General features: G+C 72.0%; 50 protein-coding genes and 2 tRNA genes (1 of these 52 cut by a window edge). 6 read left to right on the top strand and 46 right to left on the bottom strand.

Annotated features, from left to right (window positions below; translation table 11 throughout):
• Nucleotides 1-241, top strand: the final stretch of a protein-coding gene (locus Mco01_RS04375) for a winged helix DNA-binding domain-containing protein (RefSeq protein ID WP_204055602.1). The gene continues 875 nt to the left of window position 1, outside the view; only the last 241 of its 1116 coding nucleotides appear in the window; the start codon falls outside the window, past its left edge; it ends in the stop codon at nt 239-241.
• Nucleotides 242-558: 317 nt separating this feature from the next.
• Here Mco01_RS04375 and Mco01_RS04370 read toward each other — a convergent pair.
• From Mco01_RS04370 to Mco01_RS04305, 14 genes are all read right to left on the bottom strand, one after another.
• Nucleotides 559-634: transfer RNA gene (locus Mco01_RS04370), tRNA-Ala, on the bottom strand.
• A gap of 214 nt (nt 635-848) precedes the next feature.
• The gene (araA, locus tag Mco01_RS04365; RefSeq protein ID WP_204055601.1) at nt 849-2330 is read right to left on the bottom strand and encodes an L-arabinose isomerase; all 1482 of its coding nucleotides are present in this window, start codon (nt 2328-2330) and stop codon (nt 849-851) included.
• Nucleotides 2327-2986, bottom strand: a complete 660-nt coding sequence (locus tag Mco01_RS04360; RefSeq protein ID WP_372444750.1) for an L-ribulose-5-phosphate 4-epimerase — start codon at nt 2984-2986, stop codon at nt 2327-2329. The genes araA and Mco01_RS04360 overlap by 4 nt, the downstream gene beginning before the upstream one ends.
• A gap of 14 nt (nt 2987-3000) precedes the next feature.
• Nucleotides 3001-4650 (bottom strand): ribulokinase, encoded by a 1650-nt coding sequence (araB, locus tag Mco01_RS04355; protein ID WP_239103331.1) that lies wholly within the window; start codon nt 4648-4650, stop codon nt 3001-3003.
• Nucleotides 4651-4760: 110 nt separating this feature from the next.
• On the bottom strand, nt 4761-6020 hold the full coding sequence (mmsB, locus tag Mco01_RS04350; RefSeq protein ID WP_204055600.1) for a multiple monosaccharide ABC transporter permease: 1260 nt from the start codon (nt 6018-6020) through the stop codon (nt 4761-4763).
• A gap of 6 nt (nt 6021-6026) precedes the next feature.
• Nucleotides 6027-7556, bottom strand: coding sequence for a multiple monosaccharide ABC transporter ATP-binding protein (gene mmsA, locus Mco01_RS04345; RefSeq protein ID WP_204055599.1), 1530 nt, complete (start codon nt 7554-7556; stop codon nt 6027-6029).
• Between the two features lie 51 nt (nt 7557-7607).
• Nucleotides 7608-8729: a multiple monosaccharide ABC transporter substrate-binding protein gene (gene chvE, locus Mco01_RS04340; RefSeq protein WP_204055598.1), complete on the bottom strand. Its 1122-nt coding sequence runs from the start codon at nt 8727-8729 to the stop codon at nt 7608-7610.
• Between the two features lie 192 nt (nt 8730-8921).
• Nucleotides 8922-9905 carry a galactofuranose ABC transporter, permease protein YjfF gene (yjfF, locus tag Mco01_RS04335; RefSeq protein ID WP_204055597.1) on the bottom strand — a complete coding sequence of 328 codons (984 nt, stop codon included), beginning with the start codon at nt 9903-9905 and terminating at the stop codon, nt 8922-8924.
• Nucleotides 9902-10960 carry an ABC transporter permease gene (locus tag Mco01_RS04330; RefSeq protein WP_204055596.1) on the bottom strand — a complete coding sequence of 353 codons (1059 nt, stop codon included), beginning with the start codon at nt 10958-10960 and terminating at the stop codon, nt 9902-9904. Before Mco01_RS04330 ends, yjfF begins: the two co-directional genes overlap by 4 nt.
• Nucleotides 10957-12468 carry a sugar ABC transporter ATP-binding protein gene (locus Mco01_RS04325; RefSeq protein WP_204055595.1) on the bottom strand — a complete coding sequence of 504 codons (1512 nt, stop codon included), beginning with the start codon at nt 12466-12468 and terminating at the stop codon, nt 10957-10959. The genes Mco01_RS04330 and Mco01_RS04325 overlap by 4 nt, the downstream gene beginning before the upstream one ends.
• 64 nt (nt 12469-12532) lie before the next feature.
• A complete protein-coding gene (locus Mco01_RS04320; RefSeq protein ID WP_204055594.1) occupies nt 12533-13510 on the bottom strand; it encodes an ABC transporter substrate-binding protein in 978 nt (325 codons plus the stop codon).
• Between the two features lie 74 nt (nt 13511-13584).
• The gene (locus Mco01_RS04315; RefSeq protein ID WP_204056084.1) at nt 13585-14574 is read right to left on the bottom strand and encodes a LacI family DNA-binding transcriptional regulator; all 990 of its coding nucleotides are present in this window, start codon (nt 14572-14574) and stop codon (nt 13585-13587) included.
• Between the two features lie 256 nt (nt 14575-14830).
• On the bottom strand, nt 14831-15811 hold the full coding sequence (locus Mco01_RS04310; protein WP_239103330.1) for a LacI family DNA-binding transcriptional regulator: 981 nt from the start codon (nt 15809-15811) through the stop codon (nt 14831-14833).
• A gap of 114 nt (nt 15812-15925) precedes the next feature.
• Nucleotides 15926-16909, bottom strand: coding sequence for a DMT family transporter (locus tag Mco01_RS04305; protein ID WP_204055592.1), 984 nt, complete (start codon nt 16907-16909; stop codon nt 15926-15928).
• Between the two features lie 705 nt (nt 16910-17614).
• On the opposite strand from Mco01_RS04305, the gene Mco01_RS04300 reads away from it, so the two are divergent.
• On the top strand, nt 17615-18331 hold the full coding sequence (locus tag Mco01_RS04300) for an SPFH domain-containing protein (protein ID WP_204055591.1): 717 nt from the start codon (nt 17615-17617) through the stop codon (nt 18329-18331).
• Between the two features lie 78 nt (nt 18332-18409).
• On the opposite strand, the gene Mco01_RS04295 is transcribed toward Mco01_RS04300, so the two are convergent.
• The 5 genes from Mco01_RS04295 to Mco01_RS04275 form a co-directional block, all read right to left on the bottom strand.
• Nucleotides 18410-19099 (bottom strand): SRPBCC family protein, encoded by a 690-nt coding sequence (locus Mco01_RS04295; protein WP_204055590.1) that lies wholly within the window; start codon nt 19097-19099, stop codon nt 18410-18412.
• A 101-nt stretch (nt 19100-19200) separates the two neighbouring features.
• On the bottom strand, nt 19201-20685 hold the full coding sequence (locus tag Mco01_RS04290) for a CynX/NimT family MFS transporter (protein WP_204055589.1): 1485 nt from the start codon (nt 20683-20685) through the stop codon (nt 19201-19203).
• 119 nt (nt 20686-20804) lie between these two features.
• Nucleotides 20805-21194 (bottom strand): hypothetical protein, encoded by a 390-nt coding sequence (locus Mco01_RS04285; protein WP_204055588.1) that lies wholly within the window; start codon nt 21192-21194, stop codon nt 20805-20807.
• On the bottom strand, nt 21191-21544 hold the full coding sequence (locus Mco01_RS04280; protein WP_036330697.1) for a hypothetical protein: 354 nt from the start codon (nt 21542-21544) through the stop codon (nt 21191-21193). The genes Mco01_RS04285 and Mco01_RS04280 overlap by 4 nt, the downstream gene beginning before the upstream one ends.
• Before the next feature lie 101 nt (nt 21545-21645).
• Nucleotides 21646-22740, bottom strand: a complete 1095-nt coding sequence (locus Mco01_RS04275) for a carboxylate-amine ligase (RefSeq protein ID WP_204055587.1) — start codon at nt 22738-22740, stop codon at nt 21646-21648.
• Nucleotides 22741-22919: 179 nt separating this feature from the next.
• On the opposite strand from Mco01_RS04275, the gene Mco01_RS04270 reads away from it, so the two are divergent.
• Nucleotides 22920-24302, top strand: a complete 1383-nt coding sequence (locus Mco01_RS04270; protein ID WP_204055586.1) for a Dyp-type peroxidase — start codon at nt 22920-22922, stop codon at nt 24300-24302.
• A gap of 90 nt (nt 24303-24392) precedes the next feature.
• Here Mco01_RS04270 and Mco01_RS04265 read toward each other — a convergent pair.
• The 3 genes from Mco01_RS04265 to rsfS all read right to left on the bottom strand — a co-directional run bounded on the left by Mco01_RS04265 (nt 24393) and on the right by rsfS (nt 25627).
• Nucleotides 24393-24465, bottom strand: a tRNA-Ala gene (locus Mco01_RS04265).
• Between the two features lie 99 nt (nt 24466-24564).
• Nucleotides 24565-25200, bottom strand: a complete 636-nt coding sequence (locus Mco01_RS04260; RefSeq protein ID WP_204055585.1) for a histidine phosphatase family protein — start codon at nt 25198-25200, stop codon at nt 24565-24567.
• 22 nt (nt 25201-25222) lie between these two features.
• On the bottom strand, nt 25223-25627 hold the full coding sequence (rsfS, locus tag Mco01_RS04255) for a ribosome silencing factor (protein ID WP_036330701.1): 405 nt from the start codon (nt 25625-25627) through the stop codon (nt 25223-25225).
• Nucleotides 25628-25912: 285 nt separating this feature from the next.
• Here rsfS and Mco01_RS04250 point away from each other — a divergent pair, with 285 nt between their 5' ends.
• Both Mco01_RS04250 and Mco01_RS04245 read left to right on the top strand, forming a co-directional pair.
• Complete coding sequence (locus Mco01_RS04250) at nt 25913-26383, top strand: hypothetical protein (RefSeq protein WP_204055584.1); 471 nt, start codon at nt 25913-25915, stop codon at nt 26381-26383.
• Between the two features lie 174 nt (nt 26384-26557).
• Nucleotides 26558-27421: a hypothetical protein gene (locus tag Mco01_RS04245; protein WP_204055583.1), complete on the top strand. Its 864-nt coding sequence runs from the start codon at nt 26558-26560 to the stop codon at nt 27419-27421.
• Here Mco01_RS04245 and Mco01_RS04240 read toward each other — a convergent pair.
• From Mco01_RS04240 to nadD, 3 genes are all read right to left on the bottom strand, one after another.
• Nucleotides 27399-28697 carry an MFS transporter gene (locus Mco01_RS04240; protein WP_204055582.1) on the bottom strand — a complete coding sequence of 433 codons (1299 nt, stop codon included), beginning with the start codon at nt 28695-28697 and terminating at the stop codon, nt 27399-27401. The genes Mco01_RS04245 and Mco01_RS04240 overlap by 23 nt on opposite strands.
• On the bottom strand, nt 28694-29257 hold the full coding sequence (locus tag Mco01_RS04235; RefSeq protein ID WP_204055581.1) for a winged helix-turn-helix domain-containing protein: 564 nt from the start codon (nt 29255-29257) through the stop codon (nt 28694-28696). Before Mco01_RS04235 ends, Mco01_RS04240 begins: the two co-directional genes overlap by 4 nt.
• Nucleotides 29258-29345: 88 nt before the next feature.
• Nucleotides 29346-29957 carry a nicotinate-nucleotide adenylyltransferase gene (nadD, locus tag Mco01_RS04230; RefSeq protein ID WP_239103329.1) on the bottom strand — a complete coding sequence of 204 codons (612 nt, stop codon included), beginning with the start codon at nt 29955-29957 and terminating at the stop codon, nt 29346-29348.
• A 118-nt stretch (nt 29958-30075) separates the two neighbouring features.
• Here nadD and Mco01_RS04225 point away from each other — a divergent pair, with 118 nt between their 5' ends.
• Nucleotides 30076-31086 carry a M48 family metallopeptidase gene (locus Mco01_RS04225; RefSeq protein ID WP_036330706.1) on the top strand — a complete coding sequence of 337 codons (1011 nt, stop codon included), beginning with the start codon at nt 30076-30078 and terminating at the stop codon, nt 31084-31086.
• Between the two features lie 163 nt (nt 31087-31249).
• On the opposite strand, the gene Mco01_RS04220 is transcribed toward Mco01_RS04225, so the two are convergent.
• The 21 genes from Mco01_RS04220 to Mco01_RS04120 all read right to left on the bottom strand — a co-directional run bounded on the left by Mco01_RS04220 (nt 31250) and on the right by Mco01_RS04120 (nt 57109).
• Nucleotides 31250-33067, bottom strand: a complete 1818-nt coding sequence (locus Mco01_RS04220; RefSeq protein WP_204055579.1) for a serine/threonine protein kinase — start codon at nt 33065-33067, stop codon at nt 31250-31252.
• A 152-nt stretch (nt 33068-33219) separates the two neighbouring features.
• Nucleotides 33220-34476 carry a glutamate-5-semialdehyde dehydrogenase gene (locus Mco01_RS04215; protein ID WP_204055578.1) on the bottom strand — a complete coding sequence of 419 codons (1257 nt, stop codon included), beginning with the start codon at nt 34474-34476 and terminating at the stop codon, nt 33220-33222.
• Nucleotides 34477-34494: 18 nt separating this feature from the next.
• Entirely contained in the window at nt 34495-35616 is a 1122-nt protein-coding gene (gene proB / locus Mco01_RS04210) for a glutamate 5-kinase (RefSeq protein WP_239103328.1), read from the bottom strand.
• 66 nt (nt 35617-35682) lie between these two features.
• A complete protein-coding gene (obgE, locus tag Mco01_RS04205) occupies nt 35683-37035 on the bottom strand; it encodes a GTPase ObgE (protein ID WP_204055577.1) in 1353 nt (450 codons plus the stop codon).
• A 100-nt stretch (nt 37036-37135) separates the two neighbouring features.
• The gene (gene rpmA / locus Mco01_RS04200) at nt 37136-37393 is read right to left on the bottom strand and encodes a 50S ribosomal protein L27 (RefSeq protein ID WP_036330709.1); all 258 of its coding nucleotides are present in this window, start codon (nt 37391-37393) and stop codon (nt 37136-37138) included.
• Nucleotides 37394-37438: 45 nt separating this feature from the next.
• Complete coding sequence (gene rplU / locus Mco01_RS04195; RefSeq protein ID WP_036330710.1) at nt 37439-37753, bottom strand: 50S ribosomal protein L21; 315 nt, start codon at nt 37751-37753, stop codon at nt 37439-37441.
• Nucleotides 37754-37985: 232 nt separating this feature from the next.
• Nucleotides 37986-40883: an Rne/Rng family ribonuclease gene (locus Mco01_RS04190; protein WP_204055576.1), complete on the bottom strand. Its 2898-nt coding sequence runs from the start codon at nt 40881-40883 to the stop codon at nt 37986-37988.
• 103 nt (nt 40884-40986) lie between these two features.
• Nucleotides 40987-41739, bottom strand: coding sequence for a TIGR03936 family radical SAM-associated protein (locus Mco01_RS04185; protein WP_204055575.1), 753 nt, complete (start codon nt 41737-41739; stop codon nt 40987-40989).
• A gap of 116 nt (nt 41740-41855) precedes the next feature.
• Nucleotides 41856-43778 (bottom strand): TIGR03960 family B12-binding radical SAM protein, encoded by a 1923-nt coding sequence (locus tag Mco01_RS04180; protein WP_204055574.1) that lies wholly within the window; start codon nt 43776-43778, stop codon nt 41856-41858.
• 18 nt (nt 43779-43796) lie between these two features.
• Entirely contained in the window at nt 43797-44690 is an 894-nt protein-coding gene (locus tag Mco01_RS04175; protein WP_204055573.1) for a phosphotransferase family protein, read from the bottom strand.
• Nucleotides 44687-46120: an NsdA family TPR-like regulatory protein gene (locus tag Mco01_RS04170; protein WP_204055572.1), complete on the bottom strand. Its 1434-nt coding sequence runs from the start codon at nt 46118-46120 to the stop codon at nt 44687-44689. Before Mco01_RS04170 ends, Mco01_RS04175 begins: the two co-directional genes overlap by 4 nt.
• 54 nt (nt 46121-46174) lie before the next feature.
• Nucleotides 46175-46423: a hypothetical protein gene (locus Mco01_RS04165; protein ID WP_204055571.1), complete on the bottom strand. Its 249-nt coding sequence runs from the start codon at nt 46421-46423 to the stop codon at nt 46175-46177.
• Between the two features lie 145 nt (nt 46424-46568).
• Complete coding sequence (gene rodA, locus Mco01_RS04160; RefSeq protein WP_204055570.1) at nt 46569-47738, bottom strand: rod shape-determining protein RodA; 1170 nt, start codon at nt 47736-47738, stop codon at nt 46569-46571.
• 12 nt (nt 47739-47750) lie between these two features.
• Nucleotides 47751-49814, bottom strand: a complete 2064-nt coding sequence (mrdA, locus tag Mco01_RS04155) for a penicillin-binding protein 2 (protein WP_204055569.1) — start codon at nt 49812-49814, stop codon at nt 47751-47753.
• Complete coding sequence (gene mreD, locus Mco01_RS04150; protein WP_204055568.1) at nt 49811-50326, bottom strand: rod shape-determining protein MreD; 516 nt, start codon at nt 50324-50326, stop codon at nt 49811-49813. Before mreD ends, mrdA begins: the two co-directional genes overlap by 4 nt.
• 3 nt (nt 50327-50329) lie before the next feature.
• Nucleotides 50330-51796: a rod shape-determining protein MreC gene (gene mreC, locus Mco01_RS04145; RefSeq protein WP_204055567.1), complete on the bottom strand. Its 1467-nt coding sequence runs from the start codon at nt 51794-51796 to the stop codon at nt 50330-50332.
• A 9-nt stretch (nt 51797-51805) separates the two neighbouring features.
• A complete protein-coding gene (locus tag Mco01_RS04140; RefSeq protein WP_036330715.1) occupies nt 51806-52837 on the bottom strand; it encodes a rod shape-determining protein in 1032 nt (343 codons plus the stop codon).
• A gap of 203 nt (nt 52838-53040) precedes the next feature.
• Entirely contained in the window at nt 53041-53451 is a 411-nt protein-coding gene (ndk, locus tag Mco01_RS04135; RefSeq protein ID WP_204055566.1) for a nucleoside-diphosphate kinase, read from the bottom strand.
• Between the two features lie 306 nt (nt 53452-53757).
• Nucleotides 53758-55281 carry a hypothetical protein gene (locus Mco01_RS04130; protein WP_204055565.1) on the bottom strand — a complete coding sequence of 508 codons (1524 nt, stop codon included), beginning with the start codon at nt 55279-55281 and terminating at the stop codon, nt 53758-53760.
• Nucleotides 55282-55292: 11 nt separating this feature from the next.
• Nucleotides 55293-55631 (bottom strand): DUF4233 domain-containing protein, encoded by a 339-nt coding sequence (locus Mco01_RS04125; RefSeq protein ID WP_204055564.1) that lies wholly within the window; start codon nt 55629-55631, stop codon nt 55293-55295.
• 194 nt (nt 55632-55825) lie between these two features.
• Nucleotides 55826-57109 carry a bifunctional folylpolyglutamate synthase/dihydrofolate synthase gene (locus Mco01_RS04120; protein WP_204056082.1) on the bottom strand — a complete coding sequence of 428 codons (1284 nt, stop codon included), beginning with the start codon at nt 57107-57109 and terminating at the stop codon, nt 55826-55828.
• Between the last annotated feature and the right edge of the window lie 213 nt (nt 57110-57322).

Raw genomic sequence — 57322 nt, 5'->3', positions numbered from 1 at the left:
CAAGGAGTTTATTCGCCGGCACAAAGGAGGGCGGTACGAAGGCGCGGCCGGAGTACAGGTGCTACTGGTTGACGGCCTGTTTGCGGGTGTCTGGGAACGCCGACAGACAAGCAAAGGACTCGATGTTACCGTAAAACCACTACACGTGCTGACGTTCATCCAGCAGAACACGCTCGAGGATGAAGCCACACGCGTCGCCCATTTTTATGGAAGTCAAGCAGTGTTAAAGGTTGATAAGTAACGCTTGCGCTCGCTGTTGCGGTCGCGCCGAGTACGACCCGCGATTTTTCCTGCTCCCCGCCCTGCCAGCGCACATTGACGACGCCGAATCTCTGGCCGGATGAGTCCCGCTCATCGTCCGAGCGCCCCGCCCGCGTGCGGCGCGGACACACAGACTGGGTGCGTGCGCGGCCGAGCCCGCGTGATTGGGCTGATGAGCCTGACGCACCAGAAAGCCAAGAGCCGCCTCCCTGGCGGAAGGCGGCTCTTGGGCTGGTGTGACCTCTGCAGACGGGCTCGTCCTCGCCCTGGAGGGCGAGGGTTCGAGTAAGGCTGCAATGGTGGAGCTATGGGGACTCGAACCCCAGACCCCCTCCATGCCATGGAGGTGCGCTACCAGCTGCGCTATAGCCCCGTGCGATGCCTGCAAGTGTATAGGAGTCCGCGCATTGGCGGTAACCGGACGCCGGGCATGTCACGCGCGGCACCACCGTGGACGCGGGGCGACCCACGACGCCGGCCCCGCCCGTCCGCCGCCCTCGCCGTACGGGCGGCCGGACGGAGATGGTGGCCGGGCCCCTCCCCCAGCCAGACGGAGGGGCCCGGCGTGCGTGGGCCGTCCGCCGCGGTCAGAACCCCTGGGCCAGGCGGTAGTAGGCCTGGTTCCAGCGCAGCTCCTTGGCGAACTGGCGCGAGGTGGTGTCGGCGTCGATGACCAGCAGCTCCACCCCGAGCATGTCGGCGAAGTCGGTGAGCTCCTCGGCCCCGACCGCCGCCGACAGCACGGTGTGGTGCGGGGCGCCGGCCGTGAGCCACGACTCTGCCGAGGTGCGCAGGTCAGGACGCGGCCGCCAGACGGCGCGGGCCACCGGGAGGCTCGGCAGCGGCTCGAGGGGGGCGACGACGTCGATCTCGTTGGCCACCAGGCGGAAGCGCTCCCCCATGTCGGCCAGGCCGACCACGACGGCGGCGCCGGGCCGGGCGTCGAACACGAGCCGCACCGGGTCCTCGCGGTTGCCGATGCCGAGCGGGTGGATCTCGCACGACGGCGTGCCCCCGGCGATGGTGGGGCAGACCTCCAGCATGTGCGCCCCGAGGATCAGCTCCTCGCCGGGCGTGAGGTGGTAGGTGTAGTCCTCCATGAACGAGGTGCCGCCGGGCAGCCCGGCCGACATCACCTTCAGCGTGCGCAGCAGCACCGAGGTCTTCCAGTCGCCCTCGCCGCCGAAGCCGTAGCCGTCGGCCATGAGCCGCTGGACGGCGAGGCCGGGAAGCTGCCGCAGCCCGCCGAGGTCCTCGAAGTTCGTGGTGAACGCCCGGAAGCCCCCGGCCTCCAGGAAGCCGCGCAGGCCGAGCTCGATCCGGGCCGCGTAGCGCAGGGAGTCGTGCCGCTCGCCGCCCGCCCGCAGCTCGGAGGCCACCTCGTAGAGGTCCTCGTACTCCTTGACCAGCGCGGACACGTCGGCGTCCGAGGCGGCGTCCACGGCCTCGACCAGGTCGTTCACGCCGTAGGTGTTGACCGACACGCCGAACCGCAACTGCGCCTCGACCTTGTCGCCCTCGGTCACCGCGACGTCGCGCATGTTGTCGCCGAACCGGGCCAGCCGCAGCGAGCCGACCTCGGCCCGCCCGGCCGCGGCCCGCGCCCAGGTCGCCACCCGCGCCGCGACCGCCGGGTCGCTGACGTGCCCGGCGACGGTCTTGCGGGCCACGCCGAGCCGCGACTGGACGTACCCGAACTCGCGGTCGCCGTGGGCGGCCTGGTTCAGGTTCATGAAGTCCATGTCGATCGTGTCCCAGGGCAGCTCCCTGTTGGCCTGGGTGTGCAGGTGCAGCAGCGGCTTACGCAGCGCGTCCAGCCCGGCGATCCACATCTTCGCCGGAGAGAACGTGTGCATCCACGCGATCAGGCCGCCGCACTCGTCGTCGGCGTTCGCCTCAAGGCAGAGCCGGCGGATGGCCGCCGCGTCGGTGAGGACCGGCTTCCACACCAGCTCGAAGGGCAGCGACGCGCCCAGCTCCTCGGCGATCCGCTGGGACTGCTCGGCCACCTGGCGCAGCGTGTCCTCGCCGTACAGGCCCTGGCTGCCGGTCAGGAACCATAGCTTCACCGGTGACTCCTCTGTCCGTAGACGTTCTGGTAGCGGTCGTACAGGCTGTCCACGTCGTCGCGCGCGATCGGCACCGGCTCACCGAGCTGGCGCGACACGTGCACGGTACGTGCCACGTCCTCGCACATCACGGCCGCCTTGACGGCCGCCTTCGGCGACTCCCCGATCGTGAACACTCCGTGGTTGCGCATGAGCACCGCCGGGGAGCGGTGCCCGGTCAGGGTCTCCACGATGCCCTTGCCGATGTCGTCGCCGCCGATCAGGGCGAACGGCCCGACCGGGATGTCGCCGCCGAACTCGTCGGCCATCGCGGTCAGCACGCAGGGGATCGCCTCGCCGCGGGCCGCCCACGCCGAGGCGTACGTGGAGTGGGTGTGCACCACGCCGTTCACCTCCGGCATGTGGCGGTACACGTAGGCGTGCGCGGCCGTGTCGCTGGAGGGCGCGAGAGACCCCTTGACGAGGTTGCCGTCCAGGTCGCACACGACGATCGACTCCGGGGTCAGGTCGTCGTAGGACACCCCGCTGGGCTTGATGACGAACAGGTCCTCCCCGGGCACCCGACCGGAGACGTTGCCCGCGGTCCACGCCACGAGGTTGTAGCGCACCAGCTCGGCATGGAGGCGGCAGACGGTCTCCCGCAACTCCTCGATCACACGCTCCTCCTTGTTCACGCGGTCGCCCCGTTCCTGATCGCCCGCAGCCGGTGCAGCACCTCGCCGTCGGCGAAGTGGTCGTGCAGCCGGCGGTACTCGGCGTACAGCCGGTCGTAGGCGTCGGCCCGCTCGGGATCCGGCGCGTAGGCGGCGGCCTCGCGCTTGCCCATGGCCGCGGCCGCCTCCGGGATGCCGGGGTACTCCCCGGCCGCGACGGCGGCGTGGATCGCCGACCCCAGGGCCGGTCCCTGGTCCGACCCGATCACCGACAGCGGGCGGCGCAGCACGTCGGAGTAGACCTGCATGAGGAAGGCGTTCTTGAGCAGGCCGCCGGCGACCACGAACTCCTCCACCGGCACTCCGGCCTTCTCGAACGTCTCCACGATCAGCCGGGCGCCGAACGCCGTGGCCTCGATCAGGGCGCGGTAGACGTCCTCGGGGCGGGTGGCGAGCGTCTGGCCGACGATCACACCGGACAGGTTGTGGTCGACCAGGACCGACCGGTTGCCGCCCTGCCAGTCGAGCGCGACCAGCCCGTGTCCGCCGACAGGCTGGGCCTCGGCCAGCCGCGTCAGGTACTCGTGCAGGCCGAGGCCAAGCTCCGCGGCCCGCTCGGCGTACGAGGCGGGGACCGAGGTCTCGACGAACCAGGCGAAGATGTCGCCGACGGCCGACTGCCCGGCCTCGTAGCCCCACAGGCCGGGGACGATGCCGTCGCGGACCACGCCGCACATCCCCGGCACCTCGGCGAGGTGGTCGGAGTTCATGACGTGGCAGGTGGAGGTGCCCATGATGGCGACCATCTGGCCCGGCCGCACGGCGTCGGCCGCGGCGAGCGTCACGTGCGCGTCGACGTTGCCGACCGCCACGGCGACGCCCTCGGGCAGCCCGGTCCACTCGGCGGCCTGCGCGGTCAGGCGACCGGCGAGGCCGCCCAGCGGCGCGAGTTCCCGGCCGAGCTTGCCGGTGAACCCGGCGAAGGCGGGATTGAGCGTGGCCAGGAAGTCGTCCGAGGGGTAGCCCCCGTCCTGGTAGATGGCCTTGTAGCCGGCGGTGCAGACGTTGCGCGTCTCCACGCCGCACAGCTGCCAGATGATCCAGTCGGCCGCCTCGATCCAGCGGTCGGCCCGTTCGTAGACCTCCGGGTCCTCCTCCAGGACCTGCAGCCCCTTGGCGAAGGCCCACTCCGAGGAGATCTTCCCGCCGTACCGGGCCAGCCAGGGCTCGCCCCGCTCGGCCGCCAGCGCGTTGATGCGGTCGGCGTGCCGCTGGGCCGCGTGATGCTTCCACAGCTTCGGCCAGGCGTGCGGGCGGTCGGGGAGGGTCTCGGACAGCGGCGTCCCGTCGGCCGCGGCCGGCAGGATCGTGCAGGCCGTGAAGTCGGTCCCGATGCCGACCACCTGCGCGGCGGGCACCTGCGCCGCCGCAAGCGCCTTGGGCACCGCGTGCCGCAGCACGTCGACCCAGTCCTGCGGCGACTGGAGCGCCCAGTCGGGGCCGAGGCGCACGCCCGACCCGGGGAGCGCGTCCTCGATCACCCCGTGGGCGTACTCGTGGACCGCCGCGCCGAGCTCCGCGCCGTCGCTCACGCGCACCACCACGGCCCGGCCCGACAGCGTGCCGAAGTCGACGCCGACGACGTAGCGCTCGCTGTTAGCGTTCACACTGCACTCCAGGGGTCTTGGGGGACATGGGCATCATCTTTTCCGGCCGGGGACCGCCTGCCGCCTTGCCCGGCGGTCAGGAAGACGGTCCCCTTCGATGTCGCACCCGGTCACCGTGAGGCACCCGTCCTGCGCTTGGTCCACACGTCGAACGCCACGGCGGCGAGCAGGACGATGCCCTTGACGAGCATGACGCGCTCACTCGGCGAGCCGATCAGCGACATGCCGTTGTTGATGACCGCCATGATCAGACCACCGGTGATCGCGCCGACCACCTTGCCGACACCGCCCTGCACGGCCGCGCCGCCGATGAAGGCCGCCGCGATCGCGTCGAGCTCGAAGCTGTTGCCCGCGGTGGGACCCGCCTGGTTGAGCCGGCCGGCGAAGATGACGCCGGCGATGGCCGACAGCACGCCCATGTTGACGAAGATCCAGAAGACGACCGACTTGACCTTCACGCCGGACATCACGGCCGCCTGCAGGTTGCCGCCGATCGCGTAGATCTGCCGGCCGAAGACCGTGCGGTTGGCCATGAGGGAGTACGCCAGCACGAGCACCGCCAGCAGCACCAGCACCCACGGCAGGTTCTTGAAGCGGGCCAGCTGCACGACCACGAAGAGGATCAGCGCGGCCCCTGCCGCCATCTTCAGCACGAACAGCGCGACGGGCTCGACCGCCTGGCCGTAACCCTTGCGGGCGCCCCGGGTGCGCCACTGCGCGAGGACCATGCCGGCGATCGCGATGATGCCGATCAGCAGGCTGAACAGGTCGGCGCCGCCGAGCGGGCCGAGGCCGATGTTGCCGAGGTAGCCGTCGGTGAAGCCGTTGGCGAGCGTGCGGACCTGGTCGGGGAACGGCCCGATGCCCTGGTTGCCGAGCACCGTCAGGGTCAGCGCCCGGAACAGCAGCATGCCGGCCAGCGTCACGATGAACGCGGGGATGCCGAAGTACGCGATCCAGTAGCCCTGCCACGCCCCGATCACGCCGCCGGCGATGATCGTGATGAGCAGCGCCAACGGCCATGCCACGCCCATGTTCACCATGAGCACGGCGGCCAGCGCCCCGGTGACCGCCACCACCGAGCCGACCGACAGGTCGATGTGCCCGGCGATGATGATCAAGATCATCCCGATCGCGAGGATCAGGACGTAGGAGTTCTGAACGATGATGTTGGAGATGTTCTGCGGCTGGAGGAGCGCGCCGTCGGTCAGCACCGAGAACAGCACGATGATCAGCGCGAACGCGATGTAGATGCCACTGGAGCGCAGGTTGACCGACAGGCCGCCGAGCGACACCCGTCCCGGCTGCCGCGGCGCTCCCCCGTCGCCCGTGGCGCCGACCGCGACGTCGGCGGGCGTGATGCTGCTCATTTCGAGCTACTCCTGTCCCTTGGTCATGAGATACATGAGGCGTTCCTGCGTGGCCTCCCCGCGCGGCACCTCGCCCGTGATCCGTCCCTCCGACAGCGTGTAGATGCGGTCGCACAGGCCCAGCAGCTCGGGCAGCTCAGAAGAGATCACCAGCACGGCCTTGCCCTGGTCGGCCAGGCGGTTGATGATCGTGTAGATCTCGTACTTGGCGCCGACGTCGATGCCCCGGGTGGGCTCGTCGAGGATGAGCACGTCCGGCTCGGTCAGGATCCACTTGGAGAGCACGACCTTCTGCTGGTTGCCGCCGCTCAGCTTGCCGACGACGCTGGTCACCCCGGGAGCCTTGATGTTCATGCTCTTGCGGAAGCCCTCGGCGACGCGGTACTCCTCGTTCTCGTTGACCCAGCCGCGCGAGGACAGGCCCTTCAGCCCGGCCGCGCTGATGTTGCGCTTGATGTCCTCGATGAGGTTGAGGCCGTACCGCTTGCGGTCCTCCGTGGCGTAGGCGACGCCGTGCCTGATCGCGTCCTGGACGTTGCGGATGTCGATCGGCTTGCCGTCCTTGAAGAGCCGGCCCGAGATGTTCACCCCGTACGTCCGGCCGAACACGCTCATCGCGAGCTCGGTGCGCCCGGCGCCCATCAGCCCCGCGAGGCCGACGATCTCGCCCCGGCGCAGCGTGAGCGAGGCGCCGTCGACCACCTTGCGGCCGGGCTGGCTGGGGCTGTGGACCGTCCAGTCCTCGATGCGGAACGCCTCCTCCCCGATGTCGGCCTCGTGGGGCGGGAAGCGGTTGTCGAGCGCGCGGCCGACCATGCCCGAGATGATACGGTCCTCGGTCACGTGATCGTCAGCCATGTCCAGCGTCTCGATCGTGCGCCCGTCGCGGATGATCGTGACGGAGTCGGCGATGGCGATCACCTCGTTGAGCTTGTGCGAGATGATCACACAGGTGATGCCCTCGTCGCGCAGCCCGCGCAGCAGGTCGAGCAGGTGGGCCGAGTCGTCGTCGTTGAGCGCCGCGGTCGGCTCGTCGAGGATGAGGAGCTTCACCTCCTTCGACAGCGCCTTGGCGATCTCCACGAGCTGCTGCTTGCCGACGCCGATGTCCGCGATGGGCGTGGTCGGGTTCTCACGCAGGCCGACCCGCTTCATCAGCTCGCCGGCCTCGTAGTTGGTGCGGTTCCAGTCGATGACGCCGCGTCTGGCGCGCTCGTTGCCGAGGAAGATGTTCTCGGCGATCGACAGCTGAGGGCTGAGCGCCAGCTCCTGGTGGATGATGACGATGCCGGCGTGCTCACTGTCGCGGATGCCGCCGAACTCGCAGCGCTTGCCCTCGAAGGTGATCTCGCCCTCGTAATCGCCGTGCGGGTAGACCCCGGACAGCACCTTCATCAGCGTCGACTTGCCGGCGCCGTTCTCGCCGCAGATCGCGTGGATCTCACCCCGCCGTACGGAGAGGTTGACGTCCTGCAGCGCCTTCACGCCGGGGAACGTCTTGGTGATCCCGCTCATCCGCAAGATGTGCTCGGTCATGTGCCCCTCGCTCAGGGAGGGGCCCGGGGACGAGTCCCCGGGCCCGGATCCCTACTTGAGCTGGTCCTCGGTGTAGTAGCCGCTGCCGACGATGACGTCCTTGTAGTTGTCCTTGTCGACGACCACCGGGTCGAGCAGGTACGACGGGACGACCTTGTTGCCGTTGTCGTAGTCCTTCTCGTTGTTCACCTCGGGCTTCTGACCCTTCAGCACCGCGTCCGCCATCTTCACGGTCTGCTCCGCGAGCTTGCGGGTGTCCTTGAAGATGGTCGAGTACTGCTCACCCGCGATGATCGACTTCACCGACGCGAGCTCGGCGTCCTGGCCGGTCACGATCGGGTAGGGCTGGCCGCTGGTGCCGTAGCCGGAGCTCTTGAGCGCCGACAGGATGCCGATGGACAGGCCGTCGTACGGGGAGAGCACGCCGTCGACCTTGGCGCCGCCGCTGTAGGTCTTGGTGAGGATGTCCTCCATGCGCTTCTGCGCGGTGGCCGGGTCCCACCGGAGGATGGCGGCCTGCTTGAAGTCGGTCTGGCCGCTCTTGACCTTCAGCGTGCCGTCGTCGATCTTCGGCTTGAGCACCGACATGGCGCCGTTGAAGAAGAACGTCGCGTTGTTGTCGTCGGGCGAACCGGCGAACAGCTCGACGTTGAACGGGCCCTTCTTGCCGCTGTCGACGCCGAGGCCCTTCAGCAGCGAGGTCGCCTGCTGCACGCCGACCTTGAAGTTGTCGAACGTGGCGTAGTAGTCGACGTTCGGGCTGTTGCGGATGAGCCGGTCGTAGGCGATGACCGGGATCTTGTTGTCCGCGGCCTCCTGCAGCTGCGAGGTGATCGCCGTGCCGTCGATCGAGGCGATGATCAGGAGCTTGGCGCCCTTGGTGATCTGGTTCTCGATCTGGTTGGCCTGGGTCGGGATGTCGTTCTCCGCGTACTGGAGGTCGACCTTGTAGCCCAGCTGCTCGAGCTGCTTCTTCAGGTTGTCGCCGTCGTGGATCCAGCGCTCCGACGACTTGGTGGGCATGGTGACACCGATCAGGGCGCCGGCGGTGCCGCCGCCGGAGGAGCCGGCGGTGGCCTGGGTGTCGACCGTCTTCTGGCTGGAGCCGCAGGCCGTCATGGTCGCGGCGAGCGCGATGGCGGACACCACGCCCCCGATCCGTCCCAACCTCATGTGTATCTCCTTGCGATGGGGGTCGCGGCAGAGCTGGGTGCGGCTACTGCCGATATAAGGGGTGATTTTGAAGAAAGGTTACAAACAGGGACAAAGTTCGCTGTCGTGCATTGTTATCGCTAACAACACGGATGTCAACGGGTGGGGGCAACGTTCCGGAAACGTTGCGGTAACCGCCCGCAGGTCAGGATCTCATCGCCGCGAGCGGGCGGAGAACAGGCGCTGGAGGAGGATGAAGACGAACAGTAACAATCCGATGAAGATTCGCGTCCACCACGAGCTGAGCGTCCCCTCGAAGCTGATGATCGTCTGAATCAGGCCCAGCACGAGCACGCCGAGCACCGTGCCGAGCAGGAACCCACTGCCTCCGGTCAGCAGCGTGCCGCCGATGACGACCGCCGCGATGGCGTCCAGCTCCATGCCGACGGCGTGCAGGCCGTACCCCGACAGCATGTAGAAGGACAGCAGCAGGCCGCCGAGAGCGGAGCAGAACCCGCTGATCGTATAGACCCCGATTTTCGTCCGGGCCACCGGGAGGCCCATGAGCAGCGCCGACTGCTCGCTGCCGCCGGTCGCGTAGACGTTGCGGCCGAAGCGCGTGTAGTGGAGCACGTACGCCGCCGCGATCACCACGACGACGGCGATCACCACACTCGGCGAGATCCACATGTCCCCGCCGAGGTCGATCCGCGTCTGGGCGAAGGCGGTGAACGTGGAGTTGTCGATGGGGATCGACTCGGTGTCGATCGTGAAGCACAGGCCGCGGGCCAGGAACATCCCGGCGAGCGTCACGATGAACGGCTGGATCTCGAAGTAGTGGATGATCGCGCCCATGCCGAGGCCCAGGACGGCCCCGATGAGCAGCACGATCAGCATCACCGGCCAGGGCGACCAGCCGTGTTTCAGCAGCGTCGCCGCGACCATGGTGGACAGCGCCACCACCGAGCCCACCGACAGGTCGATGCCGCCCGTGAGGATCACGAAGGTCATGCCGACGGCCACGACCAGCAGGAACGCGTTGTCGATGAAGACGTTGAGGATGATCTGCCCGGTCGCGAACCCCTCGTACCGGATGCCGCCCGCGGCGAACATGGCGAGGAACAGCCCGGCCGTGACCAGGACGGGGACGTACTTGCGCGGCACCCGGACGCGGCCCGGGACGGTCAGGGTGGTCATGCCGAGACCCTCACCTTCTCTTCCGCCACCGGAGGCGCGCCGGCGGGGCGGCGGCGCCGATGGAAGACCTTCGCGCGGAAGGCCGGGGACTGGAGCAGGCAGACGATGGTCACCACGAGCGCCTTGAACAGCAGCGTCGTCTGCGGCGGCACGCCGATCGAGTAGATCGTGGTGGTCAGCGTCTGGATGATGAGCGCGCCCAGCACCGTGCCGCCGAGCGAGAACCGGCCGCCCGACAGGGGCGTGCCGCCGATGACGACGGCCAGGATCGCGTCCAGCTCGATCCACAGGCCGGCGTTGTTCCCGTCGGCGCTGGAGACGTTCGAGCTGATCATCAGCCCGGCGATCCCCGCGCACAGGGCGCAGAACGTGTAGACGGTGATGATCACTGCCCGGGAGCCGATGCCGGCCAGCCGGCTCGCCTCCGCGTTGCCGCCGACCGACTCGATGAGCAGGCCGAGGGCGAGGCGCCGGGTGAGGAACGCGGTCAGCGCCAGCACCGCGATCACGATGATGATCCCGAACGGCACCGTGAGCCAGTAACCCCCGCCGATCAGCTTGTACGGCGAGCTGTTGATCGTGATGATCTGGCCCTGGGTGATGAGCTGGGCGAGGCCGCGCCCGGCGACCATGAGGATGAGCGTCGCGATGATCGGCTGGATCCCCACGCCCGCGACCAGCAGGCCGTTCCAGGCGCCGAGCACCAGTGAGAGCAGGAGCGCCACGCCCACGGCGCTCAGCACGCCGCCCACCGAGTTCTGGTTCCCGAGGTCGCTGATCTGCAGGCAGGCGAGGGCGCCGGAGATCGCGACGACCGAGCCCACCGACAGGTCGATCCCGCTCGTGGCGATGACCAGGGTCATGCCGAGCGACACCAGGATCAGCGGCGCGCCGAACCGGAAGATGTCGATCAGGCTGCCGTAGAGGTGGTCGTCCTTCATCTCGACGTGGAAGAAGTTGTCGGTGAACACCAGGTTGAGCAGGAGCAGCCCCACCAGGATCACGACGGGCCAGAACAGGCGGTGTCTGAGGAAGGGTCCGAGGAACGCGGTCATGACGCGGCTCCGCTCGCGATGGTCTCCGTCAGTGCGTCGGTGGTCAGCCGCTCGTCGTTGTCGATCTCGGCGACGAGCTTCCGGTCGCGCAGCACGCCGACCTTGTGGCTGAGCCGGAGCACCTCCTCCAGCTCGGCGGAGATGAACAGCACGGCCATCCCGCCGTCGGACAGCTCCGCCACGAGCCGCTGGATCTCCGCCTTGGCGCCCACGTCGATGCCCCGGGTCGGCTCGTCGAGGATGAGCAGGCGGGGCTCCAGGATGAGCCAGCGGGCCAGCATCACCTTCTGCTGGTTGCCGCCGCTGAGGTTGCGGACGAGCTGCTCGGGGTCGGCCGGGCGGATGTTCAGCGCGGACACGTACTTGCTCACCAGCTCGTCCTGCCGGCGCCGCGGGATGGGCCGGGTCCAGCCGCGGGCGGCCTGCAGGGCGAGGACGATGTTCTCCCGGACGGTGAGCTCGGGCACCAGCCCCTCCGCCCTCCGGTTCTCGGAGCAGAAGGCGACGTGATGCCGGATCGCCGCCCGCGGGGTGCGCAGGCCGACCTGCTCGCCGCCGATCCGCAGGGTGCCGGAGCCGGCGTGGTCGGCGCCGAACAGCAGCCGGGCGACCTCGGTGCGGCCGGAGCCGAGAAGGCCGGCCAGCCCCACGACCTCGCCCTCGTGGATGGTCAGCGTGAACGGCTCGATCGCGCCCGACCGGCCCAGACCGTCCGCCTCCACCAGCGCCGGGGTCTGCCGCGCCATGGGCTTGCCCTCGAGGCGTTCCAGGTCGGCGAGCTCGCGGCCGATCATCTTGCCGACCAGCTCCACCTGGCTCAGCTCGCTGGTGAGGTACTCCCCCACGAGCCGGCCGTTGCGCAGGATCGTCATGCGGTCGGCGATCTCGTAGATCTGGTCGAGGAAGTGCGAGACGAACAGGATCGCGATGCCCTGCTCCTTCAGCCGCCGCATCACCCGGAACAGCTGCGCCACCTCGCTCGCGTCGAGGCTGGAGGTCGGCTCGTCCAGGATCAGGACCTGGGCGTCGATGTCCACGGCCCGCGCGATGGCCACCATCTGCTGGACGGCCAGCGAGTACGACGACAGGGCCGCCGAGACGTCGATGTCGATCTCGAGGCGCGAAAGCAGCTCGGCCGCCCGGCGTCGCATCTCCTTCCATTGGATGCGCCCGAGGCGGCGCGGCTCACGGCCGATGAAGATGTTCTCCGCGACCGACAGGTTCGCGCAGAGGTTGACCTCCTGGTACACCGTGCTGATGCCGGCGTGCTGGGCGGCGAGCGGGCTGGAGAAGGCCACCCGGGCGCCCCTCAGCTCGATCTCGCCGGCGTCGATGTCGTACACGCCGGTCAGCACCTTGATCAGGGTGGACTTGCCGGCGCCGTTCTCACCCATGAGCGCGTGGACCTCGCCGGGAAGCAGGCGGAAGTCGACGCCGTCCAGCGCCTTGACGCCGGGGAACTGTTTCCCGATCCCCCTCATCTGAAGGATCGGCGCGGGTTCGGCCATACGGCGCCCCCTCCTCGTCGAGCCGGCGGGCCGCCCCCCGGTGGGAGGGCGGCCCGGTCGGGGATCAGTACTTACGGCTGGGCAGCGCCTGCTTCGCCTGGTCCTGCGTGAACGTGGTCTCCTGCGTCACGACGCGGGCCGGGACCTGCTCGCCCTTCACGACCTTCTTGGCCAGGTCCATCAGCTGGGGGCCAAGCAGCGGGCTGCACTCGACGATGTAGTTGATCTTCCCGTCGGCCAGCGCCTGCATGCCGTCGTGCACCGCGTCGACCGAGATGATCTTGATGTCCTTGCCGGGCACCTTGCCCGCGCCCTCGATCGCCTCGATGGCGCCGAGCGCCATGTCGTCGTTGTGCGAGTACAGGACGTCGATCTTCGGGTTCGACTTGAGGAAGGCCTCCATGACCTGCTTGCCCTCGGCCCGGGTGAAGTTGCCCGACTGCGAGGCGATGATCTTGAACTTGGGATCGGCCGAGATCACCTGCTGGAAGCCCGTCTTGCGGTCGTTGGCGGGAGCGGATCCGGTCGTGCCCTCGAGCTGGACGATGTTGACCGGGTCCTTGCTGTCCTTGTACTGGTCGACCAGCCACTGGCCGGCCTTCTTGCCCTCCTCGATGAAGTCGGAGCCGAGGAAGGTCCGGTAGAGGCTGGTGTCCTTGGAGTCCACGGCCCGGTCGGTCAGGATGACCGGGATCTTGGCGCTCTTGGCCTCCTGCAGGACCGTGTCCCAGCCCGACTCGACGACCGGGGAGAAGGCGATGACGTCGACCTTCTGCTGGATGTAGGACCGGATCGCCTTGATCTGGTTCTCCTGCTTCTGCTGCGCGTCGGAGAACTTCAGGTCGATGCCGGCCGCCTTGGCGGACTCCTGCACCGACTTGGTGTTGGCGGTGCGCCAGCCGCTCTCCGCGCCGACCTGGGAGAAGCCCATGACGATCTTGCCGTCGCCCGAGCCGCCCGAACCGCCCGAACCGCTGCCGCATCCGGCCATGGCGAACGCCGTGACGCCGGCCAGAACCAGCGCCGAGAACCTCTTCAACACGGGGGGTGTTCCTTTCTGGATGTTAACGCTAACACGGCCGGAGCCGCGTCAACCTTCATGACTTCCGCAGGCGGCTAGCGCGCGTGCGCCGTACTGGCCCTGGCGACGAACCGAGGGGGAACCACGTGGCGCTCGCGCTCGCACGGACCCTCCGCCTCGATCTGCCGCAGGAGCACGTCGATGCTGCGCCTGCCCACGGCCCCGAAGTCCTGCCTGATGGTGGTGAGAGGAGGGGAGAAGAACTCCGACTCCGGGATGTCGTCGAAACCCACGATGCTGATCTGCTCGGGGACCCTCACCCCTTCCTCCGCGAACGCCCTCAGCACGCCCAGCGCCATCTGGTCGTTGGCCACGAAGACCGCCGTGACCTCACTCGTCATCTCCGCCAGCCGCTTGCCCGCCCGATAGCCCGAACGGGGGCTCCAATCGCCGGCCAGCACGTCCGGCACCCGGTGGCCGGCGGCGGTCAGCGCCTCGCGCCAGCCCTGCACCCGGCCCTCGGCCTCCAGCCAGTCGGCCGGTCCGCTGATGTGCCAGACCGTCTCGTGCCCCAGGTCGAGCAGGTGCCGGGTCGCCAGGGCGGCGCCCTCCACCTGGTCGACGCTGACCACGGACACCTCGCCCGCCTGACCGCCCTCGACGGCGACGGCCGGCATGCCCGTCGGCATGTCCTCCAGCGCCTGCGCCGCCGACCGCTGCGGGGCCACCACGACGATGCCGTCCACGCCCTGGTCGGTCAGATAGTCGATCGCGTCGTGGACTCCGGCCCTGTCGATGGTCCGGAGGCTGACGATGCTGACGAAGTAGCCGGCCTCCCTGGCCGCCTGCTCGATGCCGTAGACGGTGCTGGCGGGGCCGTAAAGTGTGGTGTCGAAGCTGACGACGCCCAGCGTGCGGGAGTGCTTGGTGACCAGGGCCCGGGCGACGAGGTTGCGTCGGTAGCCGAGCTGGTCGATCGCGCGCAGCACCCGGGTCCGGGTCTCCGCGCGGACGTTCGGATGGTCGTTGAGCACCCGCGAGACCGTCTGGTGCGACACGCCCGCCACCTTGGCCACGTCCGCCATCACGGGCGGGCGGCGTTCCGGGCTGGGTCCCACCGGCTGCTCCTCTCTGTCGGCCTGGGAAGACTGTGAGCGTTAACACACCCTGTCGTCAAGGAGGCCGCCGGTTACGGTCCGGTCACACCGAAACCACCCGTTAACGTCGCGTCAACATGCCCCTACCGGGCCTGGAAGGTCCGGCCGGACACGGCGGGACACGGCGCGACACGGCGCGACACCACGGGACACAGCGCCCACCGGCGGGGAACGCCCGGGACGGTCAGGGGCGCGAGCCGGTGCTCCCCCGCACGACGAGCTCGGGCTCGACCAGCCGCCGGACCGGTCCCTCCGCCCCCGCGATCCGGTCGAGCAGCAGCCGGAAGGCGCGCCTGCCGACCTCGCCGAAGTTCTGCCGTACGGTCGTGAGCGGCGGCCACACGTACGCCGACTCCGGGACGTCGTCGAAGCCGACCACGCTGACGTCCTCCGGCACGCGCCGGCCCGCCTCGCGCAGCGCGCGCACCAGGCCCATCGCCATGTGATCGTTGCCGGCGAAGACCGCCGTCAGCTCCCTCTCGCCGGCCAGCCGTCTGCCGATCTCGTAGCCCGACTGGGCGCTCCAGTCGCCCGCCAGCGGCTCGGGCGCCTCCCGCCCCTCGGCCTCCAGCACCGAGCGCCACCCCGCGACCCGGCCGCTGGAGTCGATCCAGTTGTGCGGGCCCGCCAGGTGCCACACCGTCCGGTGCCCGAGGCTCAGGAGGTGACGGGTGGCGCGGACGGCGCCGGCGTGCTGGTCGACCGCGGCCACCGGAACCGGCAGGTCCTCGCCGCCGCCGACGTCGACCACGGGGAGGCCCGCCGGCAGGTGCCGCAGTCCCTCGGCGGCCGACTCGTGCGGCGCGACGACGATGACGCCGTCGACCGACTGCGAGCGCAGCCGGTCGACGCCCTCGGCGATGGACCTGCGGTTCAGCGACGGGAGGCTCGCGATGCTGACGAGGTAGTCGTTCTCCCTGGCGGCCTGCTCGATGCCGTAGACCGTCGAGGCCGGGCCGTACAGGGTGGTGTCGAAGCACACCACGCCGAGCACGCCCGAGCGGCCGGTCACCAGGACGCGGGCCGCCGAGTTGGGGTGGTAATCCAACTTTCGGACCGCCGCGAGGACCCGTTCCCTCGTCTCCGGCCGCACCTTCTCCGGCGTGTTCAGCACCCGGGAGACCGTCATCGCGGACACGCCCGCCAGCTCGGCGACGTCCTCCATGACCGCCGCCTTCGGGCGCTCCACGGGTCGGTCGCCGGACCCGGCCGTCGTCATCTCGTCCCCGCTCGTCTTCCGCTCAGATTTCCTGAGTATTTGCGGTAACAATATTCCCTTTTAGAGCAGGCGCCGCCACCGCCGCCCCAGCTCCGCGCGGGCCGGCCTTCTTCGGGCCGGTTCCGCGCGGGCCAGCTCGGCGCGAGCGAGGCAGGCGACCGCCGCCATGAGCGCGAGCCCGCCGCACACTTGCGCCGGTGAGACCCGCTCGCCGAGCAGCGCCACGCCGATGACCGCCGCCACCAGCGGTTCCAGCAGCGAGACCACCGCCGCCGTCGTCCCGGTGACCACGCGCAGGCCCGCGAAGAACAGGCCGTACGCCAGCGCGGTCGGCACGGCCGCGAGGTAGGCGAGCAGCAGCGCGGAGACCCCCGCGTCGGCCGCCGCCGGGAACAGCCCGGTCGCCGCCGCGAGCGGCAGCAGGCAGACCGCGCCGGCCGCGAACCCCCACGTCGCCGCGCCGCCGGCCGGCGAGCGCCGGTTCGCCAGCGTCACGACGGAGTAGGCGGCCGCCGACAGCAGCGCGTACCCCACTCCCGCCGGCGTGACCGCCGGCGACGGCGCCCCGGCACCGGTGTGCGCGCCGCCCGCGAGCAGGACGAGCCCGGCGAGGGCGAGTGCCAGGCAGGCGAGGGCCGTACGGCCCAGCGGCTCCCGCAGGACGACCCGCCCGCCGAGCGCCACGAGCACGGGCGTGGCCCCCATGGTGATCATCGTCGCGACCGCCACGCCGCTCTCGGCGATGGCGGCGAAGTAGGCGGCCTGGCACACCGCCATCGCCGGGCCGAGCACGAGGACGGCCCGGGTGGAGGGCCGTCCGCCGCGCCGGGCCGCGGAGCCCGCGCCCGATCGCCCGGCGAGGCGGCTCGCGCCCACCAGCAGCGCCGCGCCGCAGGCGAACCGCCAGAACGAGACCGCGACCGGGCTGAGGTGGCCGGTGCGGTGGAGCAGCGCCCCCGCGGCGCCCCCGGTGCCCCAGGCGACGGCCGCTATTGACAGGTAGACGAGACCCTGCCGTACGGGCAGGGCGGAAACACGCGTCATCGACGTCTCTCTCGGTGAGTGGCCTGCCGGATCCCGTACGCGGGCGGCAGCCATCGGCCGGGCCGCCCAGGCCCGGCTCACCAGGGGAGACCGCCCGCTAGCGGGCGGGGGGCGGAGAGATGATCAGACGCACGCGGGCACGCTACCGCGCCCGCCGCAGGCGTCGCACCACGTTTTTGGGGGTGCCGGGGCGCGAAGCCGGGAGGCGAAGGCTTACTCTTGCTTCGTGGCAGCCCGAGGCGAGGTCAGGTCGCCTCGGGCTGCCCACCTTCGCGCCCTGAGGCCGAACCACGTTCACGGCCCCCGCGCCACGCGCTCCCGGCCCCACCCTCGTCTCTGAGGCCGCACGGCGGTCCCGGCCGCACCCTCGCCTCTGAGGCCGAAGCGCCTTTCCCGGCCGGCTCCACGACGCCGTCGCGCCCCGGCGAGGACCGAAAAACCGATCGATCTCGGCGGGCGGCCGCCGCTACCGTGGGGGAATCCGGAACGACGCAGGGGCGCACCGGCATCGCCGGATCGCGTTCCCCGCATCGCGGTTCCGGCTTCCTTGGTGACCGCGAGGTCGAGGTTCGATTCCTCTCACCCGAACGGCTCCGGACGCCGCACCGGCGGCCTCAGGGCCCTGCGGGCCCCCGGCGTGCCGGGAGCGCCCCCGCCCTGACGCCGCGTGGCGTCCGGAGCCGTTCCCAGGATCGGAGGTGAGCAGTGGCTCATGTGACGGTGATGGAGTGGCAGCGCGTGCTCGCCTACGTGGACGGACGCTTCGACCGGGTCCTCGAGCCCGGGCGGCACCGGTACCGCGAGCGCAGGACGCGGCTGGTCACGGTGGACGTCAGGCCGAGCCTGCTCACGGTGTCCGGCCAGGAGGTCATCACGGCCGACGGCGTCACCGTGCGCGCCAGCCTGACCGCGCTGTGGCGGGTGGACGACCCGGTCGCCTACACGACCGGCGCCGAGCACCCCCAGGCCCTTCTCTACGCCGCGGTGCAGGACGCCCTCAGGGACCGGATGGCCGCGGTGACGCTCGACGACGCCCTCCAGGCGCGCGCCGCGCTCTCCGACGGGCTGGCCGAGGCCGTGCGAACCGCGGTCTCCGGGCTCGGGATCGTGGTGAACGAGGTGCGGGTGCGCGACCTCATGCTGCCGGGCGAGCTCCGCCGGGCGGCGATGGACGCGGTGGTCGCCCGCGAGAGGGGCAAGGCCGCGACTGGAGGAGGCGCGGGCGGAGGCGGCGGCGCTTCGCTCGCTCGCCAACACGGCCCGGCTCCTGGAGGAGCACCCGGCGCTGCTGCGCCTGCGCACCCTCCAGGTCGCCGCCGACCGGCAGACGACGCTCGTCCTCGACCCGCGCCACCTGCAGGAGTAGTCCTCCGTACGGCCTGTGCCGCCCCCGCGATGACGCAGGCCGTATTCGTAGGATGACTACACGAAGGAATGTAGCAGAAAGGAGCCCAGCGCCCCTTTCGGGGGAGCTGGGCTCCTGACAGTCCGGCGCTACGACTAGATGACCGGTCCGGGCGTGTCGCGCGGCGGCACCAGGCCGGTGCCGGGCGCGGGACCCGTGCCGGGCGCGGGCGGGATCGGACCGCTGCCGGGCGGCGGCAGCGGCGCGTCACGCGGGTAGTCGGGGTCGACCGGCTGCGGCGGCATCGGCTCGCCGATGTCGTACCCGGTGCCGGAGCCGTACCCGGCGCCAGAGCCCGTGGTGCTGCTCGTGCCGTCGGTGCCCTGCTGGTGCGGGCCGGGGACCTCTCCACGCCACGCACCGGTCTCGCCGCCGCGCGACTCGATGAAGGTCTTGAAACGCTCCAGGTCCCCGCGCACGCGCAGGCGCACGATCTGCAGCGCGTCGGCCGCCTTCTCCAGGAAGCCCTCCGGGTCGTACTCCATCTGCAGCGTCACGCGCGTGGTGGCGTCGTCGATGCGGTGGAAGGTCACCACGCCCGCCTGCCGCGGCGCGTCCAGCGACCGCCAGGCCACGCGCTCGTCCGGGTGCTGTTCGGTGATCTCCGCCTCGAACTCCCTGCGGACGCCGGCGATCTCGACCACCCAGTCGGTACGGGTGTCGCTGATCTGCTTGACCGACTCCACGCCCTCCATGAACTCCGGGAAGCTCTCGAACTGGGTCCACTGGTTGTACGCCGTACGGATCGGGACATTCACGTCGATGGACTGTTCGATCGAGCTCATGCCTCCTCCTTCTCTCGTGGTTGCGGAAGTTGCCCTGCCCCCTGTCAGGGGGCTAAACCACGAGACCGGCGGCCCGGACGGCGGCGACGCTCCGGGTCGCGTCAGCGCGAGCGGGAGCCGCGGCGGCGCCCCGCCCGTGCGGTACGGCGCCCCTGACGGGGGCCGGCGGCGGGGAGGCCGTCCGACCGGCGCCCCCGCTCGTCGGACGTGCGGTGGCGACCGGCGACCAGGTCCCGGATCCCGAGCGCCGGATGCCCGGCGACGGGGCCGGAGACGCCGTGGGAGGCGTGGCCGCCGCCTCCCGCGCCCTCCGCGTGATCGGCCGCGTGATCGGCCCCGTCCGCCGCCCGCTCCGCGGCCTCCGGGTCCGGACCCGCCGGCACGGCACGGCCCTCGTCCTCCAGCGTGCGCTCGCCTCCGGCGTACCAGCCGGTGACGAGCTGGACCGCGACCGCGGCGAACAGCAGGCCGAACGGCAGCGCCCACCCGCCGCTGACCTGGTGGAGGAGGCCGAAGGTGATCGGACCGGCGCCGGCGATGAGGTAGCCGGTGCTCTGACCGAAGGCGGACAGCGCGGCCGTGGCCGCGCCCGAACGGGTGCGCAGGGCCAGCATCGACAGCGCGAGCGGGAACGAGCCCATACCGACCGCGACCGCCATCGACGACGCCCACAGCGCGTGGCCGCTGAGCAGGCCGGCGAAGCCCACCGCGTACAGCACGACGAACGCGGCGACAAGCGGCCGCTGGTCGCGCAGGCGGGTCGCGAGCGGGGGCACGGCGAGCGAGATGGGGATGCCGAGACCGGTGAACACGGCGAGGATCACCGCGGCCTGACCGGAGGTGTACCCGTTGTCCCGCAGCAGCAGCGGCAGCCACCCGAACATGACGTACGCGATGAGCGACTGGGAGCCGAAGTATCCGGCCACGGCCCAGGCGAGCCTGCTGCGCAGGAGTGCGGCTCGCCCCGCACGCGCGTGGGTGCTGCGCCGCTCCGGCTCACTGCGCCGCGCGAGCGCAAGCCACGGAATGACGGCCACGGCGGCCAGCGCCGCCCACACCCCTAGTGCGACGTGCCAGTTGCCCCCCGCGGCCTGCTGGACCGGAACGGTCGCGGCGGCGGCGACCATCGTCCCGACCGCCAGCGCGGTCGAGTAGACGGTGGTCATGGCGCCGCCGCGCCGGGGGAAGTGCCTCTTGATGAGAGCGGGGATGACGACGTTGCCGACGGCGCCGCCCGCGAGCGCCACCGCGCTCGCGGCCAGGAACGGCACGGCGGAGTCCACGACCGCGCGGACCGCCTGCCCGGCGCCGAGCAGGACGATCGCGCCGAGGAGCAGGGCGTGCTCGCCGACGCGGCGCGACAGCGCGGGCGTCAGCGCGCCGAAGATCGCGAAGCAGAGCACGGGCAGGGTCGTGAGGAGCCCGGTCGCCGCGGCCGACATGCCGAGCCCGGCGCTGACCTCGTCCATGACGGTTCCCACGCTGGTCACCGCGGTCCGCAGGTTGAGCGCGGCCAGCGCGATGCCCACGGCGATGAACCACGCCATCGATCCGCCCGGTCTCCTGTGCGTCACGACGGCGCTCATGCCGGCACGACTCCTCTCATCGGGTCATCCTACATTTGGCAACTGTAGCAAATATCCCACAGCGTCCTTTTGTTCCCAGTGAGGGCGGTCCGGCGGTGAGCCGACTGCGAGGGTGCCGGCTAGTGCCGGCGGCGCAGGAGCCAGAAGAGGCCGACGACGGGCAGCACGAGGGGCACGAAGCCGTAGCCGCTGCCGTACCCGGACCACACGGTCGCCTGGGGGAACGCCTTGGCGTCGACGAGGCTGAGCGTGCCGACGACCAGCACCCCGGCCAGCTCCACCAGGCACGCGGCGACCGCGACGCGGCGGGCGCCCCGGGCGAGCGCGACGGTCAGCACGATGTAGACGACCGCGGCGACGGCCGACAGGAGGTACGCGAGCGGCGCCTCGCCGAACTTCGTCGCGATCTGCACGCCGGCCCGGGAGGTCGCGGCCAGCGCGAACACCCCGTACACGGCCACCAGCACGCGGCCCGGCCCCGACCGGATCGCCCGGTCCTCCCCGGTCATGCGCCCGCGTTCCAGATCTGCAGCAGCCTGCCGGTCATGACCGCGACCGTGAACGCGGCGACCGCGATGACCCCCGGACCCCAGCGCGTGCGCTCGGCCCGCCCCCACCACACCGCGGCGGGCGGGATCACGATCGTGCCGAGCAGGTAGCCGACGAAGGTGGCCTTCTCCCCCACGTGCCCGATCCGGGCCAGGGCGAGGGCCGCCTGCACCAGCAGCGCCACCTCCAGCGCCGCGAGCCCGGCCAGCAGCACCGTGCCCATCGGACGGTCCCGGATCGCGGTGATCACGGCGACGAGCGCCAGCAGCAGGCCGGCGCCGATCAGCCAGCCCGAGTACGCGCCGGTCATCGGACGCCGCGGATGGGGGACGTGGCCAGTGACATGGCCAGTAGGGTATCGGCCCGCCCGTCCCCCCTGTCACTCAGGCGGGGGGACGGGCGGGCCCGTGCTCAGGGCTTGCGGGTCTCGGCGAGCAGCAGGTCGACGGCGTCCTCGGGACGGCCGTTGACGGCGCGCGCGCCGCGCTGGCGGGACGCCGAGCTGCCCCGCCGCAGCGCCTCGTCGGCCAGCTCGGAGACCAGCTCCCAGTCGCCCAGCTCCTCCAGCGTGGGCCGCAGGTCGTCGAGCAGCCAGGTGATCAGCTGCGGCGCCGAGGACGGCCTGCTGGTGAGCGGCGACAGCAGGTCGCCCTCCAGCCCCGACCGCGCGGCCCGCCAGTTGGCGGCGCGCAGGAGCGCGGGGCGCTGCTCTCCGCGCGGCGGCTCACCGCGCTCGACGGCCTCGCTCTCCCTCGTGAACAGGGCGCGGAACAGCCCGGCGAGCAGGACGACGTCGTCCACGAGCGGGCAGGAGTCGCAGATCCGCATCTCGACCGTGGGCACGTGGGCGCTCAGCCGAATGTCGAAGTAGACCATGCCCTGGTCCTCGATGACGCCGGAGGCGACCAGGTCCTCGGCCGTGCGGTCGTACTGCGCGGCGTCGGCGAACGGCCCCAGCGACCCGGCCGTCGGCCACCGCTGCCAGGCGAGGGTGCGGCTGCTGGCGTACCCGGTGTCGTCGTTCTCCCAGTACGGCGAGCTGGCGCTCAGCGCGAGCAGCGGCGGCAGCCACGCCTCCGCGCGCTGCGCGGCGAGCACCGCGACGTCGCGGTCGTCGATCTCCACGTGCACCTGGGCGCCGCAGATGAGCTGCTCCTGGGCCAGGAACCGGTACTCGTCTGACAGGTAGCGGTACCGCTCCCCCGGAGAGATCGTGTACCCGTCGACTCCGGTCAGGGGAGTCGTCCCGGAGGCGATCACCCCCACGCCCAGCGGCTCCCCCGCCGACACCAGCGCGCCGCGGAGCCGTACGAGCTCGGCCCGGACGTCGCCCAGGTCCTCCAGGGGTGTGCTGTTGGTCTCCACCACGGACCGCTGCAGCTCGGCGGCGAACCCCTCCCCCGGCAGCCGGTCGAGCATGGCCTGGGCCAGCGGGGTGAGCCGCCGGCTCTCCAGGTCCACGACGAGGAACTCCTCTTCCACGCCGACAGGTCGTCTCTTCGTCATGGCCCGTCACTACCCACCGTGCACGGGTTAGGCCTGACCTGGCACGTCGCCGTTCCCCGCTCCGTGGGCGGCGGGTGCGGGATTTCCCGGACTATCCAGGAGAACCCGATGCGTGGGAGAAGACTCTTAGGGATCGGGGGCCCAGCCGAGACGACGATGGAGAAGGACCGACGATGCCGGTGAACCTGTCCAATACCAAACCGCTCGCGTGGGACGCGGCGAGCCTCGACGCCGACACCAAGGCGATGCTGGACAACCTCCAGCCGAACATCCTCCAGGCGCACGTCCGGGAGAGCCTGTCCCTGCTGCTGCTGAACTTCGGCGACGGCGCGGACGGCAGGCGCTTCCTCAAGGCGCTCGTCCCGCTCATGAAGTCGGCCAGGAAGCACCTCGACGAGGTGCGGGCCTTCAACAAGACAAAGGCCCCCGGCACGCCGTACGTCGGGGTGGGGATCAGCAGGCTCGGCTACCTCAAGCTCGGGCACGAGACCGCGAAGTTCGGCGACAACGCGTTCAAGTCGGGCCTCAAGCGGCGCAAGGACACGCTGAGCGACCCCCCGGTGAGCGCGTGGGAGCCGCAGTACCAGGGCGAGATCCACGCTGTCGTGCTGATCGGCGACGCCACCCCCGAGCCGGTCGCGGCCACCCGCAAGCGGGTCCTCGCGCTGTTGCCGAAGACCGCGAAGGTCCTGGGCGAGGAGACCGGCGCCGGCCTGCGGGACGACCAGGGGCGGGGCATCGAGCACTTCGGGTACGTCGACGGCCGCAGCCAGCCGCTCTTCCTGGCTGACCAGGTGGCCCAGGAGCCCGGCACCAACTGGAACCCGTTCTTCCCGCTGAGCCACGTCCTGGTCGCCGACCCCCTCGCGCCCCACCCCAGCCGGCACTTCGGCAGCTACCTGGTGCTGCGCAAGCTGGAGCAGAACGTGCGGGCGTTCCGGGAGGCCGAGGACTCCCTCGCCGACGCCCTGGGCCTGACCGGGGCCGACCGCCCGCGCGCCGGGGCCATGCTGGTCGGCCGGTTCCGCAACGGCACCCCGCTGCGGCTGCACGACCGGCCCAGCTCGGCCGGATTCCCCGTGCAGAACGACTTCAGCTACCGCGACGACCCCGGGTCCCGGTGCCCCGTCGGCGCGCACATCCGCAAGGCCAACCCGCGCGACTCCCGTGACGAGGGCCTCGAGCGCGTGCTCGGCGTGATGATGGCCCGGCGCGGCCAGACGTACGGCTCCCGGACCGACCGGCCGTGGGACGACGCCCCTCCGCAGACGCGCCCCACCGGCGGGGTGGGCCTGCTGTTCATGGCGTTCAACTCCAGCCTGCAGAGCCAGTTCGAGTTCACCCAGCAGAGCTGGGCCGACAACCCGGACTTCCCCGCCGGCGGCACCGGGCACGACCCGGTGATCGGCCAGGGCAAGCGCGACGTCAAGGTGCGCTTCCCCAAGCAGTGGGGCTCCTCGGCGCTCGGCGCTCCCCAGCACCAGGTGCCGCAGACCGTGACCATGAAGGGCGGGGAGTACTTCTTCATGCCGTCGCTCGCCTACCTGAAGAGCCTGGGCTGAGCGGGCGGCCCGTGAGCCGCGGGCGTACGGCCGGCCGCGCGACCCGGCCGTACGCCCGTGAACGCGAGATCACGGGCGGGACAGAACGGGTGGAGCTATGGGGACTCGAACCCCAGACCCCCTCCATGCCATGGAGGTGCGCTACCAGCTGCGCTATAGCCCCTTGCCACCGCTCCGGGTGTTCCCGGCGCGGCGCTCGGAGAGCATACAAGCACGCCCATCCGTTTACCTAATCGTCACCGGTCACAGCGGCCACTGAGGCTCAGCCGTCGGCCGTGACCGCCGGGCTGTCGTCGCTGCTGACCGGCTCCGGCAGGGTGCCCGCGTTGTGCTCCAGGAGACGCCAGCCCCGGCGTCCCTCCTCCAGCACCGACCACGAGCAGTTGCCGAGGCTGCCGAGGACCGACCACAGCTCCTGCGGCAGGCCCAGCAGCCGGGCGATGCCCAGACGGGTGGCGGCGCCGTGCGAGACGACCACCAGCAGGCCGTCGTCGTCGAGCCGGCCCGACCAGCGCGTCATCGCCTCGGCGACGCGGTCGGCGACGTCGGTCACGACCTCCCCGCCCGGGGCCTCCCACGCCTCGTACTCGACCGGCCACCCGGCCTTGATCTCCTCGCGGGTCAGGCCCTCCCAGGCGCCGCCGCCGCGCTCCCGCAGGTCCTTGTCGACGAAGACGTCAAGGCCGGTGAGCCGGGCGAGGGCCGAGGCGGTGTCGTGGGCGCGGCGCAGATCGGACGAGACGATCACGGTGGGCCGCAGGGACGCGAGCAGGGAGGCCGCCCGGGCCGCCTGGGCGACGCCCACCTCGTCGAGCCCGATGTCGGTGTGCCCCTGGAAGCGCTGCTCCACGTTCCAGAGCGTCTGCCCGTGGCGCAGGCAGACCATCCGGCGGCTCATCGCGCCGCCCCGTGGTCGTGCGTCACCGAGCCGCCCCGTGCCCGCGCTGGGCCGCGACCCGCTTGACGCTCTCCGGCAGCTCGATCGAGGGGCAGTCCTTCCACAGGCGCTCGAGCGCGTAGAAGACCCTGTCCTCCTCGTGCTGGACGTGGACGACGATGTCGAGGTAGTCGAGGAGCACCCAGCGCCCCTCCCGCTCGCCCTCGCGGCGCACCGGCTTCGCGTCGGCCTCGATGCGCAGGCGTTCCTCGATCTCGTCCACCACCGCCCGCACCTGGCGGTCGTTGGAGGCGGAGCAGAGCAGGAAGGCGTCGGTGATGACGAGCTGGTCGCTCACGTCGTAGGCGATGATGTCGTCGGCCAGCTTCTCGGCGGCCGCCTCGGCGGCGACTCTGACCAACTGGATCGCTCTCTCAGATGCTGTCACGATTCGGTTCTGTCCTCCGTTGTCGGGCTCTTCCAGGGTGCACAGTCATCGTGCGCCGTACAACCGACTTACGCGGTGACGACCCTATCGGGACACCCCCGTTATCGGGGGTATGCCCCGGATCAGGGATTCAACGTCCTCCGGGGCGCCCTGATTCCTGCGGGGACGGGGAGACGGGAGCCGCCGGGAGCAGGAGAAAGCCCCGCGAGGACGGTCCTCGTGGGGCGGTCGTGCTGCGGAATTGATCCGGCGCTGCAGCGGCTCACCGCTGCCGGTGCTGGCTCAGTGCTGCTGTTGCTGCTGCTGCTGTTGCTGCTGGCCTCCCGACCCCTGCTGTTGCTGCTGCTGTTGCTGCTGCTGGGAGCGGTGGTGCCGACCTCCCTGCTGTTGCTGCTGCTGTTGCTGCTGCTGGGATCGGTGGTGCCGGCCTCCCTGCTGCTGCTGTTGTTGCTGCTGCTGCTGTTGAGGCCGGTGGTGGTGACGGTGGTGCCTGTGGTGGCGTCGGTGGCCACAACAGGGCCGTCCGTGGTCGGTCGGCTGCGTGACGGTCAGCGCGTGCGCGGGCTGCGCCGGCATCGTGGCGGGCACGACGAGGGCCGACAGGGCCATCGCGCCCGCGGCGAGAGCTTCCTTGAGCATGGGATCACTCCGTACTGTGACGGTCGTGGCCCCGGCCGGACCGGGGCGTACGGAGCGCCGGATCAATATCCAGGGAGCGGGGGCCTCACGCGGCCCGGCTCCTGCTTCGCACGTTAACCGCCGGACCGCCGCCGGGTCGTCCATCCCCGCGCAAAGCCTGCCTGCCGCCTCCTGGGCAACTCCCCTCCCCGCACCCCCGCCGTTTACGTTCCCGCAGGTCAGGCCGATATCCACGGGTAAAGTCCCGGTGAGCCGTGGCCGTGGTCGGCACCGCGTGCCACTCTTGATCGCATGGCTCCCCCCAGCCGGCCCGCCGTGCCGCCGGCGCTGCGCCGCACGCTCGCCGCCGCGCTCGTCGGTCTCGCCCTCCCGCCGCTCGCGTGGGCGCTCACCGCGGCCGGGCTCGCCGTCCTCCCGTACGACCCCTCGGCCCGGTTCGGGCAGGGGGCGGTCATCCTCTTGGGGGCGGCGCCGTTCCTCCTCGTCACGGCCTGGCCGTCGCTGTGGGCCGTGCGCGTGCGGCCCGCCTGGCACGTCGCCCTTCCGGCCCCTCCGGCGGCGTTCCTGCTGTGGACCCTCCTCGACACCGTGGCCTGGCAACTCGTCCCGAACCGGCTGGTCGCCGTGTGCCTCGTCCTGGGACTGGCGTACGCGCTCACCGCCCTGTTCACGACGCCGGGCATGCTGTGGTGGGCCCAGCAGGTGCCGTTGATGGCCGTGGGCGGCCCTCCGCCTCTCGTGGCGCCGACCGCGCCTCCCCGCCGTCCTCTTGATCCCGGTATCCCCCTGATCGCGCCCGACCTGCCGGGGTACGTGGTCGAGCGGGTGGCGTCCCGGCCCGGTGAGCTGCGCTACGTCCTGCGCCCGGCGGCCCTCCACCGCGCCGCCACCCCTGGTGAGCGCTCCGCCTCCGCCGTCACGGTCGTCGTCCGGTCGCGCGTGGACCCGCCCGGCGAGGACGGCCCGTACGAGCAGGCGGGGCCGCGGACCTGGTCGCGGGCGGTGGACGGGGGCACGATCCACGTGGTCGACCGCGACGACGCGACGGTCGTCGTGAGAGCAGGATCCCGCGTCCCCGAGGCCGTCCTGCGCCGGGCGACCAGCACTCTCGCGCCCCGCCCGCCGTCCCATTTCACGCCGACGGCCCAGGACTGAGGGCTCCCCCGGTGAGGAGCCCGTCGCGGCGGGCCGGGCCGGGGAAGTCGCGCAGGGGGCGGAACGGGCCGAGCAGCAGGACGCCCACCGAGAGGATCGCGAGGCCCGCCGTCGCCACAAGCGTCTCCCGTACGCCGATCAGCTCGCCCAGCGTGCCGCCGAGCAGCCCGCCGAGGGGGATGGCGCCGTAGTTCAGGGCGGCGGTGCTCGCGGTGATCCGCCCGAACAGCCCGGCCGGGCTGTAGCGCTGGCGGAACGTCCCCGTGAGGATGTTCGAGGCCACGATCCCCATCCCCGCGCCGAACCCCCCGGCGGCGAACCACGCCAGGCCACCGCCGATCGGGCCGAGCAGCAGCATCGGCGCGGCGAACGCCTCGCACAGCAGGAAGCCGCGCGCCGTCCCGAACCGCCCGGCGATCCGGCCGGCCAGGGCGGCACCGGTGACTCCGCCCACGCCGGCCAGCGCCAGCACGACGCCGATGGCGCCCGGCCCGGCACCGGCGTCCCTGGCGAGGTACACCATCCGGACCGGCTGGTAGCCCATGAGCGAGATGTTCGACATCGCGCTGAAGACGGCGAGTGCGCGCAGGTAGCGGTCGTGCGCCACGAAGCGGAGCCCGTCCCGGATCTCCGCGGGCAGCCGCCGCCGCGCTCCGCGGGCGGGGCGCGGCTCCCGCGTCCGCACGCACAGCAGGCACACCGCGGAGACCACGAAGCTGGCCGCGTCCGCCAGCACCCCGCTCACCGCGCCGAACGCCTGGGCGAGGATCCCCGCCAGACCGGGACCGGCGACGCCGGCGGCGGACTCGCTTCCCTGGAGCCTGGTGTTGGCGTGCAACAGCCGTTCGGGCCCCACGAGAACCGGCAGGTACGCGCGGTAGGCGAGGGTGAAGAACACCTGCGCGACGCCGCCCGCCGCGGCCGCCACGATCAGGTGCGTCATCGTGAGCGTACCGGCCCAGGCCGCGATCGGCACGGTGGCGAACACCGCCGCCGCGCAGAGGTCGCAGGCCAGCATCAGCGGCCGTTTCTGCAGCCGGTCCACCCAGGCACCGGCGGGCAGGCCGACCAGGAGCCACGGCAGCCAGGCGGCCGCGGTCAGCAGCCCGGTGGCGAGGGTGCCGGCGTGCAGGGTCACCACGGCGACCAGCGGCAGCGACACGGCGGCCACGGAACCGCCGAGCAGGCTGATCGTCTCACCGGCCCACACCAGCCGGAAGTCCCTCGTCCAGCGCCGCCCGCCGCGCCCGGCCGCGGGGGGATCGGCGGTGGTCACGGCCGCCCCGGAACGGCCCGGACGGTCAGGAAGACGAGCTTCCGTTCCTGCCCGTCGTCGGGAACCTCCCGGTCGGCCAGCGAGGCCATGAGGGAGACGATCCGCTCCTCCAGTTCGGCGAGCTCGGCGACCGACAGGCGGGCCCAGTGGTCGGCGGTGAAGGCGGCCCGGCGCCACGGCTCGGGATGGTCCTCGCGTTCGGCGAACCACTGCCTGGCCAGCGCGGTCTGCCGCTCCAGGACCAGCGACTCGGCCGCCAGCGCGACGGGATCGTCCGGGAAGTCCGACGGCGACCAGTCGAGCCTGCCGGAGGTCCTGCGCCACCACCGTTCCCTGCGGTCCCGCGCGAGCTCCGGCACCTCCTCGACGAGATCGCTCGCGCCGAGGACTCTCAGATGGTGGCTGACCTTGCCGACGGCCTCCCCGGTCCGTTCGGCCAGGACCGACACCGTCGACGGGCCGTCCACCCGCAGGACGTCGAGCAGGCGGCGGCGGAGCGGGTGGGCCATCGCCGCGAGCACCTTGGAGTCGCGCACCTCGCGCGGGGAGTCGTCATGCACCCGTCGATGCTAGATACTCCGGGATTCTTGTACAAATACGTTTGTACTTATACGGAGAGTTCTCCGGTGAGGGTCCCGCGGGGGCCGGTCAGTCCTCAGGCTGCTGGTAGAGGCCGCGCTTGTTGATGTACTGCACGATGCCGTCCGGGACGAGGTACCAGATGGGCTCGCCGGCGGCCACCCGCTCCCGGCACTCGGACGACGAGATGGCCAGCGCCGGGATCTCGATCAGGCTGACCTTGCCCTCGGGCAGGCCCGGGTCCTGGAGGGTGTGCCCGGGCCTGGTGCAGCCCACGAAGTGGGCGATCGTGAACAGCTCGTCCGCGTCCCGCCAGCTCAGGATCTGGGCGAGCGCGTCGGCGCCCGTGATGAAGTAGAGGTCCACCTTCGGCCCGTACGTTGCGGCGATGTCCCTCAGCGTGTCGATCGTGTAGGTGGGACCGGGACGGTCGATGTCCACCCGGCTGACGGAGAAGCGCGGGTTGGACGCGGTCGCGATCACGGTCATGAGATAGCGGTCCTCTGAGGAGGACACGATCTGGTCGGCCTTCTGCCACGGCTGACCCGTCGGGACGAACACCACCTCGTCCAGGTCGAAGTGGTGCGCGACCTCGCTCGCGGCGACGAGATGGCCGTGATGGATGGGATCGAAGGTCCCGCCCATGATGCCCAGCCGCCTGGTCGCGGCCCCGTTTCTCATGGAACGGAGCATAAAGTGCACGCCCGGACAGGCCCGAAACCGGCCCCGGCTTGGTCACGTTTTCGCCTCGTACGGCACTCCCGCGCGCGTCCAGTCCGTGGGACATAGCATGCGGAGCATGACCACTCCCGATCGCAATCGCGTGCAGCTGCCCGGCATCAGCTCCCGAGCCTACGAACACCCCGCCGACCGGTCCGCGCTGGTCGCGATGCGTTCGCTCAGTGGGTTCGACTCGGTGCTCAAGCGCATGTCGGGGCTCTTCAGCGAGCGCCGGCTGCGGCTGATGTTCCTGGCCTCCGCGGTGCGCACGACCGACACCCAGTTCCGCGCGCTCTACGACATGGGCCGCGACAGCGCGTACATCCTCGACCTGCACCGGATCCCGGAGATCTACGTCCAGCAGGACCCGAAGGCGTACGCCATGGCGATCGGCTTCGACGAGCCGTTCATCATCGTCTCGACCGGGATCCTCGACCTGATGGACGAGGAGGAGCTGCGGTTCGTCATCGGCCACGAGACGGCCCACATCCTGTCCGGGCACGCCGTCTACGGCACCATGCTGGCGGTCCTCACCCGGCTCGCCACCCGCGTCGCGTGGATCCCGCTCGGGTACATCGGCCTGCGCGTGATCGTGGCCGCGCTGGAGGAGTGGCAGCGCAAGGCCGAGATGTCCGCCGACCGCGGCGGCCTGGTGGCCGGGCAGGACCCCGACGCCGCCCTGCGGGCCCTGATGAAGCTGGCCGGCGGCTCGCGGCTGCACGAGATGAACATCGAGGCCTTCCTCGACCAGGCCCGGGAGTACGACACGGCGGGCGACGTCCGCGACGGCCTGCTCAAGGTCCTCAACATGCTCGGCACCACGCACCCCTTCGCGGTCACCCGGGTGGCCGAGCTCGACCGGTGGCGGCGCAGCGGCGAGTACGAGCGCATCCTGGCGGGCGACTACCCGCGCCGTGCGGACGACGCCAACGCGAAGATCACCGACGAGGTCAAGGCGGCGGCCAACTCCTACCGCGAGTCGTGGGCGCAGTCGCAGGACCCGTTCATCGGCGTGCTCCGCGACGTCGCCGAGGGCGCGGTGAACGCCGGCGAGCGCATCTTCAACCGCTTCGCCCGCCGGGAGAACTGAGCGCCCCGTAGTTCGCGTCTCGCCCGTCCCGCGGCCCGCCCAGTGGCGGGCGCCGAGGCCCGTACCGCGCCAGATGAGAGGGCACGGCGCGCCAACCGCCCGGCGAGACGCGCGACGGCGTATCCGGCCGTCAGACGAACAGCGCGACGGCGTACCCACCCCGTCAGACGAACAGCGCGACGGCCTGCACGGCGGCGGCGCACAACGCGACGAAGCCGCCGAGGACGGCGAGCGCCCGCAGGCCCTCCCTGCGTAGGCCCGGCATGGCGGCTCCGGCCCGCTCGACCTCCCGTCCGAGGATGCCTCCGCTGACCACGCCGAAGGCGACCCCGGCGACCGTGACGGGCACCGCCTGGGTCCACCACTGCGGCTCCAGGCGCGTCCCGGCCGCCACCCACAGCGCGACGAAGCCGGCGGCGGCCGCCGGAAGGCCCGGCCACGCGACGGCGGAGACGAGCGAGCCGGCCAGCGCCACGGGGAACGTCAGCACCCGCAGGACCCCGCGGAACCGCCCGGGCCTGCGGTTGCGGACCAGCCAGTGGCTCGTCCACACGGCCCTCGTCACCACGCCGAAGGCCGCCGTGATCGCGAACGCGGTCAGCGGGTAGATCACCGCGACCACCACACAGGGGACGGCGATCACCGCGAGCACGAGCATGGCCGCGCTCCCGGTCGGGATGCCGATCGCGGTCTCGGCCGCGCCCTCCTCGGGCGGCGCCTCCACCGCGAGCGCCGACTCCGCCCGCCCGTCGCGGCCCGCCGCCCTGGGCCGGCGCCCGCCCGCGGGAGCCGCGGCGGGGCGGGAACGGGCGGCCCCGTCCGCGCCGCCGCGCTCGGCCCGGCCCTCCTGGCCCGTCCGCCGCTCGCCACGCCCGGGACCGTCGCGTGCGGGCCGTCGTTCGGGACGTCCCGCGTCGTCCGGACCGGGGCGCCGCTCGGGACGTCCCGCGTCGTCCCTGCCTGTCCGCCGCCCCGGACGTCTCTCGTCGTCCCGGCCGGGCCGCTCGGCGCCGTCCTGAGCGTCCCGCCGGTCCGCGGCGTCGGCGTCGCGGCGGGCCGCCCCGGCCTGACCGGACGGCGTAACCGTCTTGGCCGTCTTGGCCGGCTTGGCGGCCTCCTCGTCCGGCTCGGCCGCGACCGCCGACCGCTCGTCCGCGGCGCGCCGCCGGGACGCGGGCGTCTCGTAGGCGCGGGCGAGGCGCAGGAGGCGGTCGGCGAGGAGCGCGGCCGTCGGGCGGCGGTCCGGGTCGCGGTGCAGCGCGGCCCGGACGAGGGGCAGCAGGGCCGCCGGCACGCCCACCAGGTCGGCCTTGCCGTTCAGCACGGCGTACATCTGGGCCTCGGCCGTCCCCCTGCCGAAGGTGGGACGGCCGGTGGCGGCGAACGCCACGGTGGCCGCCCAGCCGTGGACGTCCGCGGGCGCCCCCACCTCCTCGTCCGCGTACAACTCGGGGGCGCAGTAGCCGGGGGTGCCGAGGAAGGTCCCGGTCATCGTGACCCGGGTGGCGTCGAGCACCTGGGCGATCCCGAAGTCGATCAGCACGGGCCCGTCGGAGGCCAGCAGCACGTTGGCCGGTTTGACGTCCCGGTGCACCACGCCGCCGGCGTGGATGATCGCGAGCGCGGTGGCGAGGCCCTGGGCGAGCGCGACGAGACCGCCGCGCGTCAGCGGCCCGCTCCGCCGTACGGCGTCGAGCAGCGTCTCGCCCTCGATGTACTCGATGACGAGGTACGGCCGGTCACCCGACAGGTCCGCGTCGAGCACCTGGGCGACGTACGGGCTCTCGACCCGCCGCAGGGCTCGGACCTCGCGTTCGAGCCGTAATCGGGCGTCCGGGTCGTTCTCGATGGGGTCGCGGAGCAGCTTCACCGCGACGTGATCGCCCCGGCGGTTGGCGGCGAGGTAGACCTCGCCCATGCCGCCCCGGCCCAGCCGCCGCAGCAGCGTGTACGGGCCGACCCGCCCCAGACGTCCAGCCATAGGAGCGCCAACCATAGCGGCCCGGGACGGCGGAGTCTCGGAGGCGCGCCGGGGTTGCGCACCGGTTTAAGCCGGTTGAAGCCTGCGCCAACCACCCCACGACACGCGACCGGCCAGGGCGGCCCGAGGCAGCCGCCGTCCGGACGCGGCGGTCAGACCCGGATGTGCCCGTCGCCGGTGTAGATCCACTTGGTGGAGGTCAGCTCCGGCAGCCCCATCGGCCCGCGGGCGTGCAGCTTCTGCGTCGAGATGCCGATCTCCGCCCCGAACCCGAACTCGCCGCCGTCCGTGAAGCGGGTCGAGGCGTTGACGGCCACCGCGGCCGAGTCCACGGTCGCCACGAACCGCCGCGCGGCCTGCTGGGAACGGGTGACGATGGCGTCCGTGTGGGCGGAGCCGTACCGCCTGATGTGCGACACGGCCTCGTCGAGCGAGTCGACGACGGCGGCGGCGATGTCGAGCGAGAGGAACTCGGCGCGGTAGTCGTCCTCGGTGACGGGCACCACGTCGGGGCTGTAGGCCCGGGTGCGCTCGTCCCCGTGGACGGTCACGCCCGCGTCCTTGAGCGCCGCCAGCGCCCGGGGCACGAACGCGTCGGCGATCCCGGCGTGCACGAGGAAGGTCTCGGCCGCGTTGCACACCGAGGGACGCTGCGCCTTGGCGTTGACGAGGATCGTGATCGCGGTGTCGATGTCCGCGTCCGCGTCGACGTAGACGTGGCAGTTGCCGACGCCGGTCTCGATCACGGGGACGGTCGACTCCTCCACGATGCTGTTGATCAGCGAGGCGCCGCCGCGCGGGATCAGCACGTCGACCAGGCCACGGGCGCGCATCAGGTGCTTGACCGACTCACGGCTGCGGCCCGGCACCAGCTGCACGGCGTCGGCGGGCACGTCGGTCCCGGCCAGGGCCTCCTGCATGATCCGCACGAGCACGGTGTTCGAGGAGTAGGCGCTGGACGAGCCGCGCAGCAGCACGGCGTTGCCGCTCTTCAGGCACAGGGCGGCGGCGTCGACGGTCACGTTGGGCCGGCCCTCGTAGACGATGCCGATCACGCCGAGGGGCACCCGCACCTGGCGGAGCTCCAGGCCGTTCGGCAGCGTGCTCCCGCGCACGACCTCGCCGACCGGGTCGGGCAGGCCGGCCACGTGCCGCACGGCCTGGGCGATCTTGGCGACGCGGCCGGCGTCGAGCCGCAGCCGGTCGATCATGGCCTCCGACGTGCCGCCCTCCCGGGCCCGCTCGACGTCGTCGGCGTTGGCCGCGACGATCTCGCCGGTCGCCGCCTCCAGGGCGTCCGCGACCGCCAGCAGCGCCGCGTCCTTGGGCGCGCGCGGCAGCGGCGCGAGGGCCGTCGCGGCCTCCCTGGCCGCCCGCGCCACCTTCAGGAAGTCCTCTGCCTCAGACATTGCCTCGCGCTCCTGTCGTCAGTGCGTGTGCTCCAGTATGACGATGTCGTCCCGGTGGATGAGCTCCCGCTCGTACTCGGGGCCGAGCGTGCTCGCCAGCTCGCGGGTGGACCGCCCGAGCAGCTCGGGGATCTCCGCCGCGTCGTAGTTCACCAGCCCGCGGGCGACCGGGACGCCGCGCGGGCCGACGAGGTCGACCGGGTCGCCGGCGGCGAAGTCGCCCTCGACCTTCACGACGCCCGCCGGCAGCAGCGACTTGCGCCGCCCGACGACGGCCTCGACCGCCCCCTGGTCCAGGTGCAGCCGTCCCCGGCCGGTGGCCGCGTGGGCCAGCCAGAGCAGCCGGGTGCCGGGGTGGCGGCCGCCGGGCCGGAAGTAGGTGCCGACGTCGGCCCCGGCCAGCGCCTGCGCGGCGTGCGCCGCGGCGGTCAGCACGACCGGCACGCCGGCGCCGGTCGCGATGCGGGCCGCCTGCACCTTGGTGACCATGCCGCCGGTGCCGACGCGTCCCGAGGTGCCCAGCTCCACGCCCTCCAGGTCCTCCGGGCCGCGGACCTCCGCGATCCGCCGGGCGCCGTCCTTCCTGGGGTCGCCGTCGTAGAGGGCGTCCACGTCGGACAGCAGCACCATGGCGTCGGCGTGGGTCAGGTGGGCCACCAACGCGGCCAGCCGGTCGTTGTCGCCGAAGCGGATCTCGTCGGTGGCCACCGTGTCGTTCTCGTTGACCACGGGGACGATGCCGAGCTCCAGGAGCCGGGCGAGCGTCCGCTGGGCGTTGCGGTGGTGCGAGCGGCGCATCATGTCGTCGGCCGTCAGCAGGACCTGGCCGACGCGCAGGCTGTAGCGGGCGAAGGAGGAGGTGTAGCGGGCGACCAGCACACCCTGCCCGACCGAGGCCGCCGCCTGCTGGGTCGCCAGGTCCTTCGGCCGGGCGCGCAGCCCGAGCGGGCCGAGCCCGGCCGCGATGGCCCCGGACGACACGAGCACGATCTGGGTGCCCTCCCGCCGCCGGGCGGCGAGCACGTCGACGAGGGCGTCGACCCGGTCGACGTCGATCATGCCCTCGGGGGTCGTCAGGGAGGACGAGCCCACCTTGACGACCAGCCGCGCGGCCGCGCGGATGCGGTCCCTGCCTGACACGCCGCTCCCTGTCCCGCTCGTCCCCCGCCGGGCGTGCCGCCCGTACGGTGGGTTCCCGCCGATTATCTAGCCGAGGCGCCTGTCGGTGCCGCGGGGGCCCAGGGCCGCCGCCGCCGCGCCCTGCGACGGCTGCCAGTCGAAGACGTAGCCGCCCTGCATCGGGCCGATGACCACTTCGGCGCCCGGCAGCGCGCCGGCCCCGATCAGCGCCTCCTCGACCCCGAGCCGTTCGAGCCGGTCGGCCAGGTAGCCGACGGCCTCGTCGTTGGCGAAGTCGGTCTGGCGGATCCACCGCTCGGGCTTCTCGCCGGTGACCTGGAAGGTGTTCTCGGCGACCCGCCGCACCGCGAAGCCGGTCTCGCCGAGCTGCTTGGGCCGGATGACCAGCCGCGTCGGCTCCTCGACCGGCGCCTCGGCCCGGGCCCGGGCGACCATCTCCCCCATCGCGTACGTCAGGGGCCGCAGGCCCTCGTGGCTGGCCGCGGAGATCTCGAAGACCCGCAGGCCGCGCTCCTCCAGCAGGGGCGTGACGATGTCGGCGAGCTCCCGGCCGTCCGGGACGTCGACCTTGTTCAGCGCGACCAGCCGCGGCCGGTCCTGCAGCGACCCGTACGCCGCGAGCTCGGCCTCGATGACGTCGAAGTCGGTCAGCGGGTCGCGTCCCGGCTCCATCGTGGCGCAGTCGAGGACGTGCACGATCGTCGAGCAGCGCTCCACGTGGCGCAGGAACTCGTGGCCGAGGCCCCGGCCCTCGGAGGCGCCGGGGATGAGCCCGGGGACGTCGGCCACCGTGAAGACGGTCTCGCCCGCCGTCACCACACCGAGGTTGGGAATCAGCGTGGTGAACGGGTAGTCGGCGATCTTCGGACGGGCCGCCGAGAGGGCGGCGATCAGCGACGACTTGCCGGCGTTGGGGAAGCCCACGAGCGCGACGTCGGCGACGGTCTTCAGCTCCAGGACCACGTCGGCCTCGTCGCCCGGCTCGCCGAGCAGCGCGAACCCGGGGGCCTTGCGCCGGGAGTTGGCCAGCGCGGCGTTGCCGAGGCCGCCGAACCCGCCCTGGGACGCGACGTACCGGGTGCCCGCGCCGACCAGGTCGACCAGCACCTCGCCCGTCTCCGCGCTCCTGACCACGGTGCCGTTGGGGACCGGCAGGACGAGGTCCTCGCCGTTCGCGCCGTCCCTGTTGGAGCCCATGCCCTGCTTGCCGTTGCCGGCCCTGCGGTGGGGCCGGTGGTGGTAGTCGAGGAGGGTGGACGTGTTGGGGTCCACCTCCAGGATCACGTCACCGCCGCGGCCGCCGTTGCCGCCGTCCGGGCCGCCCAGGGGCTTGAACTTCTCCCGGTGGATGGAGGCGCAGCCGTTCCCCCCGTCTCCCGCCTTGATGTGCAGGACGACGTGGTCGACGAAGTCGGCCATCAGCCGCTCCCCCCTTTCTGAAAAAGCGAATGAGGCGGACCGAGTGCTCGATCCGCCTCATCCAGCTGCGTTTGTGGCGCTTGTGTTCCCGTGGGCGGATCTACTCCGCGAGCGGGATGATGCTCACCGCGCGGCGCCCGCGCTTGGTGCCGAACTGCACGTGGCCGGCGGCCAGCGCGAACAGGGTGTCGTCGCCGCCGCGGCCGACGTTGTCGCCCGGGTGGAAGTGCGTGCCGCGCTGCCGGACGATGATCTCGCCGGCGTTCACCAGCTGACCGCCGAAGCGCTTCACGCCGAGGCGCTGGGCGTTCGAGTCACGACCGTTCCGGGTGGACGAGGCGCCCTTCTTGTGTGCCATGGTTCACTCCCTTTCGGGGGTAAGCGGGGGTCGTCCCCCGGGAAATTACTGTCCGGGGTTGATGCCGGTGACCTTGACCTGGGTGTACCGCTGGCGGTGACCCTGGCGCTTCTTGTACCCGGTCTTGTTCTTGTACTTCAGAATGCGGATCTTGGGGCCCTTGGTCTCGCCGAGGATCTCGGCGGTCACCTGGAACCGGGCAAGCGTGGCGGCGTCGGTGGTGACATCGCCGTCGTTGACGACGAGCACCGCCGGCAGCGACACCGAGGAGCCAACCTCTCCGGCGACCTTGTCCACCTCGAGGACGTCCCCGACGGAGACCTTCTGCTGCCTGCCGCCGCAACGAACGATCGCGTACACCGCGGAACCCTTCTTCTGGCTAATGCTGAGATGCCGCGCCCCGCATCCAGTCAGCTGTCGATGAGACGACCGGCGATCCGGGCAGGCGCGCGAAGCCAGGCGCGCCGACTCGGGGCGCACCGGATGACAAGGGTACCGGATGTTCGGTACCGAGGTCGAACCGGCGGACCACCGGGTGACGATTTCAATCGGCACGTCCCCGGACCCCAGGCGGGATCCGGGGACGCGACCGTCAGTCGGCCGCCTTCCTCCGGGAACGGCGACGGCCACGGGAGTGGGACGCCGAGACCTCGTCCTCCTCGCCGTCGATGGCGTCGGTGACGCTCTCCCGGGAGCTTGCGGACGCTGCCGCCACCGAGCCCTCCGAGGCGGCCAGCTTGTCGGCCACGGCCTTCTCGACCGCCATCTTGCCCTGCGTGCCGCGCGGCTCGGGCTTGGCCTCGACCGGCTCGGTCGAGACGATGATGCCGCGGCCGTGGCAGCAGTCGCACGGCGTGGAGAACGCCTCCAGCAGGCCCTGGCCGACCCGCTTGCGGGTCATCTGCACCAGGCCCAGCGAGGTGACCTCGGCCACCTGGTGCTTGGTCCGGTCGCGGGCGAGGCATTCGAGCAGCCGACGCAGCACCAGGTCGCGGTTGCTCTCCAGCACCATGTCGATGAAGTCGATCACGATGATGCCGCCGATGTCCCGCAGCCGGAGCTGGCGGACGATCTCCTCGGCCGCCTCCAGGTTGTTGCGGGTGACGGTCTCCTCGAGGTTGCCGCCCTGGCCGGTGAACTTGCCGGTGTTGACGTCGACGACGGTCATCGCCTCGGTGCGGTCGATCACCAGCGAGCCGCCGGACGGCAGCCACACCTTCCGCTCCATCGCCTTGGCGATCTGCTCGTCGATCCGGTACGCGGCGAAGACGTCGGACGCCGGGTCCCACTTCTTCAGCCGGTCGGCCAGGTGCGGCGCGACGTACCGGACGTACTCGTCGACCGTCGTCCACGCCTCGTCGCCCTCGACGACCAGCTGGGTGAAGTCCTCGTTGAAGACGTCCCGGACCACCCGGACCGTGAGGTCGGGCTCGCCGGACAGCAGCTCAGGCGGGCTCGCCGACTTGGCCTTGCGCTGGATGTTCTCCCACTGCGCCGACAGACGGGCCACGTCGCGGCCGAGTTCCTCCTCCGAGGCGCCCTCGGCGGCGGTGCGCACGATCACGCCCGCGTTCTCCGGCATGACCTTGCGGAGGATCTGCTTCAGCCGCGCCCGCTCCTTGTCGGGGAGCTTGCGGGAGATGCCCGTCATCGAGCCGTCGGGCACGTAGACGAGGTAGCGGCCGGGCAGGCTGACCTGCGAGGTCAGCCGGGCGCCCTTGTGGCCGATCGGGTCCTTGGTGACCTGGACGAGCACCGACTGGCCCGACTTGAGCGCCGCCTCGATCCGCTTGGGCTGGCCCTCAAGGCCGGCCGTGTCGAAGTTCACCTCGCCGGCGTACAGGACGGCGTTGCGGCCCTTGCCGATGTCGACGAACGCGGCCTCCATCGAGGGCAGCACGTTCTGCACCTTGCCGAGGTACACGTTGCCGACGTACGACTGGCTGGACTCGCGGTCGACGTAGTGCTCGACCAGGACGCCGTCCTCCAGCACCGCGATCTGGGTGCGGCCGCCGTGGCGGCGCACGACCATGACGCGCTCGACCGCCTCGCGGCGGGCCAGGAACTCCGACTCGGTGATGATCGGCGGGCGGCGCCTGCCCAGCTCGCGGCCTTCGCGGCGGCGCTGCTTCTTCGCCTCCAGCCGGGTCGAGCCCCGCACGCCCTGGACCTCGTCGACCGAGGTGGACCGGGTGGCACGGGGGGCCCGGATGCGGACCACCGTGTTCGGCGGGTCGTCCGGAGTGGTGTCGGCGTCGTCGCCCCCGCGGCGGCGACGGCGGCGACGACGGCGGGACCCGGTGGAGCCCCCCTCGTCGTCGGCCTCGCTCTCGCGGTCCTCCTCCTCGCCCTGCGCGGCCTGCGGCTCCTCGCCCTCCGCCTCGGACTCGGAGTCGTCGCCGTCCTCGGCGTCCCTGGTCCGGGAGCCCCGGCCGCGGCCGCCGCGACGACGGCGCCGCCGGCGCGTGCCGCCCTCGCCCTCGGACTCCTCCTCGCCCGTCTCGGCGGCCTCGTCGGCCTCCTCCGGCTCGGCCTGGTCGTCGGCCCGGTCCAGGCGGTCGGCCTGGGCGGCGGGCCGCGGCGCCGGGACGGCGAACGGGTCGGGGGCCTGGAACAGCGGCTGGAACACCGCCTGGGGCGCCTGGAAGGTCACCGACGGGACCTCGGCCTGCCGCGCGGACAGCCCGAACGGGTCGTTGACGAGGCTCGGCCGGCCCGCGAGCTCCTCGTCGTCCTCGTCGAGATCCGTGTCGAGGTCCTCGTCGAGGTCGTCGGCCAGATCCTCGTCGAGGTCCTCGGCCTCGGGCGTCCCGTCGTCGTCGAGCGGCTCCACGTCGAGGAGCTCGCCCTTCAGGGGCTCGAACGCCGAGGGCTCGGTGAGATCCTCCTCACCTGGCATGTTGAGCCGCAGCGCGGCGGCCACCTCGGCCTCGGCGGCGCTCATCGCCCTGGATCGTTCCGGCGCGACCTCGTCTTTCCTGCCGCGGGTGCGCCTGCGCCTGACCGGCGCCTGCTCCTCCGCCACGGGCTCCGGCTCGGGCGCCGGCTCCTCGATCCGCTTGCGCGTGCGCCGACGCCGTACGGGCTCCTCGGCGGGAGCGGTCTCAGCCGCGGCCGTCTCGCCCGGCTCCCCGGCGCCGCTCCCCGCGGTCTCCGGCTCGGCGGCGGACGCGCGACGGCGGGTGGCCCGCTTCGGCCGGGCCGGGGCCGCTTCGGGGGCGGCCTCGGCCGGAGCGGCGGAAGCCGGCTCCGTGGTCGCGGCCTCGCCGGCCGTACGCGTCTCGGCCGCCGCGGCCGGCACCGTGGTCACGGGCGGCGGCAGGTCGTCCGGCTCGGGCGGAGGCCCGGCCGGGCGGCTCGCCGCGCGGCGGCGCGGCGGCGTGGTCGCGCGGCCGGCCGGGACGCTCGTCCCGGCGGCGCTGTCGCTGCGTTCAGTTGTCGTGTCACCGTCAAGGCTCACAGCCCCGTCAGTGGGCTCGTTGTCGAGCATGCGGGCGCTCTCCCGTCAGCCTCCGGGCACGTCTCCGCGCCGCGCGAAGGCTCTCGTCTCTCGCGGTCCGCCGGGCCTCCTGTCGGTGCCGCGGCGGCAAGTCTTATCGGTCTCCACCGGCCCGATCGAGGTCGAACGGGTCGGCGGGCTCACCGGTCACGGCGTCGAGCGGCCCCTGCGCCAGCCTGGTCACCTCTGGGGGCGACGGCGGCGCGAAGCCGGCCACGAGACGCAGACCTGTGAGCACGTCGTCGGGCCGTACGGCAGGTGTTTCGTGCCGAACAACCATACGAAGTATGACACACGGCTGAACGGGCTTCTGACCTGCCGTTCTCCCCGAAGCCCCGGCGGCCTCGCCGATGCCGCCGTGCGCCGCCTCGTCCGTCAGGGCCAGCGCGTGCACGGCCTGCCGGGCGTCGAAGCGGCGCATCCCCTTCTTCGTCAGGCGTTCGACCTCGACGAGGTCGGCCGCCCAGAACTCCTTGACCGCCGCCTCGGCCTCGGCCGGGTCGGCCCCCGGAAGGCGCACCTCCCACACCGACGCCTCCAGCCGGTCGGCCAGCGTCCCGGATCGCGCCTCGACGACGTCGACCACGTCCAGGCCCGGCGGCAGCGAGGCGTCGAGGTCGGCCAGCACGCTCCGCGGATCGCACGGCCTGCTGACGCCGATCTCAAGGTATTCCGCCTCGCTCGCCACCCCGGTGGGGGCGGCGCCGGCATAGGAGATCTTGGGATGGGGGCTGAAGCCCGCGCTGTAGGCCACGGGCAGCCCGGCGCGCCGGACCGCCCGCTCCACGGCCCGCGAGATGTCGCGGTGGCTGGTGAAGCGCAGCCTCCCCCGCTTCGCGTAGCGCACGCGCAGGCGCTGCGCCACGGGCTCGGGCGCAGGCCCCTCGGGAACGGGTTTCTTCAGAGCCGTGGTCCTTCCGATCTCGTCGTCTTACAGGATAGGCCGGTCACCGGCGGGTCAGGTCAGAGGACGGTGAGGGGCAGCAGCCTCTTCCCGGTGGGGCCGATCTGGATCTCCGTCCCCATGGTCGGGCAGACGCCGCAGTCGTAGCAGGGCGTCCAGCGGCAGTCCTCGACCTCGCCAGCGTTCAGCGCGTCCTGCCAGTCCTGCCAGAGCCACTCGCGGTCGAGCCCGGCGTCGAGGTGGTCCCAGGGGAGCACCTCGTGCTCGTCGCGCTCGCGCGTGGTGTACCAGTCCACGTCGACCGGCTCCCCGGCCAGGGCGCTCTCGGCGGCGGCCATCCAGCGGTCGTAGGAGAAGTGCTCGCTCCAGCCGTCGAACCGCCCGCCGTCCTCCCAGACGGCCCGGATGACCCTGCCGACGCGGCGGTCGCCGCGCGACAGCAGGCCCTCCACGATGGACGGCTTGCCGTCGTGGTAGCGGTACCCGATGGCCCGGCCGTACTCCTTGTCGCCCCGGAGGGCGTCGCGGAGCTCCCGCAGCCGCCGGTCGACCGTCTCGTGGTCGCACTGGGCGGCCCACTGGAACGGGGTGTGCGGCTTGGGCACGAACCCGCCGATCGAGACCGTGCACCGCACGTCACGGGACCCGGTCGCCTCGCGGCCCGCCTTGATGACCTTCTTGGCCAGGTCGGCGATGCCGAGGACGTCGACGTCCTCCTCCGTGGGCAGCCCGCACATGAAGTAGAGCTTCACCTGCCGCCACCCCTGCCCGTAGGCCGTGGTGACGGTGCGGATCAGGTCCTCCTCGGTGACCATCTTGTTGATCACCTTGCGCATGCGCTCGGACCCGCCCTCGGGGGCGAAGGTCAGCCCGGAGCGGCGCCCGCCCCGGGACAGCTCGCCCGCCAGGTCGATGTTGAACGCGTCGACCCGGGTCGACGGCAGCGACAGGCCCACCTGGCCGCCCTCGTAGCGGTCGGCCAGGCCCTTGGCGATGTCGCCGATCTCGGAGTGGTCGGCGCTCGACAGCGACAGCAGCCCGACCTCGTTGAAGCCGGACTCCCGCAGGCCCGCCTCGACCATGTCGCCGATCGTGGTGATCGACCGCTCCCGCACCGGACGGGTGATCATCCCCGCCTGGCAGAAGCGGCAGCCCCGGGTGCAGCCGCGGAAGATCTCCACGCTGAACCGCTCGTGGACGGTCTCGGCCAGCGGGACGAGGGGCTTCTTCGGGTAGGGCCACTCGTCCAGGTCCATGACCGTGTGCTTGAAGACCCGCGACGGCACGCCGGCGCGGTTGGGGACGACGCGCTTGATGCGGCCGTCCGGGTGGTACTCGACGTCGTAGAACTTCGGGACGTACACCCCGCCGGTCTCGGCCAGGCGCATGAGCAGCTCGTCTCGGCCGCCGGGGGACCCCTCGCCCTTCCACTCGCGGATCACCTCGCTGATCGCGATGGCGATCTGTTCGCCGTCGCCGAGGACGGCGGCGTCGAGGAAGTCCGCGATGGGTTCGGGGTTGAACGCGGCGTGGCCCCCGGCCAGCACGATCGGGTCCTCGTCGGTCCGGTCGACCGCCTCCAGCGGGATCCCCGCCAGGTCGAGGGCGGTCAGCAGGTTGGTGTAGCCGAGCTCGGTCGCGAACGACACCCCGAGGACGTCGAAGGCGCGGACCGGCCGGTGGGCGTCCACCGTGAACTGCGGGACGCTCTCGGACCGCATGAGCGCCTCGAGGTCCGGCCAGACCGCGTACGTGCGCTCGGCCAGCGTCTCGGGCAGCTCGTTGAGGATCTCGTAGAGGATCTGCACCCCCTGGTTGGGCAGGCCGACCTCGTAGGCGTCCGGGTACATCAACGCCCACCGGACGGCCGCCTCGTCCCAGTCCTTGACCGTCGAGTTCAGCTCACCCCCGACATACTGGATCGGCTTCTGCACCTTCGGCAGGAGCGGCTCCAGACGGGGAAACAACGACTCGACAGACATGGGTCCAGGGTATCGGCTCTAAATGGGGTGCCAGGTCCTGTCGTCACCGGCCCGCAGCGACGACAGGCGGTGCCTGAGCTCCGCCTCGGCGTCCGCGTCCCGGTGGGCGTTGCGCAGCACGGCGGTGAGCGTCTGGAGCTCGCGGATGTCCCGCAGGACCGGGTAGCCGGCCCAGTCCCGGACGTCGTGCCCGTAGGCCTGGACGAAACCGGCCCGCTGGTCGTCCGACAGCCCGAACCTCGCGCCCTGCAGCGTCGGCACCAGGTCGATCTCCCGCGGCCCGGCGCTGGCCGAGTCCCAGTCGCACAGCAGCAGCCGCTCCGGGGTGCGGATCAGGTTGCCGCGGTGCGCGTCCCCGTGGATCAGCCCGTACGGCAGGGCGAACCCGACTCGCTCGTAGTACGCCTCCTCCAGACCCGCGCTCCGCTCCAGTAACCACTCGCGCTCGTCGTCCACCAGCACCCGGCTCGCGCGGACGGCCCGGCGGATCCGGCCGAAGGGGTCGTACGTGGGCAGCGCGAACGGCGGGGCCGGCAGCGTGTGCAGCCACCGGAGCAGGACGCCGAGCGGGGCCGGGTCGGCCTCCGCCCCGCCGCCGGGGCCGGACTCCTCGTAGTGCCAGAACGTCGCCAGGCAGCCCTCGGCGGCGACCGGCTGCCGGACGTCGAGCGGGCGCGTGACGGGGAAGCCCTGCTCGTGCAGCCACCGGGTGACCTTGAGCGAGGTGACGAGCCGGTCGAGCTTGCCCGGGGCGGTCGCCTCGGCCAGGCGGACGACGACCCCCTCGGCGGGCAGGTGGTAGACCACGTTGGCGACGCTGCGCAGCAGCCGCGCCCCCACGCTGCTCAGACCCGCCTGGCGGCACGCCTCCGCGAGCGCGGGAGGAGTGCCGGCGACGGTGGAGACGGTCATGGACGGCCTTCCTGGTGCGGGGCGTGACCGGCGGCCTCGGGCAGGGCCCGGGCCGCCGACTCCGGCAGTCCGACGGCGCAGAACCCCTCCAGCCGGTCGACCAGCGGCCCCCTCAGCAGGGGGCGGGTCGACTGGAGGGTCTCGGCGAGGCTGTCGATCCGGCGCTCCGGCGGCAGCTCGAGCAGCGGCGTGAGGGCCTGCTCCGCCCCCTCGGGGTCGTCCTCCATCAGGTGGGCCACCGCGAGGTGCGCCCCTGCCATGGCCTCGCAGCCGTACGACCGGTTCTGCCGGTCCTCCTCGCCGTACAGGTCGAGGGCGGTGCGGGCCCGCTCGATGGCGAGCGCGGGCTGCCCGAGGTGCAGGTGGGCCACGGCCGAGTAGTACGCGTGCTTGGCGGGGCGGAAGGCGAACTCGCCCGCGAACCCGTCGTGCAGTTCGTCGCCCGCGCCCGACTCGCGGGCGTCGGCGGCCCGCAGCATCTCGTCCTCGGCCTCGCGGGTCCAGCCGAGCATGGCACCGGCGCGGGCGCGCAGCATGTGCAGGCGGGCGCCGCCCTGCCCGCGGGACAGGTGGGTGAGGCCGTCCCCGGCGTACCCGGCCGCGTCCTCGTACCGCTTGTCCCACAGCGCGACCGACGCCTGCATCCCGCGCGCCCACCCCATGAGCGACGGGTGCCCGGCGACCCTGCCGTACGTCCAGGCGGCCCGGGCGAGGGTGTCGGCCGGCACCCGGCGGCCCATGTCCATGCTGGCGTTGGCCATCAGCCCGCTCAGGGCGCCGGCGAGGAAGTACAGCTCACCCGCCTGCGAGGGGTGGATGCGCCGCTCCAGCGCCCGGCGGGCCTGCTCCTGCAGCGCCCGCATCTCCACGAACAGCGGCAGCGGCGCCTCCCAGACGTACCGCCTGGCCAGCCAGATGACCTGGGTGCGCAGCCGTTCCAGCGCGCTGTCGCCGATCTCGCTGGTCTCCACCCGCTCGGCGTGCTCGCTGGCCTCCTGGGCGGCCGTCGTGATCAGGTCGGGCGCGGTCACCCGTGGCCGCCGCAGCTCCTCCGGGGTGTAGTCCCTGGCGAAGCCGAGCTGGACCGGCCCGGTCTCGTACAGGCGGCACAGCAGGTCGGTGTACTCGCGGTCGGGCCGCGCCCCGGCCTCCCACTCCCGCCAGGACCGCTCGGTCAGGCCCCTGCGCTTGATCTGCTCGCGGTCGCACATCGCGTGGAAGCGCTCAATGGCCTCCTCGACCGTCCAGCCGTGCGCGAGGCGGAGGCACTTGAACCGCGACAGCTGCGGGCAGCAGAGGTGGATCTCCTCGGCGATCTGGTGGAACACCGCCGTCGTCGGCGGCTCGCCCAGGCCGGCGAGGGTGCGCTCGCGGATCGTCGTCGCGACCTGCATGGCGGACCGGTCGCCGCCGCGTGGGGGTGATGTCATCGGCTCTCCATCGGGTGACACCCGCACGCTAGCGTCGTCAACGTCACGAAGCGGTCACCCCGCGCACTGCGAGTTGCTCTCCTTCGCCCGGAGAGGGGCCATCGTCCCCCCGTTCCTGAGCTGGGCCATGAACAGCTGCCCGCACAGGCTGCCCGGGGTCTCGGCGAACCACACCGCGGGCGGGTCGCCGGCCGCGGCGGCCGCCCAGCGGCCCCCGCCGTAGACGATCCGATAGTCGGGGAAGGCCGTACGCAGCATCTCCAGGGCGCGCTCGCGCTGGCGCGCCTCGTCGTCCGGAGTCACGGTTCCTCCGTAATGGTTCGTTCAGCCCCCGAACCAGTTCCGTTCCCATGGTGTTCGCCTGACGGTGCGCACACCAGTGAGAGCGGGAGCCAGGAACCCTGCGAGGCGCTCTCATGCCGCCCGGCCGCCGTTCATCCGACGCCGCTCAGGCCGCGAACGGCCTCCGTACGTGGATCGCCTGGAGGATGCCGACGGAGATCATGTTCGCGAACGTCGCGGTGCCTCCGTACGAGACGAACGGCAGCGGCACACCGGTGATCGGCATGATGCCGATGGTCATGCCGACGTTGACGAGGGTCTGGAACGCCATCCAGGCGACGATGCCGCCCGCGACGAGCGCGCCGAACCGGTCGTCGCAGGCCCGGGCGATGCGCAGGCCGCGCAGCAGCACGACGCCGAGCAGCAGGACCACGGTGACCGTCCCGAGGAAGCCGAGCTCCTCCCCGGCGACCGTGAAGATGAAGTCGGTGTGCTGCTCGGGGACGAACCGCCCGGTGGTCTGCCCGCCGTGGAACAGCCCCTTGCCGAACACCTCACCCGAGCCCACGGCGACCAGGGCCTGCGTGCTGTTGTAACCCACGCCCCGCGGGTCACTGGAGGGGTCCATCAGCGCCGTGAACCGGGCCACCTGATACGGCTTCAGCAGCCCGAGCGACCAGACCGCGGCCGCGCCCGCCACGGCCAGCCCCACCGCCAGCAGGACCAGCCGCTTGCGCACCCCCGCGAACACGATCACCCCGGCGGTGGTGGCCAGCAGCACCATGGTCGTGCCGAGGTCCGGCTCCAGCATGACCAGGACCGCCGCGCCTCCCAGCGCGGCCAGGGACAGCAGCACGCCGATCGCCGTCGGCCGGTCCTTGGTGCCCTCGGCGGTCGGTGTGAGCAGCCGCGCCAGCATCACGACCAGAGCGGGCTTGGCGAGCTCCGCCGGCTGCACCGCGAACCCGCCGCCCAGCATGATCCACGAGTGGTGGCCGTTGATCGTCGACCCCATGGGGGTGATGACCAGCAGGAGCCCGAGGAGGGCGACCCCGTAGAAGAGCGGCGCCCACGTCCGCAGCCGCCGGTAGTCGTAGACGGCCACGGCGCTGTAGAGGGCCAGCCCGATGCACACGTTGAGCACGTGCTTCTTCAGCAGGCCGGTCGGCTCGGCCGACGACCACATCCGCGTGGACGACCAGACGAGCAGAGTCCCGATGACGCTGAGCGCGATCACCGCGGCGAACAGGACGCCGTCCATCTTCCACACGGTCGCGCCACGGCCGACCGCCCGCTTCGCCAGGGAACCACGTCCCACACTCATGGCCTCAGGCATGGCGGCCCTCCCTCACTGCGCGACCGTCCCGTCCTTCCGGATGACCGGCAGCCGGGTGGGCGGCCGCCCGTCCGGCATCGCCGCCTTGACCGGCTTGTTGTCCTCGCCCTTGCCGAGCCCGAAGATCCCCTCCCAGATCCGCCGTACGGCCGGGGCGGCGGTCGCGGCGCCGAAGCCGCCCTGGGACACCATCACGACCGTCACCAGCCGCGGGTCGTCCGCCGGCGCGAACGAGGCGAACCATGATGTGTCCTCCTTGCCCCAGACCTCGGCCGTACCGGTCTTGCCCCCGATCTTCACGACGTTCATCGGGAACCCGCGGAAGGCCCCCGCCGCTGTACCGTCCGACGGCACCTCCGACAGCGCCTTGCGGATGTAGGTCCGGGTCTCGTCGTTGATCGGCAGGTGCCTCACGATCGGCACCGGGATCTCCTTCACCAGGGTCCCGTCCGGCCGCACCAGGGCCCAGCCGACGCGCGGGCTGCGCAGGTTGCCGTCGCCGACCAGCGCGGCGTACGCCCGGGCCAGCTGGAGGGGCGTGACGAGCACGTCGCCCTGGCCGATCGAGAAGTTCGCCGCCTCGTACGCGTGGAACAGGAAGCCCTCGAGGCAGTTCTCGTTGGCCAGCCGCTTCGAGAAGGCGGCGCGGGCCTCGTCCTTGATCTCCGGGTAGCCGGTCTTGGCCCGGCGGCACATCTGGTCCTTGGTGCTGGTCCACAGGTTGTGCTTCCACGTCCGGTCAGGGATGAGGCCGGGCGAGTCGCCGGGCAGGTCGATGCCGGTGGGCTTGCCGAACCCGAAGGCGCGAGCCATGTTCGCCATGGGCTCCTTCGTGTGGGGCTTCGGCTTGTTGCCGCCGTCGCGCTGCCACTCCTCGTAGCCGGCCCGGTAGAAGACCGTGTCGCACGACTTGACCAGCGCCTCGTGCAGCGAGATCGAGCCGAGGCTCATGCCGCCCGCGTTGCCGAACGCCCGGCCGGCCACGTTGAACGAGCTCGGGCACTGGTAGGTCCCGTGCAGCGGCTCGCCGTCCGCGATCATCGCCGACACCGAACTGATCTTGAACGTCGAACCGGGGGCGTACTCGCCCTTGAGCGCCCGGGAGATCAGCGGCTTGCCCGACTTGTTCGACAGGAGCCAGCGGTAGTCCTTCTCGGAGATGCCGCCCGTCCAGACCGCCGGGTCGTACGTGGGCCGGCTGGCCATGGCGATCACCCGGCCGGTCTTGACGTCGAGCACCACCGCCGCCGCGCCGTCCGACTGCGGGACCTCCTGCATGGCCTGGGCGAGCGAGTTCTCGACGACCCGCTGGACCTTCTCGTCGATGCTCGTGATGAGGATGTCGCCGGCCGTCGGCGCCGACTGCTGGTCGACCGTGATGACCTTGCCCATCCGGTCGACCTGCACCCGCCGCAGACCGGGCGTGCCGCGCAGCGCCGAGTCGTACACGGCCTCCAGGCCGTCGCGGCCGGTCAGGTCGACGCCCGAGTAGTTGGCCTTGAGGCCCTCGCGCTTCTCCAGCTCCTTCTCGGTGACCGGCTGGAGGTAGCCGAGCATCTGGGCCGCGTCCTTGCCGTTCGGGTAGTCGCGCAACGACTCGATCTCGGCCGTCACGCCCGGGAAGTCCTCCTGCCGCTCCATGATCTGCAGCGCCGAGCGCATGTTCACATGGTTGGCGACGGGGATCGGCGTGTACGGCGAGCCCGGCCAGCAGGGGCGGGCGACGCCCGGCCCGCACGCCCGGATCTGCTGCTTGAGCTGCGCCACCGGCTTCTTCAGCACAGCGGCCAGCCGCCGCAGCACCGCGTCGCCGCCGTCGGGCATGCGCTCCAGGCTCGACCTGTCGACGGAGACCACGAGCGTGCTGCGGTTGACGACCAGCGGCCGCCCCGACGAGTCGAGGATCGCCCCGCGCAGCGCCGGCACCCGGACCTCCCGGGTGCGGGTCTCGGTGGCCACCGTCACGAACTTCGGCCCCTGGACCACCTGGACCTGCCACAACCGGACGACCAGCACCACGATCATCGCGATGACGATCACCTGCAGGGCGAACAGCCGCCCCCGCAACCGTGTCATGCCGTCCCCCGTCTCCAGCTCGTCACGAGCTCACCACCGCCGCCGCGCCTCCTCTGGCTGTGCAGGGCGGTCACCGCCCGCAGCACCAGCGGCGCGACCACGAGATTGCACAGGGCCTCCCGGGGCCAGGCCGTCCGCAGGACGGTCCAGGTGACCCCCGGGCTCCCGATCAGCGCGCCGAGCCCGGCCGCCAGGCCCGGCTCGGCCACGGCGCACAGCAGCACCGCGAGCAGGGGGAGCCGCTCCCCCGTCCGGCCGGCGACGTACCCGAGCGCGCACATCACCAGCGCGTACTGCCCCAGCGTGTGGTTGGCGGGGGGCAGCAGGTCGTAGCCGAGCCCCCCGAAGAAGCCGATGACGGCGCCGGGCACCGGCCCCCGCAGCACGGCCAGCGCGGCCACGGTCAGCAGGACGAGGTCGGGCGCGAACGAGCCCAGCAGCCGGTTCACGAAGCTCACCTGGAGGACCAGGGCGGCGACGAGCAGCAGCGCTGCGGTCAGGTTGCGCAGCATGGGTCAGACCCTCCCGTCACGCCCGCGCGCCGGGTGCGCCGGCTCCGCGCGCGGCTCGGGCCGGCGCGCATGCGCGGTGTCCCCCCGGCGGCCGGACGCGACCTCGGTGGCTGCGGGCCGCGCCCGATCCTGCGCCGCGGCGCCGGGGCGGGTCCGGGTGACCGCCCGCGCGGTTTCCTCGTTCGACCGGTGGGCGGTCCGCGTGTCCGGCCTCGCCGCCTGCGCATCGGGCCTCGCGGCGTGCGCGTCCGGCCTGGCCGTGGGGTTGGGGCGGTCACCGGCCGGGGGCCGGTTCGCGACCGGCCGGCCGGCCGCCTGGGGCCGGTCGCCGGACCGGTCGTCCGCTCTGCCGTCGACGGGGCCGTGTGCGCCGGGCCGTCCGGCTCCGCGGCCGGCGGCCTCCCCGCCGGGCCCCGAGTCCGGACCTGGTGCGCGGGCGCCGTCGAGCGTCTCCCCCGCGCCGCCGCGGTCGTCGGGCGCGCGCAGCGAGTCGCGGGCCCCGTCGTGCCGGCGTCCGCCCGGCCCCGCCTCCAGCAACGGTCCGAGCAGGTCGCGGTCCCGCTTCTTCCGCTGGTCGACCGGCTTCGCCGGCGGCGGCACCGGCGGCAGCACCGAGTCGCGCGGGTCGCGCTTGGGCGCCTGCACGACGACCCCCACCACGTCGAGGGACGAGAAGTCGGTGAACGGTCGGGCGTACGCCGTCTTCACCAGCTCGCCCGGCGTGTTCTCGACCCGCTCGATGATCCCGATCGGCACCCCCGCGACGTAGGGCTTGCTCTGCTGGGAGCCGAAGGACACGATCCGCTTGCCTACGCTCAGCGGAGCCGAGGAGTCGAACAGCCGAAATCTGATCATGTTGTCGCCGCCGCCCGCCTCGCCGAGGCCGCTCACGACGCCGATCTCGTTGCCGCCTTCGAGCCGCGCGCCCGCCGACAGCGCGGGGTCGGTGAGAAGCGCGACGGTCGAGGTGTCCGGCCCCGCCTGGACGACCCGGCCGACCAGCCCCTCCCCGGTGAGCACGCTCATGTCGGCGCGCACCCCGTCGCCCGACCCGGCGTCGATCTCCACCGCGTCCTCGAACCCCGGGACGGTACGACGGGCGACGACCTGGGCGGGCACGACCCGGTAGCGGCCGAGCCCGGCCAGGCCGAGCATCCTGTCGAGCTTCGCCAGGTGGTCCTTGTCGAGGCGCTGCGCCGACAACTCGCTCCTGAGCTGCGCGTTCTCCTTGCGCAGCGCGGCAACCGTCCGCTCGGCGCCGGGCGCGCCCCGCACCATCCCGACGAAGCCGGTGATCGGGCCGGTGACGGTCGCGGTCGCACTCTCCAGCCGGCCGAACAGGCCCGCCGCCGCCTGGCGGATCGGGCCCAGGACGGGAAGTCCCGCGGACCGGTGGTCCACCGTGATGAGGATCAGTGCGACGGCGAGGAGGAGGCCGAGTACGAGACGGGCGCGGCGGGTGTCTCTCATGACCGCTCCTTAGTTGCGGGGCTCCGGCACGAGCACCTGTTGGAGCGCGTCGAAGTCCTCCACGCACTTTCCGGAGCCGAGGGCGACCGAGTCGAGCGCGTTGTCGGCCAGGTGGACGGGCATGCCGGTCTCGTCGCGGAGCCGGTCGACCATGCCGCGCAGCAGCGCCCCGCCGCCGGTCAGGGCGATGCCCCGGTCCATGAGGTCTCCGGAGAGCTCGGGCGGGCACTTGTCCAGCGTCGACTTGACCGCGTCGACGATGACGTTCACCGGCTCGGCGATCGCCCGGCGGATCTCCTCGGCGGAGATGACCACCGTCTTCGGCAGACCGCTGACCAGGTCCCTGCCGCGGACCTCGGCGTGGAAGTCCTCGCCGATGGCGCACGCGGACCCGATGGCGATCTTCACTTCCTCCGCCGTGCGCTCCCCCAGCATCAGGGAGTACTCCTTCTTGGCGAAGGCCAAGACCGCCTGGTCGAGCTCGTCGCCCGCCACGCGGATGGACTGGCTGGTCACGATCCCGCCCATCGAGATGATCGCGACCTCGGTGGTGCCGCCCCCGATGTCGACCACCATGTTGCCGGTCGGCTCGTGGACGGGCAGGCCGGCGCCGATCGCGGCGGCCATGGGCTCCTCGACGATGTAGACCCGCCGCGCTCCGGCCTGGTACCCCGCCTCCTTGACCGCGCGCTGCTCAACAGCGGTGATCCCGCTGGGCACGGCCACAATGATGCGGGGCCGGACGAAGTGCCGGCGCTTGTGCACTTTCTGGATGAAGTACCTCAGCATGCGCTCGGTCACATCGAAATCCGCGATGACCCCGTCGCGCAGAGGCCGTATCGCCACGATGTTTCCGGGCGTTCGCCCGATCATCCGCTTCGCTTCTATCCCAACAGCCACGATCTTGCCGGTCGTGACGTTGATGGCGACGACGGACGGCTCGTTCAGAACGATGCCGCGTCCTCGCACGTAGACCAGAGTGTTCGCCGTGCCAAGGTCGACGGCCATGTCACGGCCCAGGAATGTCAGCTTGCTGCCCATGCGGAAGGAAGCCTTCCTTCAGGTGGTGAGCGGGTAGGCGGGATAACGCATCGCATTCGAATCGTAACGGCACGTGCTCATGACTGGGCACATCGAGCCCTCACGCCCCGGGAAAATTCGGGGTCTCCCAACCAGAGATCGGTCACCGCCCTGGAAAACACGAGAGGCCCCGGTTTAGCCCGGGGCCTCTCGTGTGGCAAACGCTAGAAACGGTCCGGAAAGAAGATCTTGATCTCGCGGGCCGCGGACTCGGGCGAGTCGGAGCCGTGCACGACGTTCTCGCCGATCTCCAGCGCGTGGTCGCCGCGGATCGTGCCGGGAGCGGACTTCACCGGGTCGGTCAGGCCGGCCAGGGCGCGGAACGCCTCCACCGCGCGCGGGCCCTCGAGGACGAGCGCGACCAGCGGGCCGCCGGTGATGAACTCGACCAGCTCGCCGAAGAACGGCCGCTCGGAGTGCTCGGCGTAGTGAGCCTTGGCCGTCTCCGCGTCCAGCGTGCGCAGGTCCATCGCCACGATCTTGAGGCCCTTGCGCTCGATGCGGCCGATGACGTCCCCGATGAGGCCGCGACGGACTCCGTCGGGCTTGATCAGGACAAGCGTGCGCTCGGACACTGTTTCTCTCCTTGGTGTGAAGCGGATGTGCTCAGGACGCCGGGCTCCGCGCGCGTGATGCCGCGGCGGTTCGGGAGCTCCAACGCAACCGCAGCTTACCGGTCCCGGCGCCGCCCCCCGGTCCTCACGACACCACCCGGGGCGTCGGACATCGCCGGCGAAGATTTGGCACCACCCGGGGCATTCCGCCGGCAGAGACCTGGGGCTACCACCCGGGGCATCACACGTCCGCCGGCAGAGCTCTCGGGACACCGTGCGGGGCGTGGGGCGTCGCCGGCAGACGTCTCGTGGCGCCGCCCGCCTGGGTCAGTGTTCGGGACGCTGCTCGGTCGTGGCCCCGGTCTCCCCTTCGGGTGAGGGCGTGGGGGCGGGGACGACGGGAGCGCCCGCGGACGCCGTACGCGGTGAGGATCCGGCCCTCCGGGCGAAGAGCGCGCCGAGCACGATCACGCCGACCACGACGAACCCGCCCACCAGCGCCCACGCGTGCAGCGCGTCGATGAATCCGTCGACGAGGGCCTGCCGGTCGCCCGCCGCCGTACGGGTGGCCTCCTGCAGCCTGTCGACCTGGATGCCGGTGCCGAGCAGGAAGCCCGCCAGCACCGCGGGGAAGCACAGCGACAGCCCGAGCAGAGCCGACCCCACGCCCGCCAGCCGGAATGCGCTCACCAGCGCCACCGCCGACCCCGCCGCGAGCAGTACGAACGGCACCACGAGCGGCGGCCCGTCCGGCTCGGGCACGACCACCCGGATGGCGGCCAGGCCGACCACCACCGCCACGAGCCCGCCGTTGGTCAGCCGCGCGGCCAGCGCCTCCGGCACCAGCCCCGCCACCACGGCCGCGCCCAGCGCGGCCACCGCTGCGATCACGAACGGCAGCCACAGACCCCTGAGCCCCGGGCCGCCGAGCCCGCCCAGCTCGACGTACGTCGCCTGGGCCGCCGTGGGGAGCACGACCAGGCCGACGGCCACGTACGTGAAGGCCAGCATGCGCCCGCCGGGACCCTCGAACGTGCCCACCGCGCCGAGCGCCAGCATCCCGACGACGGCGACGGCCGCGGCGACCACGACCAGCGTCGGCGGCCAGTCGAAGGTTGTGCCGACGGCGAGCACGGCGATGCCGGCCGAGGGCACGGCCGCGAGCGTGAGCCGCCCGCGCTCCGCCGACGAGGGCCGGCGTACGGACGCGACGGCTCGCGTGCTCTCCCCCTCCCCGGAAAGCAGCCACAGCACCAGGTAGGCCGCGGCGAGCGCGAGGGCGATCCCGGTGAGCAGCGGGTACGGCTGAAGGGTGACGCGCCAGGAGTCCACGTTGTCGAGCGGCCACAGGGCGAGCGCCTGCGCGGACAGCAGCGCCGCCCCCAGCATCCCGGCCCAGACGGGCAGCAGCACGTCACGGCTCGGCCGCTCGGAGACGGCCACGAGCGTCGCCGGCACCAGCATGCCCGCGCCGACGCCGTGGAGCACGCGCAGCACCGCGACCAGCGCGGTGCTGCCGGCGTAGCCGCCCGCCGCGTCGGCCAGCGCCAGCAGCGTGAGCCCGGCCACGAGGATGGGTGCGGCGCGGAACCGGCGCACGGCCACGGCCGCGAGCGGCACGGTCAGCAGCATGGCGGGCAGCGCCAGACCGTGCGCCCGCATCATCTCCACCTGCGAGACGCCGGGCGGGAGCAGCGCCGCCACCACCGAGATGGTGTTCGGGATGGCGACGATCGCCAGCGGCAGCGCGACGGCGGTGAGCAACCCGACCACGACGTCGAGCAGCAGAGGGGCGCGCACGGCGCGGATCGCGACGGCGGTCCGGGCCTGCGGAACGGGAGGGACGGCCATGGTTGCCGACTTTAGCGCTTAGTCGCCCCTTCGACACGGCGAGCGACGAAGATGGCTGCTATCCACAGGACGCCGAAGATCACCCCGAGGAAGAACATGGCCGGGACGAGGAACCCGGTCGCGATCGCGAGCACCTGGATCACGGTCCCCGCGATGTACGCCGCCGGTCGCTTGAGCATCCCGGTGACGAGGACGCACAGCACCGCCAGCCCCAGCCCGACCGTCAGCGCGACCGACGGGTCGACCTTGTTGATCGTGATGGCGACCGGGGTCGTCAGCGCGACGACGATCGCCTCCATGCCCAGCACACTCGCACCGAGCCTGCGCATGCCGGGAGTCACCTCGAACACGCCGTCCCACCTGCTCGTCTCTCGGGTCGTTACCTGGTTCGCTGCCTGGGCCGTTGCCTGGTTCACTGCCGGGCCTGCTGCCTGGGCCGTTGTGCGGGTCGACTGTCGCGGCCCTCGCCGGGTGGACTCCTGCCACCCTTGCGGGGTCTTCTCCTTGGTCCCTTGCAGGGCGGCCTCCTCAGGCGCCCGCGTGCTCATCGCTCGCCCTTCAACAGGATGCGGGCGTCGCCGACCGTCACGACCGAGCCGGTGATCAGGACGCCCGAGCTGAACTCGTCCCCCTGATCAGCGAGGCCGATCGCCATGTCGATCGCGTCGTCCAGTCGCTCGGTCGGGTGGACCCGCTCCTGCCCGAAGATGCTCTCGGCGCGCGCAGCCAGCTCCTCCGGGCTCATCGAGCGCGGCGAGGAGTTCCGCGTGACGATGAGCTCCTCCACGACCGGCTCGAGCAGCTCCAGGATCGCGTCCACGTCCTTGTCCGCCATCGCGGCCACCACTCCCACGAGCCGGGTGAACCCGAACGCCTCGCTGATCGCGTCGACGGTCGCCTCCATCCCTCCCGGGTTATGGGCGGCGTCCAACACCACCGTGGGGCCCCGCCGGACCACCTCAAGCCGTCCGGGGCTGGCCACCTGGGCGAACGCCTGCCGTACGACCTCGTCCCCGAGCGGATCCTCGCCCGCGGTCATCGTCTCGACGGCCGCCAGGGCCGCCGCGGCGTTGCTCGCCTGGTGCGCGCCATACAGGGGCAGGAAGACGTCCTCGTACACGCCCTTCAGACCCCGGAGCTGAAGCACCTGCCCGCCCATCGCCAGCTCGCGGTGGAGGACGCCGAACTCGAGGCCCTCACGGGCGACCACGGCTCCGGTCTCGGCCGCGCGCCGCATCAGCACCTCGGCGGCCGGGAGCGGCTGCTGCGCCAGCACCGCCGTCGCGCCCGGCTTGATGATGCCCGCCTTCTCCCCGGCGATCGTCGCGACGTCGGGGCCGAGGTAATCGGTGTGATCAAGCGAGATCGGCGTGATCACGGCCACCGTGCCGTCAGCGACGTTCGTGGCGTCCCACGTGCCGCCCATGCCGGTCTCGATGACCGCCACGTCCACAGGCGCATCGGCGAACGCGGCGTACGCCATCGCGGTCAGCACCTCGAAGAAGCTGAGCCGGCCGATCTTGCCGTCGATCATCTCGAGGTACGGCTCGATGTCCTGGTACACCTCCGTGAACCGGTCCTCGGACAACGGCTCGCCGTCGATCGAGATCCGCTCACGCATCGAGACCAAGTGAGGGCTCGTGTAGCGGCCCACCCGCAGATTGCGCTCGCGCAGCAGGGCCTCGGTCATGCGGGCAGTACTGGTCTTGCCGTTGGTCCCCGCGATGTGGACGACGGGATAGGCCGTCTGAGGGTCGCCAAGGAGTTCCAACAACGCGGTGATGCGATCGAGCGAGGGGTCGAAGTTCCATTCGACGCCCCGCGCCATGATCGCCTGCTCGACGGCTCGATATTCCACGCCCATCAGCGTACGGGCTCACCGCGCAGGTTCCGGTCTGGGGCAGTGGCCTGTGGATAAGTCGCCGTGAAGAGCTGTGGCAGCCCGGTGGCTGGTCTGGTTGTGCCGATGACGTGTGCCGATGACGTGTGCCGGCGGCGGGTCGGGGTGGTGGTTTGTGCGGAGGGGCGGGGTCGGTGTTCG

This window comes from Microbispora corallina, from assembly GCF_016863035.1.
In the GTDB taxonomy this organism is placed as follows: Bacteria; Actinomycetota; Actinomycetes; order Streptosporangiales; family Streptosporangiaceae; genus Microbispora; species Microbispora corallina.
The sequence above is the reverse complement of the archived record's forward strand: the minus strand, read 5'-3'. Positions and strand labels throughout refer to the sequence as shown.

What these genes read in the sequence shown, in the direction of transcription:
- mmsB (WP_204055600.1), bottom strand. Translation starts at nt 6,020, where the DNA reads ATGAGCAGCATCACGCCCGCCGACGTCGCGGTCGGCGCCACGGGCGAC.
- mmsA (WP_204055599.1), bottom strand. Translation starts at nt 7,556, where the DNA reads ATGACCGAGCACATCTTGCGGATGAGCGGGATCACCAAGACGTTCCCC.
- chvE (WP_204055598.1), bottom strand. Translation starts at nt 8,729, where the DNA reads ATGAGGTTGGGACGGATCGGGGGCGTGGTGTCCGCCATCGCGCTCGCC.
- yjfF (WP_204055597.1), bottom strand. Translation starts at nt 9,905, where the DNA reads ATGACCACCCTGACCGTCCCGGGCCGCGTCCGGGTGCCGCGCAAGTAC.
- Mco01_RS04330 (WP_204055596.1), bottom strand. Translation starts at nt 10,960, where the DNA reads ATGACCGCGTTCCTCGGACCCTTCCTCAGACACCGCCTGTTCTGGCCC.
- Mco01_RS04325 (WP_204055595.1), bottom strand. Translation starts at nt 12,468, where the DNA reads ATGGCCGAACCCGCGCCGATCCTTCAGATGAGGGGGATCGGGAAACAG.
- Mco01_RS04315 (WP_204056084.1), bottom strand. Translation starts at nt 14,574, where the DNA reads ATGGCGGACGTGGCCAAGGTGGCGGGCGTGTCGCACCAGACGGTCTCG.
- Mco01_RS04310 (WP_239103330.1), bottom strand. Translation starts at nt 15,811, where the DNA reads ATGGAGGACGTCGCCGAGCTGGCGGGCGTGTCCGCGATGACGGTCTCC.
- Mco01_RS04305 (WP_204055592.1), bottom strand. Translation starts at nt 16,909, where the DNA reads ATGACGCGTGTTTCCGCCCTGCCCGTACGGCAGGGTCTCGTCTACCTG.
- Mco01_RS04295 (WP_204055590.1), bottom strand. Translation starts at nt 19,099, where the DNA reads ATGAGCTCGATCGAACAGTCCATCGACGTGAATGTCCCGATCCGTACG.
- Mco01_RS04290 (WP_204055589.1), bottom strand. Translation starts at nt 20,685, where the DNA reads ATGAGCGCCGTCGTGACGCACAGGAGACCGGGCGGATCGATGGCGTGG.
- Mco01_RS04285 (WP_204055588.1), bottom strand. Translation starts at nt 21,194, where the DNA reads ATGACCGGGGAGGACCGGGCGATCCGGTCGGGGCCGGGCCGCGTGCTG.
- Mco01_RS04280 (WP_036330697.1), bottom strand. Translation starts at nt 21,544, where the DNA reads ATGACCGGCGCGTACTCGGGCTGGCTGATCGGCGCCGGCCTGCTGCTG.
- Mco01_RS04275 (WP_204055587.1), bottom strand. Translation starts at nt 22,740, where the DNA reads ATGACGAAGAGACGACCTGTCGGCGTGGAAGAGGAGTTCCTCGTCGTG.
- Mco01_RS04260 (WP_204055585.1), bottom strand. Translation starts at nt 25,200, where the DNA reads ATGAGCCGCCGGATGGTCTGCCTGCGCCACGGGCAGACGCTCTGGAAC.
- Mco01_RS04245 (WP_204055583.1), top strand. Translation starts at nt 26,558, where the DNA reads ATGGCTCCCCCCAGCCGGCCCGCCGTGCCGCCGGCGCTGCGCCGCACG.
- nadD (WP_239103329.1), bottom strand. Translation starts at nt 29,957, where the DNA reads ATGAGAAACGGGGCCGCGACCAGGCGGCTGGGCATCATGGGCGGGACC.
- Mco01_RS04225 (WP_036330706.1), top strand. Translation starts at nt 30,076, where the DNA reads ATGACCACTCCCGATCGCAATCGCGTGCAGCTGCCCGGCATCAGCTCC.
- Mco01_RS04220 (WP_204055579.1), bottom strand. Translation starts at nt 33,067, where the DNA reads ATGGCTGGACGTCTGGGGCGGGTCGGCCCGTACACGCTGCTGCGGCGG.
- Mco01_RS04215 (WP_204055578.1), bottom strand. Translation starts at nt 34,476, where the DNA reads ATGTCTGAGGCAGAGGACTTCCTGAAGGTGGCGCGGGCGGCCAGGGAG.
- obgE (WP_204055577.1), bottom strand. Translation starts at nt 37,035, where the DNA reads ATGGCCGACTTCGTCGACCACGTCGTCCTGCACATCAAGGCGGGAGAC.
- rpmA (WP_036330709.1), bottom strand. Translation starts at nt 37,393, where the DNA reads ATGGCACACAAGAAGGGCGCCTCGTCCACCCGGAACGGTCGTGACTCG.
- Mco01_RS04190 (WP_204055576.1), bottom strand. Translation starts at nt 40,883, where the DNA reads ATGCTCGACAACGAGCCCACTGACGGGGCTGTGAGCCTTGACGGTGAC.
- Mco01_RS04180 (WP_204055574.1), bottom strand. Translation starts at nt 43,778, where the DNA reads ATGTCTGTCGAGTCGTTGTTTCCCCGTCTGGAGCCGCTCCTGCCGAAG.
- Mco01_RS04175 (WP_204055573.1), bottom strand. Translation starts at nt 44,690, where the DNA reads ATGACCGTCTCCACCGTCGCCGGCACTCCTCCCGCGCTCGCGGAGGCG.
- Mco01_RS04170 (WP_204055572.1), bottom strand. Translation starts at nt 46,120, where the DNA reads ATGACATCACCCCCACGCGGCGGCGACCGGTCCGCCATGCAGGTCGCG.
- rodA (WP_204055570.1), bottom strand. Translation starts at nt 47,738, where the DNA reads ATGCCTGAGGCCATGAGTGTGGGACGTGGTTCCCTGGCGAAGCGGGCG.
- mrdA (WP_204055569.1), bottom strand. Translation starts at nt 49,814, where the DNA reads ATGACACGGTTGCGGGGGCGGCTGTTCGCCCTGCAGGTGATCGTCATC.
- mreD (WP_204055568.1), bottom strand. Translation starts at nt 50,326, where the DNA reads ATGCTGCGCAACCTGACCGCAGCGCTGCTGCTCGTCGCCGCCCTGGTC.
- mreC (WP_204055567.1), bottom strand. Translation starts at nt 51,796, where the DNA reads ATGAGAGACACCCGCCGCGCCCGTCTCGTACTCGGCCTCCTCCTCGCC.
- Mco01_RS04140 (WP_036330715.1), bottom strand. Translation starts at nt 52,837, where the DNA reads ATGGGCAGCAAGCTGACATTCCTGGGCCGTGACATGGCCGTCGACCTT.
- Mco01_RS04130 (WP_204055565.1), bottom strand. Translation starts at nt 55,281, where the DNA reads ATGGCCGTCCCTCCCGTTCCGCAGGCCCGGACCGCCGTCGCGATCCGC.
- Mco01_RS04120 (WP_204056082.1), bottom strand. Translation starts at nt 57,109, where the DNA reads ATGGCGCGGGGCGTCGAATGGAACTTCGACCCCTCGCTCGATCGCATC.